At 71.3% G+C, this 56,202-nt stretch carries 53 protein-coding genes, 1 tRNA gene and 1 pseudogene (2 of these 55 running past the window's edge); 14 read left to right on the top strand and 41 right to left on the bottom strand.

Features of this window, described 5'->3' with window-relative positions:
• A pseudogene (locus tag ACFC1R_RS03700) lies at positions 1–160 on the top strand (hypothetical protein) (its annotated part extends 1,576 nt beyond the left edge of the window); the annotation flags it as partial.
• 107 nt (positions 161–267) lie between these two features.
• Positions 268–1,197, top strand: a complete 930-nt coding sequence (locus ACFC1R_RS03695) for a cellulose-binding protein (protein ID WP_045298832.1) — start codon at positions 268–270, stop codon at positions 1,195–1,197.
• 202 nt (positions 1,198–1,399) lie between these two features.
• On the opposite strand, the gene ACFC1R_RS03690 is transcribed toward ACFC1R_RS03695, so the two are convergent.
• Positions 1,400–2,194 carry an alpha/beta fold hydrolase gene (locus tag ACFC1R_RS03690; RefSeq protein ID WP_375932055.1) on the bottom strand — a complete coding sequence of 265 codons (795 nt, stop codon included), beginning with the start codon at positions 2,192–2,194 and terminating at the stop codon, positions 1,400–1,402.
• A gap of 94 nt (positions 2,195–2,288) precedes the next feature.
• Here ACFC1R_RS03690 and ACFC1R_RS03685 point away from each other — a divergent pair, with 94 nt between their 5' ends.
• On the top strand, positions 2,289–3,266 hold the full coding sequence (locus ACFC1R_RS03685; RefSeq protein WP_375932052.1) for an ABC transporter ATP-binding protein: 978 nt from the start codon (positions 2,289–2,291) through the stop codon (positions 3,264–3,266).
• A 1-nt stretch (position 3,267) separates the two neighbouring features.
• Positions 3,268–4,035 (top strand): ABC transporter permease subunit, encoded by a 768-nt coding sequence (locus tag ACFC1R_RS03680; RefSeq protein ID WP_375932049.1) that lies wholly within the window; start codon positions 3,268–3,270, stop codon positions 4,033–4,035.
• A 39-nt stretch (positions 4,036–4,074) separates the two neighbouring features.
• Here ACFC1R_RS03680 and ACFC1R_RS03675 read toward each other — a convergent pair whose 3' ends face one another.
• Positions 4,075–4,407, bottom strand: coding sequence for an ATP/GTP-binding protein (locus ACFC1R_RS03675; protein WP_375932046.1), 333 nt, complete (start codon positions 4,405–4,407; stop codon positions 4,075–4,077).
• Between the two features lie 361 nt (positions 4,408–4,768).
• Here ACFC1R_RS03675 and ACFC1R_RS03670 point away from each other — a divergent pair, with 361 nt between their 5' ends.
• Positions 4,769–5,920, top strand: a complete 1,152-nt coding sequence (locus ACFC1R_RS03670; RefSeq protein WP_375932276.1) for an LLM class flavin-dependent oxidoreductase — start codon at positions 4,769–4,771, stop codon at positions 5,918–5,920.
• 110 nt (positions 5,921–6,030) lie between these two features.
• Here the strand turns inward: ACFC1R_RS03670 and ACFC1R_RS03665 are convergent, their stop codons facing one another.
• Positions 6,031–6,423, bottom strand: a complete 393-nt coding sequence (locus tag ACFC1R_RS03665) for an SCO5389 family protein (protein WP_375932043.1) — start codon at positions 6,421–6,423, stop codon at positions 6,031–6,033.
• Positions 6,424–7,005: 582 nt separating this feature from the next.
• On the opposite strand from ACFC1R_RS03665, the gene nucS reads away from it, so the two are divergent.
• Entirely contained in the window at positions 7,006–7,665 is a 660-nt protein-coding gene (gene nucS / locus ACFC1R_RS03660; RefSeq protein ID WP_375932040.1) for an endonuclease NucS, read from the top strand.
• A 205-nt stretch (positions 7,666–7,870) separates the two neighbouring features.
• Here nucS and ACFC1R_RS03655 read toward each other — a convergent pair whose 3' ends face one another.
• The 3 genes from ACFC1R_RS03655 to ACFC1R_RS03645 all read right to left on the bottom strand — a co-directional run bounded on the left by ACFC1R_RS03655 (position 7,871) and on the right by ACFC1R_RS03645 (position 11,973).
• On the bottom strand, positions 7,871–10,243 hold the full coding sequence (locus ACFC1R_RS03655) for an ATP-binding protein (RefSeq protein ID WP_375932037.1): 2,373 nt from the start codon (positions 10,241–10,243) through the stop codon (positions 7,871–7,873).
• Positions 10,244–10,438: 195 nt separating this feature from the next.
• Positions 10,439–10,810 (bottom strand): STAS domain-containing protein, encoded by a 372-nt coding sequence (locus ACFC1R_RS03650; protein ID WP_375932034.1) that lies wholly within the window; start codon positions 10,808–10,810, stop codon positions 10,439–10,441.
• 296 nt (positions 10,811–11,106) lie between these two features.
• Complete coding sequence (locus tag ACFC1R_RS03645) at positions 11,107–11,973, bottom strand: 3-hydroxyacyl-CoA dehydrogenase family protein (RefSeq protein ID WP_375932031.1); 867 nt, start codon at positions 11,971–11,973, stop codon at positions 11,107–11,109.
• A 169-nt stretch (positions 11,974–12,142) separates the two neighbouring features.
• On the opposite strand from ACFC1R_RS03645, the gene ACFC1R_RS03640 reads away from it, so the two are divergent.
• Complete coding sequence (locus tag ACFC1R_RS03640; RefSeq protein ID WP_375932028.1) at positions 12,143–12,430, top strand: hypothetical protein; 288 nt, start codon at positions 12,143–12,145, stop codon at positions 12,428–12,430.
• A gap of 95 nt (positions 12,431–12,525) precedes the next feature.
• Here the strand turns inward: ACFC1R_RS03640 and ACFC1R_RS03635 are convergent, their stop codons facing one another.
• From ACFC1R_RS03635 to ACFC1R_RS03500, 28 genes are all read right to left on the bottom strand, one after another.
• A complete protein-coding gene (locus tag ACFC1R_RS03635) occupies positions 12,526–13,179 on the bottom strand; it encodes a response regulator (RefSeq protein WP_375932025.1) in 654 nt (217 codons plus the stop codon).
• Positions 13,176–14,360 carry a sensor histidine kinase gene (locus tag ACFC1R_RS03630; protein WP_375932022.1) on the bottom strand — a complete coding sequence of 395 codons (1,185 nt, stop codon included), beginning with the start codon at positions 14,358–14,360 and terminating at the stop codon, positions 13,176–13,178. The genes ACFC1R_RS03635 and ACFC1R_RS03630 overlap by 4 nt, the downstream gene beginning before the upstream one ends.
• Positions 14,361–14,661: 301 nt before the next feature.
• Positions 14,662–15,234 carry a cob(I)yrinic acid a,c-diamide adenosyltransferase gene (locus tag ACFC1R_RS03625; RefSeq protein ID WP_375932019.1) on the bottom strand — a complete coding sequence of 191 codons (573 nt, stop codon included), beginning with the start codon at positions 15,232–15,234 and terminating at the stop codon, positions 14,662–14,664.
• A gap of 139 nt (positions 15,235–15,373) precedes the next feature.
• A complete protein-coding gene (locus ACFC1R_RS03620; protein ID WP_375932016.1) occupies positions 15,374–15,883 on the bottom strand; it encodes a DUF2550 domain-containing protein in 510 nt (169 codons plus the stop codon).
• 130 nt (positions 15,884–16,013) lie between these two features.
• On the bottom strand, positions 16,014–16,394 hold the full coding sequence (locus ACFC1R_RS03615; protein WP_375932013.1) for a F0F1 ATP synthase subunit epsilon: 381 nt from the start codon (positions 16,392–16,394) through the stop codon (positions 16,014–16,016).
• A 198-nt stretch (positions 16,395–16,592) separates the two neighbouring features.
• Positions 16,593–18,038, bottom strand: coding sequence for a F0F1 ATP synthase subunit beta (atpD, locus tag ACFC1R_RS03610; protein WP_375932010.1), 1,446 nt, complete (start codon positions 18,036–18,038; stop codon positions 16,593–16,595).
• Between the two features lie 2 nt (positions 18,039–18,040).
• Positions 18,041–18,955 carry a F0F1 ATP synthase subunit gamma gene (locus tag ACFC1R_RS03605; RefSeq protein ID WP_375932007.1) on the bottom strand — a complete coding sequence of 305 codons (915 nt, stop codon included), beginning with the start codon at positions 18,953–18,955 and terminating at the stop codon, positions 18,041–18,043.
• Positions 18,956–18,987: 32 nt separating this feature from the next.
• Positions 18,988–20,562 (bottom strand): F0F1 ATP synthase subunit alpha, encoded by a 1,575-nt coding sequence (atpA, locus tag ACFC1R_RS03600; RefSeq protein ID WP_375932004.1) that lies wholly within the window; start codon positions 20,560–20,562, stop codon positions 18,988–18,990.
• Between the two features lie 149 nt (positions 20,563–20,711).
• Complete coding sequence (locus ACFC1R_RS03595; RefSeq protein WP_375932001.1) at positions 20,712–21,527, bottom strand: F0F1 ATP synthase subunit delta; 816 nt, start codon at positions 21,525–21,527, stop codon at positions 20,712–20,714.
• Positions 21,524–22,081 carry a F0F1 ATP synthase subunit B gene (locus ACFC1R_RS03590; protein WP_375931998.1) on the bottom strand — a complete coding sequence of 186 codons (558 nt, stop codon included), beginning with the start codon at positions 22,079–22,081 and terminating at the stop codon, positions 21,524–21,526. The genes ACFC1R_RS03595 and ACFC1R_RS03590 overlap by 4 nt, the downstream gene beginning before the upstream one ends.
• A gap of 41 nt (positions 22,082–22,122) precedes the next feature.
• Complete coding sequence (gene atpE / locus ACFC1R_RS03585) at positions 22,123–22,350, bottom strand: ATP synthase F0 subunit C (protein WP_375931995.1); 228 nt, start codon at positions 22,348–22,350, stop codon at positions 22,123–22,125.
• An 81-nt stretch (positions 22,351–22,431) separates the two neighbouring features.
• Entirely contained in the window at positions 22,432–23,259 is an 828-nt protein-coding gene (gene atpB, locus ACFC1R_RS03580) for a F0F1 ATP synthase subunit A (RefSeq protein ID WP_375931992.1), read from the bottom strand.
• A gap of 261 nt (positions 23,260–23,520) precedes the next feature.
• Positions 23,521–23,865: a hypothetical protein gene (locus tag ACFC1R_RS03575; RefSeq protein ID WP_375931989.1), complete on the bottom strand. Its 345-nt coding sequence runs from the start codon at positions 23,863–23,865 to the stop codon at positions 23,521–23,523.
• Positions 23,866–24,245: 380 nt separating this feature from the next.
• Positions 24,246–25,544: an MraY family glycosyltransferase gene (locus tag ACFC1R_RS03570; protein WP_375931986.1), complete on the bottom strand. Its 1,299-nt coding sequence runs from the start codon at positions 25,542–25,544 to the stop codon at positions 24,246–24,248.
• 174 nt (positions 25,545–25,718) lie between these two features.
• Entirely contained in the window at positions 25,719–26,978 is a 1,260-nt protein-coding gene (gene glyA, locus ACFC1R_RS03565) for a serine hydroxymethyltransferase (protein WP_375931983.1), read from the bottom strand.
• Between the two features lie 280 nt (positions 26,979–27,258).
• Positions 27,259–27,906, bottom strand: coding sequence for a protein-tyrosine-phosphatase (locus ACFC1R_RS03560; RefSeq protein WP_375932273.1), 648 nt, complete (start codon positions 27,904–27,906; stop codon positions 27,259–27,261).
• A 38-nt stretch (positions 27,907–27,944) separates the two neighbouring features.
• Positions 27,945–28,592 carry an L-threonylcarbamoyladenylate synthase gene (locus tag ACFC1R_RS03555; protein ID WP_375931980.1) on the bottom strand — a complete coding sequence of 216 codons (648 nt, stop codon included), beginning with the start codon at positions 28,590–28,592 and terminating at the stop codon, positions 27,945–27,947.
• Positions 28,593–28,739: 147 nt separating this feature from the next.
• Positions 28,740–29,606, bottom strand: a complete 867-nt coding sequence (gene prmC / locus ACFC1R_RS03550; RefSeq protein ID WP_045298779.1) for a peptide chain release factor N(5)-glutamine methyltransferase — start codon at positions 29,604–29,606, stop codon at positions 28,740–28,742.
• 20 nt (positions 29,607–29,626) lie between these two features.
• Positions 29,627–30,703, bottom strand: coding sequence for a peptide chain release factor 1 (gene prfA / locus ACFC1R_RS03545; protein WP_375931976.1), 1,077 nt, complete (start codon positions 30,701–30,703; stop codon positions 29,627–29,629).
• Positions 30,704–30,842: 139 nt separating this feature from the next.
• On the bottom strand, positions 30,843–31,064 hold the full coding sequence (gene rpmE, locus ACFC1R_RS03540) for a 50S ribosomal protein L31 (RefSeq protein ID WP_045298777.1): 222 nt from the start codon (positions 31,062–31,064) through the stop codon (positions 30,843–30,845).
• Between the two features lie 134 nt (positions 31,065–31,198).
• Positions 31,199–32,296, bottom strand: coding sequence for an LCP family protein (locus ACFC1R_RS03535; protein ID WP_375931972.1), 1,098 nt, complete (start codon positions 32,294–32,296; stop codon positions 31,199–31,201).
• 140 nt (positions 32,297–32,436) lie between these two features.
• On the bottom strand, positions 32,437–34,521 hold the full coding sequence (rho, locus tag ACFC1R_RS03530; protein ID WP_375931969.1) for a transcription termination factor Rho: 2,085 nt from the start codon (positions 34,519–34,521) through the stop codon (positions 32,437–32,439).
• Between the two features lie 617 nt (positions 34,522–35,138).
• Positions 35,139–36,056, bottom strand: coding sequence for a homoserine kinase (gene thrB, locus ACFC1R_RS03525; RefSeq protein ID WP_375931966.1), 918 nt, complete (start codon positions 36,054–36,056; stop codon positions 35,139–35,141).
• A 393-nt stretch (positions 36,057–36,449) separates the two neighbouring features.
• A complete protein-coding gene (gene thrC, locus ACFC1R_RS03520) occupies positions 36,450–37,538 on the bottom strand; it encodes a threonine synthase (protein ID WP_375931963.1) in 1,089 nt (362 codons plus the stop codon).
• Positions 37,539–37,545: 7 nt separating this feature from the next.
• Positions 37,546–38,838 (bottom strand): homoserine dehydrogenase, encoded by a 1,293-nt coding sequence (locus ACFC1R_RS03515; RefSeq protein ID WP_375931960.1) that lies wholly within the window; start codon positions 38,836–38,838, stop codon positions 37,546–37,548.
• A 129-nt stretch (positions 38,839–38,967) separates the two neighbouring features.
• On the bottom strand, positions 38,968–40,359 hold the full coding sequence (gene lysA / locus ACFC1R_RS03510; protein ID WP_375931957.1) for a diaminopimelate decarboxylase: 1,392 nt from the start codon (positions 40,357–40,359) through the stop codon (positions 38,968–38,970).
• A 117-nt stretch (positions 40,360–40,476) separates the two neighbouring features.
• Positions 40,477–42,141, bottom strand: coding sequence for an arginine--tRNA ligase (gene argS / locus ACFC1R_RS03505; RefSeq protein WP_375931954.1), 1,665 nt, complete (start codon positions 42,139–42,141; stop codon positions 40,477–40,479).
• A gap of 94 nt (positions 42,142–42,235) precedes the next feature.
• Positions 42,236–42,703: a response regulator gene (locus ACFC1R_RS03500; RefSeq protein ID WP_375931951.1), complete on the bottom strand. Its 468-nt coding sequence runs from the start codon at positions 42,701–42,703 to the stop codon at positions 42,236–42,238.
• Positions 42,704–42,872: 169 nt separating this feature from the next.
• Between ACFC1R_RS03500 and ACFC1R_RS03495 the strand changes: the two genes are divergently transcribed.
• The 3 genes from ACFC1R_RS03495 to ACFC1R_RS03485 all read left to right on the top strand — a co-directional run bounded on the left by ACFC1R_RS03495 (position 42,873) and on the right by ACFC1R_RS03485 (position 44,386).
• A tRNA-Arg gene (locus ACFC1R_RS03495) sits at positions 42,873–42,944 on the top strand.
• A 402-nt stretch (positions 42,945–43,346) separates the two neighbouring features.
• Complete coding sequence (locus ACFC1R_RS03490) at positions 43,347–43,691, top strand: hypothetical protein (RefSeq protein ID WP_375931948.1); 345 nt, start codon at positions 43,347–43,349, stop codon at positions 43,689–43,691.
• Between the two features lie 119 nt (positions 43,692–43,810).
• A complete protein-coding gene (locus ACFC1R_RS03485) occupies positions 43,811–44,386 on the top strand; it encodes a methyltransferase family protein (protein WP_375931945.1) in 576 nt (191 codons plus the stop codon).
• 24 nt (positions 44,387–44,410) lie between these two features.
• Here ACFC1R_RS03485 and ACFC1R_RS03480 read toward each other — a convergent pair whose 3' ends face one another.
• The 4 genes from ACFC1R_RS03480 to ACFC1R_RS03465 all read right to left on the bottom strand — a co-directional run bounded on the left by ACFC1R_RS03480 (position 44,411) and on the right by ACFC1R_RS03465 (position 49,896).
• Positions 44,411–45,328: a trypsin-like serine peptidase gene (locus ACFC1R_RS03480; protein ID WP_375931942.1), complete on the bottom strand. Its 918-nt coding sequence runs from the start codon at positions 45,326–45,328 to the stop codon at positions 44,411–44,413.
• 296 nt (positions 45,329–45,624) lie between these two features.
• Entirely contained in the window at positions 45,625–47,040 is a 1,416-nt protein-coding gene (locus ACFC1R_RS03475; RefSeq protein ID WP_375932270.1) for an MFS transporter, read from the bottom strand.
• Positions 47,041–47,418: 378 nt separating this feature from the next.
• Complete coding sequence (locus ACFC1R_RS03470) at positions 47,419–49,131, bottom strand: DUF885 domain-containing protein (protein WP_375931939.1); 1,713 nt, start codon at positions 49,129–49,131, stop codon at positions 47,419–47,421.
• 30 nt (positions 49,132–49,161) lie between these two features.
• A complete protein-coding gene (locus ACFC1R_RS03465) occupies positions 49,162–49,896 on the bottom strand; it encodes a rhomboid-like protein (RefSeq protein ID WP_375931937.1) in 735 nt (244 codons plus the stop codon).
• 225 nt (positions 49,897–50,121) lie between these two features.
• Here ACFC1R_RS03465 and ACFC1R_RS03460 point away from each other — a divergent pair, with 225 nt between their 5' ends.
• Positions 50,122–50,925, top strand: a complete 804-nt coding sequence (locus tag ACFC1R_RS03460) for a TetR/AcrR family transcriptional regulator (RefSeq protein ID WP_375931934.1) — start codon at positions 50,122–50,124, stop codon at positions 50,923–50,925.
• A gap of 91 nt (positions 50,926–51,016) precedes the next feature.
• Here ACFC1R_RS03460 and ACFC1R_RS03455 read toward each other — a convergent pair whose 3' ends face one another.
• Both ACFC1R_RS03455 and ACFC1R_RS03450 read right to left on the bottom strand, forming a co-directional pair.
• Positions 51,017–51,868, bottom strand: a complete 852-nt coding sequence (locus tag ACFC1R_RS03455; RefSeq protein ID WP_375931931.1) for a fumarylacetoacetate hydrolase family protein — start codon at positions 51,866–51,868, stop codon at positions 51,017–51,019.
• A gap of 287 nt (positions 51,869–52,155) precedes the next feature.
• Positions 52,156–53,325 (bottom strand): DUF6745 domain-containing protein, encoded by a 1,170-nt coding sequence (locus tag ACFC1R_RS03450; protein WP_375931928.1) that lies wholly within the window; start codon positions 53,323–53,325, stop codon positions 52,156–52,158.
• On the opposite strand from ACFC1R_RS03450, the gene ACFC1R_RS03445 reads away from it, so the two are divergent.
• The 3 genes from ACFC1R_RS03445 (at position 53,316) to ACFC1R_RS03435 (ending at position 55,211) form a co-directional block, all read left to right on the top strand.
• Entirely contained in the window at positions 53,316–53,792 is a 477-nt protein-coding gene (locus ACFC1R_RS03445) for a replication initiator (protein ID WP_375931925.1), read from the top strand. The genes ACFC1R_RS03450 and ACFC1R_RS03445 overlap by 10 nt on opposite strands.
• A 384-nt stretch (positions 53,793–54,176) precedes the next feature.
• Positions 54,177–54,470, top strand: a complete 294-nt coding sequence (locus ACFC1R_RS03440) for a hypothetical protein (RefSeq protein WP_375931922.1) — start codon at positions 54,177–54,179, stop codon at positions 54,468–54,470.
• A 126-nt stretch (positions 54,471–54,596) separates the two neighbouring features.
• On the top strand, positions 54,597–55,211 hold the full coding sequence (locus tag ACFC1R_RS03435; RefSeq protein WP_375931919.1) for a hypothetical protein: 615 nt from the start codon (positions 54,597–54,599) through the stop codon (positions 55,209–55,211).
• Between the two features lie 106 nt (positions 55,212–55,317).
• On the opposite strand, the gene ACFC1R_RS03430 is transcribed toward ACFC1R_RS03435, so the two are convergent.
• Positions 55,318–56,202, bottom strand: partial view of a recombinase family protein gene (locus tag ACFC1R_RS03430; protein WP_375931916.1) — the 3' portion only. It continues 744 nt past the right edge of the window; the window shows 885 of its 1,629 coding nt (coding positions 745–1,629); the start codon falls outside the window, past its right edge; its stop codon occupies positions 55,318–55,320.

Genomic DNA, 56,202 nt, shown 5'->3' with positions numbered 1-56,202 from the left:
GTTTGAGGCACCTTCACCTGCTTCCCAGGAGAAGGCCAACGGGGGATCGAACAGCAAGAAGCCCGGCTCTGGCGGCCGGGACAGTGGCTCGAAGGCAAGGGCCGGAGTGGGTGCTCCCCGTTCGGGTGGCAATCGCTCCGGAAACGCACCACCCGATTGAGCGGACATTGTCCGCGAAGCATCGGCATTTCGCTGATGACACTCCGGTAACGTGTCAGGATTCCCTCAACCACCCCAGCGGTCTGACGACAGGAAGCCCAAAGTCCCATGAGCGACAGTCACTCCCCTCACGGCTTCGACCTGGTGCGCCGTGGGTACGAGCGCGCCCAGGTCGACGAGCGGATCACCAAGCTGGTGGCCGACCGTGACAGTGCGTTGGCCCGGATCAGTGCCCTCGAGAAGCGAATCGAGGAGCTGCACCTGGAGACGCAGACCGCCCAGGCCGCGGTGACCGAGGCCGAGCCCTCGTACGCGGGTCTCGGCGCCCGGGTGGAGAAGATCCTCCGGCTCGCCGAGGAGGAGGCCAAGGACCTGCGCGAGGAGGCGCACCGCGCCGCCGAGCAGCACCGGGAGCTGGCCGAGGCCGCCGCCCAGCAGGTCCGCGCCGAGGCGGAGAACTACGCCAAGGACCGCAAGGCGAAGGCCGAGGACGAGGGCCTGCGGATCGTCGACAAGGCCAAGAACGACTCGGCCCAGCTGCGCGCCGAGGCCAACAAGGACGCGCAGAACAAGCGCGAGGAGGCGGACGCCCTCTTCGAGGAGACCCGCACCAAGGCCGCCCAGGCCGCGCTGGAGTTCGAGACCAACCTGGCCAAGCGCCGCGAGCAGTCCGAGCGCGACCTGGCCGCCCGTCAGGCCAAGGCCGAGAAGCGCCTGGCCGAGATCGAGCACCGCGCGGAGCAGCTCCGCCTGGAGGCCGAGAAGCTCCGTACGGACGCCGAGCGCCGCGCCCGCCAGACGGTGGAGACGGCCCAGCGCCAGTCCGAGGACATCGTGGCCGACGCCAACGCCAAGGCCGACCGGATCCGGAGCGAATCCGAGCGCGAGCTGGCGGCGCTCACCAACCGCCGCGACTCCATCAACGCCCAGCTCACCAACGTCCGCGAGATGCTCGCCACCCTGACCGGTGCGGCCGTCGCCGCCGCGTCCCTCCCGGCCGACGACACCCTGGGCGTCCCGGCCCAGCAGTCCCGCTGACACCACCGCACGCATCGCGGCCCTCGCCCGGACGGGCGGGGGCCGCTCGCGTTCGGGCGAGGGCCGGACGGCGGGGACGAACGACCGGGGACGGGGAGCCGCGCGAACCGCACGGCGCCGGCCCCGAACCGGAAGGCGCCGGAACGCACTTGGCCGCCCTGGGGCGGACCGCACCGCACCGCCGGGACGCCGGCCGCGGGGCCTAGCGCCCCACCCGGCGGAGCAGCCCCCGGACGGCCGCGTTGAACGTCTCCGGGGCCTCCAGGGGGCTGAGGTGGCCGACGCTCGGGATGACCGTCAGCTGGGCGTCCGCCAGTGCGTCGGCCATCAGCCGCGCCTCGGCGAGCGGGGTGAGGGCGTCGAACTCGCCGACGACGACGGCGGCGGGGACGGTGACCGAGGCGAGGACGTCGAGCGAGTCGTGCCGGGCGGCCATCGCGCGCTGCGCCCAGGCGACCGCCTGCGGCGCCGATTCGGCGATCATCCGCCGCACCCGGCCGACGAGTTCGGGATCGGCCGCGGGGCCGAGCAGGCCCTCCGCGACCCTCTCCTCGGCGAGCAGGTGCACGCTGTCGCGGGCCAGTACGGTCCGGGCGATCCGCTCCCGGTTGGCGCGGGCCTGCTCGGTGTCGACGGTGGCCTTGGTGTCGGCGAGCAACAGGCCGGCCAGGCGGTCGGGGTGGCGGCGGGCGAAGGCCATCGCCACGTAACCGCCCATGGAGAGGCCGCCGATCACCGCCCGGTCGATCCCGGCGGTGTCCAGCAGCCGGGCGACGTCGTCCGCGACCAGGTCGAGCGACGGGGCCTCGTCGCCCAACGCCGCGGCACCGAAACCGCGTTGATCCATCGTCAGCACCCTGGCCTCGTCCCCGCTCGGGCCGGGTAGCAGCTCCAGTTGGGCCTCCCACATCCGGGCCGGGAACGGGAAGGCGTGCAGCAGGACGAGCGGGACACCGGTGCCGTTCTCGCGAACGGCCGGGATGCTGGGGAGCGTCATACCGCAACCGTAGAGCGGCGCGCCGAGCCGCCGCGACCAACGCACCCTTATGACCGATTTGTCATACTCTGCACGGAGAGTGAGGGAGCAGACCATGATCGAGTTGCATGAGCTGACCAAACGCTACGGCGACACCCTGGCCGTGGACGGGCTGAGCTTCCGGGTACGACGGGGGGTCGTCACCGGCTTCCTGGGGCCGAACGGCGCCGGCAAGTCCACCACGATGCGGATGATCCTCGACCTCGACCGGCCGACCAGCGGCCGGGTCACCATCGACGGCAAGCGCTACGGGCAGCTCAGCGAACCGCTCAAGTACATCGGCGCCCTGCTGGAGGCCAAGGCCGTCCACCCCGGCCGTACCGCCCGCGACCACCTGCTCTGGCTCGCCCAGAGCAACCGCATCCCGCCCAGGCGGGTGGACGAGGTGCTCGGCCTGGTCGGCCTGAGCCCGGTGGCGGACAAGCGCTCCCGGGGTTTCTCGCTCGGCATGGGCCAGCGCCTGGGCATCGCCTCCGCACTGCTGGGCGACCCGGAGATCGTGATGTTCGACGAGCCGGTCAACGGGCTCGACCCCGAGGGCATCCTGTGGATCCGCAACCTGATGAAGAGCCTGGCCGCCGAGGGCCGGACCGTCTTCGTCTCCTCGCACCTGATGAGCGAGATGGCGCTGACCGCCGACCACCTGGTGGTGATCGGCCGGGGCCGGCTGCTGGCCGACCTGCCGATGCCCGAGTTCATCAGACGGAACTCCCGCTCCGCCGTACGGATCCGCACCCCGCAGGCGGAGCAGCTGCTGACCGCCCTCGACCGCGCGGGCCTGCGCGTCGAGGCCGGCCCCGCCGGCACGTACGAGGTGCTGGACGGCGACCCGGCGAGGATCGGCGAGCTCGCCGCCGCGCACGGCGTCGTCCTGCACGAGCTCAGCCCGCAACAGGCCTCCCTGGAGGAGGCGTTCATGCAGATGACGGCGGACTCGGTGGAGTACCACGCCGGCGACGGCGAGGGACGCGACGCGGCGGGCGCCTGGGGCGCCACCTGGCAGCCCAAGGCCCCCCGGCAGGAGGAGAACTGAGATGACGTCCTTCCCCGCGATCCTGCAGTCGGAGTGGACGAAGATCCGCAGCGTCCGCTCCACGGTCTGGACCCTGGCGCTGACCTTCGTGGTCACCCTGGGCCTCGGCGCGCTGCTGTCCTTCCTCACCAACAACAACTTCGAGCAGTTCGGCGAGAACGGCCGCACCCCGTTCGACCCGACCGGCACCGCCTTCTCCGGGATCATGCTGGGCGAGCTGGCCATCATCGTCTTCGGCGTGCTGGCGGTCGGCAACGAGTACAGCACCGGGATGATCCGGGTCAGCCTGGCCGCCGTCCCGCAGCGCGGCACACTGCTCACCGCGAAGGCGGCGGTGCTCGGCGCGCTGGCACTGGCGGTCGCTCTGGTGACGGCCTTCGTGACGTTCTTCGTCGGCCAGTCGCTGCTCGGCGACCACGCGACCACCCTCGGCGCCCCGAACGTGCTGCGCGCGGTCCTCGGCGCGGCGCTGTACCTGACCATGATCTGCCTGTTCGCGGCCGGGGTCACCGCGATGCTGCACAACCAGACCCTGGCGCTGGGCGTCCTGGTGCCGTTCTTCTTCCTGCTCTCGCCGATCCTCTCGGCGGTCCCGAAGGTCAAGACCCTGGCGCACTACTTCCCCGACTACGCGGGCCAGCGCGTGCTGCTGGTCTACCAGCAGCACGGCCAGCCGTACGGGCCGTGGGCGGGCTTCCTCATCTGCCTGGCCTGGACCGTGGCGGCCCTGGTCGGCGGCGCGCTGGTGCTCAAGAACCGCGACGCCTGACCCGCCCCCGGGGCCCTCGCGCGGGCCCCGCGCCCGGCCTCAGTAGCGCGGGGCGCCGCGCCCGCGCTGGAGGTTGGCGGTGCGCCGCTCACGGGCGCTCCAGCAGGCGCGGTGCCAGTGCCGCCGGTCGTCCACCCCGGCGCCGTGGCCCGGCCACGCGACCACGTGGCCGACGCCCGGCGGGATCTCCTGGTCGCAGCCCGGGCAGCGGTAGTGGCGCCCCGCCGTCCCGGCGACCGTCTGCACCACCCACTCCTCGCCCGCGTAACTCTCGGTGCGCCGCAGCGAACCACCGAACGTCGCCGACGGGGGCACCTCCTCGGCGCTGCTCTGGCTCCGGCTGCTGGGGATCCGGTTACGGCGGGGCGACACGTCAACTACCTCTCGGCGGCGGGGCTCGGTGTGCTTCGGGGGTGTTCCGCGGTCTTCCAGGGTACGGCTCCGCGGAACACCCCGGTTCCTCCCAGGACGCCACTATCACGGCCAGGACGGGTACTTCGGCGTTTCCCCCCAGATCCACCCGTTCCCCCGCGAATTTCGGGGATCCGCGTGCCATTGGCACATGACATCGGTTACTCACGAGGGGACACGGCGGGGCTCGCAGACCCTGCGGCACCCGAGGAGGCACCCGATGACCATGACCAGCCCGCGACCCGACACCTGCCCGTCGGCCGGGACGGCCCGCAGTCCCCTCCCCCAGCCCTCGGACGGGCACCCGGCGGCCACCGACGAGATCCGGGTCGGCGCCTTCCTGCTCTCGGCCCAGTTCCCCGGCCAGAGCCACGCCGAGGCACTGGAACGCACCGTGGGCACCGCGGTCGCCGCCGAGCGGGCGGGCCTGGACGGCGTCTGGCTGGCCGAGCACCACTTCGTGCCGTACGGGGTCTGCCCGAACGCCGTGACGCTCGCGGCGCTGCTGCTCGGCCGCACCCACCGGATCGGCGTCGGCACGGCGGTCAGCGTGCTCTCCACCGCGCACCCGGTGGCCCTCGGCGAGCAGGCCGCGATGCTGCACCTGATCTCGGGCGGCCGGTTCACCCTGGGGGTCGGACGCGGCGGCCCCTGGATCGACCTGGACGTCTTCGGCAGCGGGCTGGCCGCCTTCGAGCAGGGCTTCCCCGAGCGACTCGACCTGCTGCTGCGCTGGCTGCGCGGCTCCCGAGTGGGCGCGGACGGGCCGCAGTTCAGCTTCCCCGAGGTGGCCGTGGTGCCCAGGGCCGCCGAGACCGCCCCCGCCGGCGGACCGGCCCGGATGCCCGACCTCGCCGACTGGCTCGGACTCGACCCGGAGACCGGCGCGCTGCTGCGCTTCCCCCGCCAGCGCCGGGACGGCGTGGCCACCGGTGCACACCCGCAGGGCGGCCCCGCGGTGATCGTCGCCTGCACGTCCCCCGGCGGCGTCCGGACGGCCGCCGAGCGCGGTCTGCCGATGCTGCTCGGCATGCACTCGGGCGACGAGGACAAGCAGCAGATGCTGGCCGCCTACCGCGCCGCCTGGCGGGCCTGCGGACGCGGTGAGGAGCAGCTCGCCAGGATCGAGCGGGAGCACGTCGCCGCCGGGGTGGTGCAGATCGAGGACCGCACCTCGACGGCCCGCGACAGCCTGCTGCGCGCGATGCCCGGCTGGTTCGAGTACGGGCTCGGCGCGCACCGCACGGTGGACGGGCGGGAGCGACGGATGCGCGACCCGTACGAGTACACCGAACTGCTCTGCGACCTGCACGCGGTGGGCACCCCGAAGCACTGCGCGGACCGGCTGCTGGCCACCGCCGAGCGGACCGGCATCCGGCGCTTCGCACTGCTCGCCGAGGGCTCGGGCGAGCGCGCGGCGACCCTGCACAACGTCGCCCGCCTCGGTGCCGAGGTGCTCCCTCAACTGGGGTGAACGGCAAGGGGCGCGGGGAGCGGTGCGAACGGACCGTCCTCCTCGCTGGAGGGTCCGTCGCACCGTCCCCGCGCCCCGAACCGCCCTGCCGGGGCCTCCGGCAGGGCGGTTCAACAGTCGCGCAACTCCGGCGACTGGTTGAGCAGCTGGGCCCGGACGGAGGTGAAGCGCCGGTAGCGCTCCTCGCTGTCCTCGGTCGAGGTGAAGACCGCGACCCGGTGGCAGTTCTGGAACGCCAGCTTGACTCCGAAGTGGCGCTGCAGGGCGCCCCGGATCGCGTCGCTGGCCATCGCCCGCAGCAGCTGGCCCCGCTCCTGCTCACTGGGCGGCGGTACCTGGTTGTCGGCGAAGTCGGTGCCGTCGACCTTGACCTGGGCGACCAGCGAGCTGATCAGCTCCCAGGCGTACGGCAGGGAGACGCGGACACAGTCCACGAACTCCCGCTCGTCGACCTCTCCTCTCTCGGCCTTCTCCAACAGGGCCGGTGAGACGTCGAGCGACATGGGTTCTCCTCTCGCGGTCCACCACGGCGCGGCCGCCGTGGTGGTCGTGCGGTTGGTGCGAATGGTGCCGTGCCGTGCTCGGCTGACGCCCGGCGGTGCGGGGTCGCGCACGGTGACTTCGCCCCGGCCCGGTCGGTCTCCGGTCGGGCCGGCGCATGAATGACGCTGTGACGCTTGACTGCTGCAGGAACCGACGCGGGAACTGACACATGATCAGGCCGTGACGGCCCGCATCACGCTCCGACGGGCCGTGGCGGCCCCGGGGTGCGACGGACGACCCGGCGGCCCACCGGATCGAGCGACGACCGCTCACCACAGAGTGACAGGCGATCGTCAGCGCGGCTGGCGAATCCGCCGCATTGCACCGGAATAACAGCCCGGGGGGCCAGAATGGCCGGATCCCGTCGGATCGTTCATCTCACATCTCCGTCCCCGTTGGGTGGACCCGGGCGGCCGTACCGGCAACTGCCGTAGGGACGGGCGCGCGGGTGCCGGACTCCATGGTTCGCCGTGTCCGGGGTTTCTTCACCCGGCTGTCGCGGAATCGCTTCAACTGGCCTCGGTGGGCTAGCGTGGTCGACCGTGCGTCTCGTAATTGCCCGTTGCTCAGTCGACTATGCCGGTCGGCTCTCCGCCCATCTCCCGTCCGCGACCCGGCTGATCCTGGTCAAGGCCGACGGCAGCGTCAGCATCCACGCCGACGACCGTGCCTACAAGCCGCTCAACTGGATGTCGCCGCCGTGCAGTCTCAAGGAGGCCGACAGCACCTGGACGGTCACCAACAAGGCCGGCGAGAAGCTGATCATCACCCTGGAAGAAGTGCTGCACGACTCCTCGCACGAGCTCGGGGTCGACCCCGGTCTGGTCAAGGACGGCGTCGAGGCCCACCTCCAGGAGCTGCTCGCCGACCGGATGGAGGTGCTCGGTGCCGGCTGGTCGCTGATCCGCCGCGAGTACCCGACCGCCATCGGCCCGGTCGACATCCTCTGCCGCGATGCCGACGGCACCACGGTCGCCGTCGAGATCAAGCGGCGCGGCGAGATCGACGGCGTCGAGCAGCTGACCCGCTACCTGGAGCTGCTCAACCGCGACCCGCTGCTCGCCCCGGTGAAGGGCGTCTTCGCCGCCCAGGAGATCAAGCCGCAGGCCCGGGTGCTCGCCACCGACCGGGGCATCGGCTGCGTCGTCCTGGACTACGACGAGCTGCGCGGCATCGACGACGACAAGCTCAAGCTCTTCTGAGACACCCCACGTAACCGCACCCCAGGGGCGCGGGGACCGGCACGGGAGAGCCCGCCTCACAGCGGGCCACTCGCGCGGCTCCCCGCGCCCCTGTGTGCTTCCGACCGACCCCTTGGGTCCCTGGGCCGGTGGCCCGGGAGAACCGGGAGAACGAGGGCCGGCCCCGGGCGGCGCCCCGACGGGGGAGACGCCGCCCCTGGGTGCCTTACGGGGTCCCGCCCGAGGTGGCGCTGCCGGTCTGCGCCGTCGGGGGCGTGGACGGCGTCGAGGGCGTCGAGGGTGTCGGGGGCTTGGACGGCGGGTCGGTCGACGGCTTCGGGCTCGGCGACTCGGTCACCGGCGGCGGCACGGACGCGGAGGACTCCGGGGACGACGGCTCGCCCGTCGGCCGGCCGGTCGGTGACGGTGTGCCGCCGCCCGTCCTGCTGTGGCTCGGCGACGGCGCCCGGGTCTCCCCCGAGGGCGGATCGGGCACCGGGGAGCCGTGCCAGTCCCAGCCGGTCGTCGGCCGGCTGCTGCTGCGGCCCGTGCCGCCGTCCGCACCGCCGTCCGACGTGGGCGAGTCGGCCCCGCCCGGCGCGTCGGCCGCCGGGGCACCCGTCGACGCCGGGGCGCCGACCGACGGCGGCCGGCTCGCGCTGCCCGTCGTGCTGCCCGCCGTGGGCAGGTTCTCGGTGAGCGAGTTCTCCTCCAGCGACCCGCCGGGCTGCACCGTCCGGGTGCGGCTCTGGTGCGACCCGGCCAGGCTCAGCCCGACCGCCGTACCGAGCACGGAGAGCGCCAGCACCGCCGTACCGACGGCCAGCACGGCGCGCCGGGTACGCTCGGGCACCCGGGTGCTCCCGAACCGCCGCGGGACCTGGGCCGCGATCGCCCGGATCGAGGGGCGGCGGACGCCGGCCCCGGGCGTGTCCTGGGCCGCGGGGAGCTGCACCGTCTCGGCCTGCAGCAGGTCGAGCATCCGGCGGGCCGCCGCACCGCCCCGCGACTCGCCGACGGCCGCCCGCAGCGCCACGGCCGCCTCCAGCTCGGCCCGCGCCCGCCCCGGTGCTCCCTCGCACAGCGCCAGCACGCCCAGCTCCTGCCGGAACCAGGCCTCGTCCGCCGTCGAGCCGAGCGACGTGGCGGCCTCCCGGCCGAGTTGCAGGGCCCGTTCCCAGGCTCCCCAGCGCAGCGAGAGGGCGAAGGCCGGTGCCGCGGCCCGGGCCAGCCAAAGGACGGCCTGCGGTCGGTCCGCCGCCCGGTCGGCCAGCAGCGCGCTGATCACCACCTCGGCCTCGGCGGCGACCTGACCGAGGTCCACCGAGCCGTGCCCGACCCACCAGGAGAAGTGCTGGGCCGCGCCGTCGGCGACCGTCCCGGGCTCCCAGTGCGGCGCCAGCAGCTCCAGCACGCCCGAGGAGAGCCGGTGGTGCCCGCCGATCGAGACCGCCAGCCCGCAGTCGGACAGCTCCCGCAGGGCGCTCTCGCCGAGGCCGACGTCGATCAGCGCCGGCAGGTGCGGAGCCGTCGGGAGTTCACCGCCGAAGGCGACCGCCAGTCGCAGCACCGCCTGCCCGGACTCGCTCAGCCCCTCCGCCAGCCGCACGGCGGGCGAGGCGCTCTCCGCGACCGAGGGCAGCGGGACGGTGCTCCGCAGCTCGCTCTCCAGCTCGGCCGGGTCCTCCGGCTCGGGTACCTCCTTCACCAGGCCGAAGACGCTGTGCCGGTCCTGCCGGGCGGCGACCAGGGCGTCGACCTCCGCATCGCGCTGCCGCAGCAGCGCGGCCGCCTGGACGAAGCGCAACGGCAGGCCCTGCGACTCGAACCAGAGGTCCACCACCCAGGACCGCTCGGGCTCCTCCAGCGGCCGTCCGGTGAGCCGGGCCACCAGCCCGAGGCAGGCCGGGCGCGAGAGCCCGGCCACCGGGCGGTCCTCCAGCCGGGAGCCGGGAGCCGGGGCCGGGCTGTCCGCCGCGACGGCGATCAGGAAGGCGCAGTCGGGCGCGGTGGCGAGCAGTTCCTCGAGCTCCGCACCGGACGGCTCCACGTCGTCGATCACCACGATCGCCCCGACCGGGGCCAGCAGGGCGGGCAGTTGCCGGCGGTCGGGGCGGAAGCCGGGGTTCCGGTGGGTCGCGGCGAAGAGGTCCTGGAGCAGGTCCTGCGCGGTCCTGCGGTAGCCGGCCAGCCGGACCACGCCGTCCGGGGCGATCCCGGCGGCCGCCTCGGCGACGGCCGCCAGCAGCGCGCTCCGGCCCGAACCGGGCCGCCCGACCAGGCGGACCGAGCGGCCCTCGGAGAGCAGCTCCAGCAGCTCCGCGATCTCCGGCTCCCGCTCCAGCAGCGGCAGGTCGGCCGGGGCCCGGCCGAGCGCCAGCGGTCCGACCGGCGCGCCGGGGCCGGGCGCGCCACGGCCCTGCGGGCCGCCACCGCCGGCGCCGCCGCTGCGACGCGGCACCGGACGCCACTCGTCCGGGCAGGGACGGGCCTCGGAGCCGTCCGGAGTGCCGACGGTCAGCAGCAGGCCGCCGGACACCACCTCACCGGTCCTGGGCCGCAGTCCGTCCTGCCGGAACTCTCCGGTTGGCTGTGCCACGTGTTCCGCTCCGCCCCTGCTCTGCCGTCACAGTCCTGAGCGAGACTCTCGCACATCCGACCCGTCCGAGCCCAGACCGGTCCCGGCGCGGCAAGCAACACCCCCGGGGGCGCGCGGAACTGTGCGCCCGGCGCGTTGCGGGCCCGCCGGGGACTCCCGCGTGAGTGCGCGCCCTTTGCAGTGCCGGAGCGGGCCTCAGAGGTACGGCGCGACCAGCGGGTTGGGCGGGGTGACGCCGAGGGCCGGGAGGCTGGTGCCGTACGGGTCGGGGACGGTGCCCTCGACGGCCAGGATGCGGTGCAGCCGGGTGGCCACCAGGAGCCGCTGCAGCTGGGCCGGCACCGCCCGCAGGACGAGCCTGCGCCCCAGCCGGCCGGCCCGTCGGTGGGTGCCCATGATCACACCCAGGCCGGTGGCGTCCCAGGATTCCAGCCGGGACAGGTCGAGCACCAGGTCCCCCTGGCCGCCGTCCACCGCCTGGTGCAGCCGGACCCGGGCGTCGGCGGCGCTGCGGACGTCGAGGCGGCCCTCAATGGCCAGACCGCCGTGGTCGCCGGTGATGCGCACGCTCTCCTCCTCCGCTCTGCCGGTGGGGGTTGCCGGGGCTCCGGTCCGGGCGGGCGCCTGGTCGCGTCCCACGCCGGGGGCCACGCCGGTGCTCCCCCTCGTCTGACGGTGAAGCGGCCGTGCAGGTTGCTGGTCACTGTCAGATCTGAAGCAACTTCACTCGTCCGAGGGAATATACGCAGTCGGACCCCACACCCACGCTCGATTACCGCCCAAATCACCCGTCTGCGGCAGAGGCGTGAGCAAACTCACCCGTCGCCCCCGCCGCAGGACGGCCGATCGGCCTGCCGCCCGTCCTACTTGTCGTACCCGTAGAAACCCCGGCCACTCTTGCGGCCGAGATCCCCGGCGGTGACCATCCGGGCCATCACCTCGGGAGCGGCGAACTTCTCGTCCTTGGTCTCGGCGTAGATGTTGTGCGCGGCGTGCAGCAGGATGTCGACGCCGGTCAGGTCGGCGGTCTGCAGCGGGCCCATCGGGTGGCCGAAGCCGAGGCGGCAGGCGGTGTCGATGTCCTCGGCGGTGGCGACGCCCGACTCGTACAGCTTGGCGGCCTCGACGACCAGGGCGGTGATCAGGCGGGTGGTGACGAAGCCGGCCACGTCGCGGTTGACCACCACGACCTCCTTGCCGACGCCCTCGGCGTAGGCCCGGGCGGTGGCCAGCGTCGCGTCGCTGGTCTTGTAGCCGCGCACCAGCTCGACCAGCTTCATCAGCGGGACCGGCGAGAAGAAGTGCACGCCGACCACGCTCTCCGGACGCGAGGTCGCGGCGGCGATCCGGGTGATCGGGATGGCGGAGGTGTTGGAGGCCAGCACCGCACCGTCCTTGGCCAGCTTGTCGAGCTCGCGGAAGACGCCCTCCTTGACCTCCAGCTGCTCGAACACCGCCTCGATCACGATGTCGGCCTCGGCGACCGCACCCAGGTCGGTGGTGGTGGTGATCCGGCCGAGCGCGGCCTCGGCCTCCTCGGCCGTCAGCCGGCCCTTGGAGACGAACTTGTCGTACGAGGCGCGGATGCCGTCCAGACCGCGCTGCAGCGCAGCGTCCGTCACATCCCTCAGCACCACCGGGTGGCCGGCCTGGGCCGAGACCTGGGCGATGCCGGCGCCCATCAGGCCGGCGCCGATCACGGCGATCTGCTGGGTGGATGCGTTGCTCATGGCTGTCTCCCGAGTGCCGTCCTGATGGCGGCTCAGGGCAGGGGTCACCCCCCGGAGCCGCGCCGCTCACGCGCCGGACTCTAATGCCCCGGGACGCTCCGTGGTGAACTTGTGCAGTGTGATCTGCGCCCGAACCCCGAGAGGCTGAACCGTGCGCACCCTGGCGTTGATGCTGATCTCCTTCGCGGTGGTCGGGGTCCTGGTCCTGCTGCTGCGCTGGACGTACGGCTCGGGGAAGTCCCTGGTCGCCCGGCCGCCTCGCACCGGCACACCGCAGGAGTACGGCCTGCTGGTGCCGGTGGCCTCCCCCGCCGACCGGGACGAAGCCCTCCGGCTGGCCGCGCTGCTGCGCTCGGCCGGGCTCAGGTACACCCTGGCGGACACCAGCGACGGCCTGCGGCTGATGGTCTGGCCCGGTGACGAACAGGCCGCCCGCCGGATCCTCCCGCACGGCTGACCGGCACGGCCGACCCGCACGGCCGGCCGGCGGGCCGCCGGTTCGGCCGGGGCAGCGCAGCCGGGCTGCGGGGGCTCCCGGCCGCCCCGGGCGGGCTACTCGGCGACCAGGCCCAAGTCCTGCGCCAGGATGGCGGCCTGGACCCGGCTGCGCAGTTCCAGCTTGGCCAGGATCCGGCTGACGTGGGTCTTGGTGGTGGCCTCGGCCATCTCCAGGCGGACGGCGATCTCGCCGTTGGAGAGTCCGGCGCCCAGGCAGGTCAGCACCTCCCGCTCACGGGGTGTCAGTCCCTCGACGGCGGCCCTGGCCCGGGGCTGGTCGGGGCGGTCGGCACGGGCGAAGGTGCCGATCAGCCGTCGGGTGACGGCCGGCGCGAGCACGCCGTCGCCGCGCGCGACGGTCCGGATGCCCTCGATCAGGGCGTCCGCCTCCAGGTCCTTGAGCAGGAACCCGGCCGCGCCCGCCCGCAGCGCGCCGTAGACGTAGCCGTCGAGGTCGAAGGTGGTGAGCACCAACACCTGCGCCGCCTGGGCCGCGACCACCTGCCGGGTCGCCGAGACCCCGTCCAGCCGGGGCATCTGCACGTCCATCAGCACCACGTCCGGCCGCAGCTCCAGCGCCAGCCGGACCGCCTGCTCGCCGTCGGCGGCCTCGCCGACCACCTCCAGGCCGGGTTCGGCCCGCAGGATCATCACCAGTGCGGCCCGTACCGCCGCCTGGTCCTCCGCCACCAGTACCCGGATCGTCACGACTCCTCGCCCCCGGGCACCCTGGGAAGCACCGCGCGCACCCGCCACCGCTCACCGTCGGGACCCGCCTCCAGGCTGCCGCCGAGCAGACCGGCCCGCTCCCCCATCCCGACCAGGCCGGCCCTGGCCCCGGGTGCGGCGGGCGTCTCGCCCTCCCGGTACGGGCTGTCGGTGACGATCTCCAGGCACTCGGGACGGTAGGTCAGGCCGAGCCGGACGGTGCCGGGGGCGGCGTGCTTGAGCGCGTTGGTGACCGACTCCTGGACGATCCGGTAGGCCGCCAGGTCCACGGGGGCGGGCAGGTCGCCGCGCTCGCCGTCCTCGGTCAGTTCGAAGGACAGCCCGCCGTCCCGGCCCGCCGCCCGCGCCCGGGTCAGCAGGGTGTCCAGGGCCTCCAGCTTCGGCGCCTCGTAGGAGCCCTCGTCCTTCTCCCGCAGCAGGCCGATCATGCGGCGCATCTCCGCCAGCCCCTGGACGCTGTTCTCCCGGATCACCGCCATCGCCACCAGCAGCGGGTCGTCCGGTGCGCGTTCCTGGCGGCGTGCCAGGGACTGCGCACCGGTGGCGTGGATCGCGATCGCGGAGAGGTGGTTGGCCACGACGTCGTGCAACTCCCTCGCCATCCGGGCCCGTTCGCCGACCACCGCCTCCCGACGATCCAACTCGGCCAGCAGCGCGGTCTGTTCGGCCCGCAGGCGTTCGGTGTCGGCGCGCTCCCGGTGCTCGCGCAGGATGTCGGCGGTCCACACCGGGGCGATCAGGACCAGCCCGGCGAAGCAGGCTGCCAGCAGGGCGTCCGCCACCGTGCCGTACATCAGCACCAGGGTGGACAGCACCATCGTCGTCGCGGCGCCGGTGAGGTGCAGGACGGTGGCCATCCGGCGGCTGCCGTAGAGCGTGGCGGCGTAGAGCAGATCGGTGTACATGATCACCGTGGCCAGGTTGGACCCCGCGAAGATGTTCGCGACGAACAGCGCCCCGCCGACGCCCACCGTCCACCACGGGCGGGTGCGCCGCAGCAGTTCGAGACCGGCCATCGCCACCAGCGGCAGCAGGTTCGCCCCGGCCGGGACCCGGATGTGGTCGTACGCGCCGAACGCCGTCAGCACCAGGCCGCCGAGCAGCCCGGCGACGGCGATGAGCAGGTCCTCCTGACGCGGGCCGAGACTGGTCTTTCGCACCCCACCATCACACCATCCGCCGCCGGCGCCGGGGACGACCGGATGGCGGAGGGCGGGTACATCGAAGGATGCAGCCGCGGATCGGCGCCCGCGACGATGCCCGGCCGGTGCGCACCGGCCGGGCTCGCCGCCGTACCCGCCGAAAGGAGCCGCCCTGACCGCCCCGGTCGGCGACGCCCCCGGACCGCCGCCCCCTACCGGGTGGTGCGGCAGCACGGCCCGGACCAGCGGCATCGTCCGGTCGCCGTCGTCGGCCACCCGGTCCTCCGCGAGCGCCGCTGCCCTCGGCCCCGGCCGGCCGCTACCGGTTCTCCCCCGGTACCCAGAGCACGTCGCCCCGCTCCTTATTCGCCACTCGCGCCAGGATGAACAGCAGGTCGGACAGCCGGTTCAGGTACTTCGCGGTGAGCGGGTTCACCGTCTCCCCGTGCACCTCGATCGCCGCCCAGGTCGAACGCTCGGCCCGTCGGACCACCGTGCAGGCCAGGTGCAGGTACGCGGCCGGGGCCGTGCCGCCGGGCAGGATGAAGCTGCGCAGCTTCTCCAACTGCTCCAGGTAGTGGTCGCAGTCGCCCTCCAGCCGGTCGACGTAGCTCTGCAGCACGCGCAGCGGCGGGTACTCGGGGTCCTCCACCACCGGCGTCGCGAGGTCCGCCCCCACGTCGAAGAGGTCGTTCTGGACCCGGGTCAGCACGGCCACCACGTCCTCGGGCAGCGCTCCGGTCGCGATGGCCACCCCGAGCGCGGCATTGGCCTCGTTCGCGTCGGCGTACGCGATCAGCCGGGGGTCGGTCTTGGTCGTACGGCTCATGTCACCGAGCGCGGTGGTGCCGTCGTCGCCGGTACGGGTGTAGATGCGGGTGAGATTGACCATGCGCCGCAGCCTACTCAGCCGTCCGGTTCCGCTCCAGGACGCAGCAGGACCGCCCGTTCGGGCGCCGTGCGGTCGGGGACGGCCGCAAGGGGCCGCTCGGGTGGCGCGGACGGGAGGGCCACCCGGACGGGAGGACCGCTCAGGCCACGTTGACCCGCTGGCCGGGCGGGGCCGCCTCCAGCCAGGCCAGGAACCCGGTGAGGGCGTCCTCGCTCATGGCCAGTTCGAGCGGGGCGCCGTTGTGCAGACACCGCAGCACGACCGAGCCGGAGAGCAGGGCGAGCTCCTCCTGGCCCTCCGGGTAGCGGCGGCCGAGCACCTCGATCTCCCGCCGGGGGAGGATCTTGCGCGGGCGCGGCGCGTAGGAGAAGACCCGGAACCACTCGATGGAGTCACCGCTGTACCGGCCGATACCAAAAACCCACCCCTTGCCGTCTGCCCCGGACTTCTGCGGGGTGGAGGCTGGAGTGGGTCGGCCGTTCTCGTCGAGGTCTGGCTGCGTGGAGGCGTCGGCCGGCATTTTGAGGCGGTAGCTGCAGTCGAACGTTCCGCCCACCCGCTGGATCACCCGGCGTCGTACCGCGAAGGCCACCAGTCCGACCACCCCGAGGGCCACGACCGCCGCACACACCACAAGGGCGAGGACCATGCTCACCGACCTCCTCGCTGACCTGCGTTCCCCGTATCGGTCGTATCAAGCGACCGCACTGACCTACCAACTGATACGACAGTCCCGGGGTCACGCTCTCGCGTCCCCGGGACCGTCGGTCAAGCTACGCTCAGGCGGCCTTCAGGCCGCGGGCCGCGACGAGGCGGACCTCGGCACGACGCTCCGCGTGGGCGTCGAGCTCGCTCTTCGCGTTCTCCAGCGCCCGCTCGGCACGGGCGACGTCGATCTCGTCCGCCAGCTCGGCGATCTCCGCGAGCAGAGACAGCTTGTTGTCGGCGAAGGAGATGAAGCCACCGTGCACCGCGGCGACGACGGTGCCGCCGTCGGTGGTGCGGATGGTGACCGGACCGGACTCCAGCACGCTCAGCACCGGGGTGTGGCCCGGCATGATGCCGGTGTCACCGGAGGCCGTACGGGCGACAACGATGGTGGCCGCACCGGACCACACCTTGCGGTCGGCTGCGACCAGCTCGACGTGCAGCTCAGCCAACGTGGGCTCCTAGGCTCTTGCCGAGAAATCGGAGCAGGCCCGATTACTCGGTAGTTTCGGTAAGAATAACGGGCCCGTGCCCCCGAAAAGAAACGAAGGACACGGAGATGACCGGGATCACAGCCGTTTGCGCGTGAGGGGTGGTCCCCAGGATGCGGGGACCACCCCTCACGGTCAGTCAGCCATCAGCCGGTCTGATTACTTCTTGGCCAGCTCGGCGGCGTTCTTCTCGAGGTCCTCGATGCCACCGCACATGAAGAAGGCCTGCTCCGGGACGGCGTCGTACTTGCCGTCCGCGATCGCGTTGAAGGCCTCGATGGTCTCCGACAGCGGAACGGTCGAGCCGTCGACGCCGGTGAACTGCTTCGCCACGTAGGTGTTCTGCGAGAGGAAGCGCTCGATGCGGCGGGCGCGGTGGACGGTGATCTTGTCCTCCTCGCTCAGCTCGTCGATACCGAGGATCGCGATGATGTCCTGGAGGTCCTTGTACTTCTGCAGGATCCCCTTGATACGGACGGCCGTGTCGTAGTGGCTCTGCGCGATGTACCGGGGGTCCAGGATGCGGGACGAGGAGTCCAGCGGGTCCACGGCCGGGTAGATGCCCTTCTCCGAGATCGGACGGGAGAGAACCGTCGTCGCGTCGAGGTGGGCGAAGGTGGTGGCCGGGGCCGGGTCGGTCAGGTCGTCCGCGGGGACGTAGATCGCCTGCATCGAGGTGATCGAGTGACCGCGGGTCGAGGTGATGCGCTCCTGGAGGAGGCCCATCTCGTCGGCCAGGTTCGGCTGGTAGCCCACCGCGGAGGGCATGCGGCCGAGCAGGGTCGACACCTCGGAACCGGCCTGGGTGAACCGGAAGATGTTGTCGATGAAGAGGAGCACGTCCTGCTTCTCGACGTCACGGAAGTACTCCGCCATGGTCAGCGCGGAGAGCGCGACGCGCAGACGGGTGCCCGGGGGCTCGTCCATCTGGCCGAAGACCAGCGCGGTCTTGTCCAGAACACCGGAGTCGACCATCTCGTGGATCAGGTCGTTGCCCTCACGGGTGCGCTCGCCGACGCCGGCGAACACCGACACACCACCGAAGTTCTCGGCGACGCGGTAGATCATCTCCTGGATCAGAACGGTCTTGCCGACACCGGCACCACCGAACAGACCGATCTTGCCACCCACGACGTACGGGGTGAGCAGGTCGATGACCTTGATGCCGGTCTCGAACATCTCGGTCTTGGACTCGAGGTCCTTGAAGTCCGGCGCCTTGCGGTGGATCGGCCAACGGGTCGTGACCTGGGCGTTGAACTCGTCCTGGTCGGCGTTCAGCACCTCACCGAGGGCGTTGAACACCTTGCCCTTGGTGATCTGGCCGACCGGGACGGAGATGGCCTCGCCGGTGTCGGTGACCTGCGCGCCACGGACCAGGCCGTCGGTCGGCTGCATCGAGATGCCGCGGACCATGCCGTCGCCGAGGTGCTGGGCGACCTCGAGGGTCAGGGTCTTCTTGCCCGAGCCGTCGGGGTTGTCCACCTCGACGTGCAGGGCGTTGAACATGTCCGGAATCGCGTCGACGGGGAACTCCACGTCGACGACCGGGCCGATGACCCGCGCGACGCGGCCCGTCGCCGTGGTCGGCTCAACAGTGGTGGTCATTCTCATTCGCTCCCCGCGCTAGCGTCGGCCAGCGCGTTGGCGCCACCGACGATCTCGCTGATTTCCTGGGTGATCTCGGCCTGACGGGCCGAGTTGGCAAGCCGCGTCAGCGACTTGATGAGCTCGCCGGCGTTGTCCGTCGCGCTCTTCATCGCGCGCCGACGAGCGGCGTGCTCCGAGGCGGCCGACTGCAGCAGCGCGTTGTAGATCCGGCTCTCGACGTAGCGCGGCAGCAGGGCGTCCAGGACGCCCTCGGCCGACGGCTCGAAGTCGTAGAGCGGGAAGATCTCGTGCTTGGCCTTCGACTCGTCGCTGAGCTGGACCTCGTCCAGCTTCAGCGGCAGCAGCCGGGCGTCCACCGCGGTCTGAGTCAGCATGGACTCGAACTTGGTGGAGACCAGGTGCAGCTCGTCCACGCCACCGGTCTCGGCCACGAAGGCCTCGATCAGGTCGCTCGCCACGGCCTTCGCGTCGCCGTACGTCGGCTTGTCGGAGAAGCCCGTCCACGACCCCGCGACCACCAGGTCACGGAAGTTGTAGTACGAGACACCCTTGCGCCCGACGATGTACGTCACCACGTCCTTGCCCTCGGCACGGAGCTGCGCGGAGAGCGCGACCGCCTGCTTGATGGCGTTGGTCGAGTAGCCGCCCGCCAGACCACGGTCGGCCGTGATCAGCAGGACCGCGGCACGCGAGGCGCCCGGCTTCTCGGTGGTGAGCGGGTGCTTGGCGTTGGACCGGGTGGCCACCGCCGTCACCGCCCTGGTGAGCTCATCGGCGTACGGAGTGGAGGCGGCCACCGCGCGCTGCGCCTTGACGATGCGCGACGCGGAGATCATCTCCATCGCCTTGGTGATCTTCTTCGTCGCGGTGACAGAGCGGATCCGGCGCTTGTAGACCCGAAGCTGTGCTCCCATGGGTCGTTACGTCCTTTCCCTCGCTACCGGACTCAGGCCTGCTCGGAGAGCAGCTTGCCGTCAGCCGTGGTGAAGCCCAGCTTGAAGGCGTTGATCGCCTCGGTGAGGGCGTCGATGGTGCCGTCCTCCAGCTTGGCGGTCTCGACGATCGCGGCCAGCAGGTCCTTCTTCTCGATGCGCAGGTGGTCCAGGAACTCGCGCTCGAAACGACGGATGTCGGCGACCGGGACGTCGTCCAGCTTGCCGGTGGTGCCGGCCCAGATGGAGACGACCTGCTCCTCGACCGGGAACGGCTGGTACTGGCCCTGCTTCAGCAGCTCGACCATGCGCGCACCGCGCTCCAGCTGGGCCTTGGAAGCCGCGTCCAGGTCGGAACCGAAGGCGGCGAACGCCTCCAGCTCGCGGTACTGGGCCAGGTCCAGGCGCAGGCGGCCGGCGACCGACTTCATGGCCTTGATCTGGGCGGAGCCACCGACGCGGGAGACCGAGATGCCGACGTTCACGGCCGGGCGGATGCCGGCGTTGAACAGGTCGGACTCCAGGAAGCACTGGCCGTCGGTGATGGAGATGACGTTGGTCGGGATGTACGCCGAGACGTCGTTGGCCTTGGTCTCGATGATCGGCAGACCGGTCATCGAGCCGGCGCCCAGCTCGTCGGAGAGCTTGGCACAGCGCTCCAGCAGGCGGGAGTGCAGGTAGAAGACGTCACCCGGGTAGGCCTCACGGCCCGGCGGGCGGCGCAGCAGCAGGGAGACGGAGCGGTAGGCCTCGGCCTGCTTCGACAGGTCGTCGAAGATGATCAGGACGTGCTTGCCGTCGTACATCCACTCCTGGCCGATGGCCGAACCGGTGTACGGGGCGAGGTACTTGAAGCCGGCCGGGTCCGAGGCGGGAGCAGCCACGATGGTGGTGTACTCCAGCGCACCGGCCTCCTCCAGGGCGCCGCGGACGGACGCGATGGTGGAGCCCTTCTGGCCGATGGCGACGTAGATGCAGCGGACCTGCTTCTTCGGGTCGCCGGAGCGCCAGTTGTCCTTCTGGTTGATGATCGTGTCGATCGCCACCGCGGTCTTGCCGGTCTGGCGGTCGCCGATGATCAGCTGACGCTGGCCACGGCCGATCGGGGTCATCGCGTCGATGGCCTTGATGCCGGTCTGCATCGGCTCGTGGACCGACTTGCGGACCATGACGCCGGGGGCCTGCAGCTCAAGGGCGCGACGACCGCTGGAGGCGATGTCGCCCAGGCCGTCGATCGGGTTGCCCAGCGGGTCCACGACGCGGCCGAGGTAGCCCTCGCCGACCGGGACGGAGAGGACCTCGCCGGTGCGGCGCACCGTCTGGCCCTCCTCGATGCCGCCGAACTCACCGAGGATGACAACACCGATCTCGCGGCTGTCGAGGTTCAGCGCGAGGCCGAGGGTGCCGTCCTCGAACTTCAGCAGCTCGTTGGCCATGACCGAGGGCAGACCCTCGACATGGGCGATACCGTCTGCCGCGTCAGTGACCGTGCCGACCTCTTCACGCGAGGCGGCGTCCGGCTGGTACGACTGGACAAAGTCGGCCAGCGCGTCCCGGATCTCCTCCGGACGGATCGTAAGCTCCGCCATCAGGCTTCCCTGCTCTCCTAGTTTGCGATCCTCGGCCCGCCATTGAGGGCCGCAAGTACTCGACTCTCGGCCGGGTCGTATGAACCGGCCGTACGATTTACCGACTCTTGTTGAGTCGGCGCCCGACCGAGGGTCGGATGTGCTGGTGCTCAGCCTTCGAGGGCCTGGCGAGCGCCTTCGAGGCGGCTCGACACGGTGCCGTCGATGATCTCGTCACCGATCTGCACCCGGACACCGCCACGGACCTCGGGGTCGATGTCGATGTTCAGGTGCACCTCGCGGCCGTAGAGCCCGCCCAGGGCAGCGGCAAGCCGCTCCTTCTGGTGGTCCGACAGCGGGACGGCCGTGGTGACCATGGCCACCACGCGGCCACGCCGGGCGGCGGCCAGCTTGGAGTAGGACTCCAGGCCCAGCTCCAGGCTACGGCCACGCGGGTTGGTGACCAGGGACGTGACCAGCCGGACGGTGCCGGGGTTGGCGCGACCGCCGAGCAGCTTCTTGATCAGCGCCGCCTTCTCGGCGGCGCCGGCCTTCGGCTCGGTGAGCGCGGAACGCAGCTCGTGCGAACCGGCGACCACGCGGCCGAAGCGGAACAGCTCGTCCTCGACGTCGTCCAGCGAACCGGCCTTCTCCGCCGAGATGATCTCGGCGTAGGCGGCCAGCTGCTCGGTCGCGTCCACCAGGTCACGGGAACCGGACCAGCGGGACCGGACCAGGCCGGAGACCAGGTCCACCGTCTCACCGGAGACCTGGCCGGACAGCAGCGAGGCGACCAGCTGGGCCTTGTCCTGACCCGACCGCGAGGGGTCGGTCAGCACCCGGCGCAGCGAGACCTCGCGGTCCAGCAGGGCGGTGACGGCGGCGAGTTCCTCGGCGAGCTTGGCCGCGTCCACCGAAGTGTTGTCGGTCAGGCTCTCCAGGCTCTCCCGGCCGGCGGCCAGGGCCTCACGGCTGGCGCCGATCACTTGGCAGCGCCCTGGGCAACGGCGGCCTTGGCCTCCAGGTCGTCCAGGAAGCGGTCGATCACGCCGCTCTGGCGGGCGTGGTCCTCCAGGGACTCGCCCACGATGCGGGACGCCAGCTGCGAAGCGAGCGAGCCGACGTCCTGGCGCAGGACGGCAGTCGCCTGCTTCTTGTCGGCCTCGATCTGGGCGTGACCGGCGGCGATGATCGCGTCGCGCTGGCGCTGGCCCTCCTCGCGCATCTCGGTGATCAGGGCAGCGCCCTGCTCGCGAGCGTGCTCGGTGATACGGGCGGCCTCGTGACGCGCCTCGGCAAGCTCGGCGCGGTACTGCTCAAGCAGTGCCTGAGCCTCGGCCTGGGCGGTCTGCGCACGCTCCATACCACCCTCGATGGCGTCCCGACGCTCCGACAACACCTTCTCGATGCTGGGGAGGAGCTTCTTGCCGAGGAGACCGAAGACGATGAAGAAGCAGAGCAGGCCGATGATGACCTCGGGCCATGCGGGGAGAAGGGGGTTCATCTTCTCCTCTGCCGCAAGGGCGACCACGGGGCTCATATCTGAACCTTTCGTCGAAAAGGGCTACCGGTGTGCCGGACTTACTGGCCGTACACAAACGGCATGACGATGCCGATCAGCGCCAGCGCCTCGGTCAGCGCGAAGCCGATGAACATGTTGGAGCGGATCAGGTTGGTGGCCTCGGGCTGGCGGGCCATGGCCTGGACACCGTTACCGAAGATCACACCGACACCGATGCCGGGGCCGATGGCGGCAAGGCCGTAGCCGATGGAAGCGACGGAACCGGTGACCTCAGCGAGAGCGGACATCTCAGCTAATCCTTTGCGGGGTGGAGAACCGGTGGTGGTTGGCCACCGGACAATCGGGGTGCAGCCGAGCGGCTGCCTTGCTCAGTGCGCCTCTTCGAGGGCACCGGCGATGTAGCTGCTGGCCAGCATCACGAAGATGTACGCCTGCAGGAACTGGACCAGCAGCTCGAACGCGGTCAGGCCCGCGGCCACCACGAAAGAGACCGAGCCGTACAGGGCGCCGATGGTCGGGCTGAGCAGGTACCAGGAGGCGACCGAGAACACCACGATGAGCAGGTGGCCGGCGAACATGTTCGCGAAGGCTCGGACCGCGAGGGTGAAGGGGCGCACGAAGATGTTCGAGAAGAACTCGATCGGCACCAGGATGAACATGACCCAGCCGGGGATGCCCGACGGCCAGCAGAGGTTCTTCAGACCGCCGACGAAGCCGTGCTTCTTGAAGGTCAGCGTCATGTACGTGATCCACACGACCACTGCCAGGCCCGCCGGGAACGCGATCCTCGACATCACCGGGAACTGGGCGAACGGGATGATGGACATGATGTTCATGATCCACACGAAGAAGAACATCGAGACCAGCATCGGGACGTACTTCTCGCCGCGCTTGCCGATGGTCTCCAGCACGATGCTGCGCTTGACGAAGTCGTAGCCGATCTCGCCCACCAGCTGCAGCTTGCCCGGGAGCAGCTTCGGCTTCGCGAAGGCGGCCCAGAAGAAGCCGACCACCAGCAGGGCGCAGATGATCGAGAGCAGCATCGGCTTGTTGAAGTCGACGCCGCCGACGGTGAAGATCGGCTTGAAGTCGAACTCGTTCAGGCCAGGGGCCGGGAAGCCGCAACCGGAGAACAGGTGGCATCCGGCCTCAGAGGCGAGCTGTACGTCAGCACCCACCACAGACTCCTTCGTCATGACGCATGGTTACGGCAACCTCGGTGTGTCGGCGTGGCCTGCGGCCACGTAGCGGCACTGGAACTAGTTGGGTTTCTCGCGGGCCCTGCGCGGCGCTTGGCGCTGCGGAGCCTTCGAAGACTTCACGAGTCCGGGGGGCGATCCGTCCGACGACCGGAGGGACCTGGCCGCATCCCGCACTCCGTTGCTGCGACGGACGATAGCAGTCCGTCAGTACCGCATAAACACCGGCCCCCTCGCTCGGGGGACGGCAAGCGCTTGTCACGGTTGACGCCCCGGCTTCGAGTCCTTCTTGTCCTCGGAGTCGATGTGGACGTAGTAGATCTTGGCCTTCATCCCGGCGCGCACCTGGAAGCCCGTCCAGATCAGGGCGCAGCCCAACAGCGTGAAGCCGAAGACCTTGGTGTCGAAGAGGGTGGTGTGCTTGAACACCACCAGCACGATGCCCACCAGCAGGATCTGCGTCGTGTAGACCAGCATCGCGCCGGCCATCAGCATCTGCGGGTTGTTCCTGGTCAGCCGGTCGAGGGCGACCTGCCCGAAAGCGAAGAACGCCAGCACCAGGGCGGTCGCGAAGAGTGCACCGATCAGCCCCTTGGACCCCACCAGCACAGTGGAGATCGCAAGGGCGACAACTCCGGCGGCCGCAGTGGGGATTGCGGCGCCACGGAGAGGAATCCGGGCGTCGTGGGACGGCATGTCGGCAGCTCCGGCGGCATGTCGGTGAAACGGGGACGGGCACAGGGTACGCGGTGGTGACACCGCACCGAGAACGTCCGCCGGAGTTCGGCAGCTCGACAGCGGGACCGTCGAGGGAGACCGATCAGGGACAGAAGTCCTACACCTGTCAGGTCTTTCGGCGTGTTCTCGGTACTCGTGAACGGTATCACAAACTATTTGATTAGAGCTTTACCATGAAGGTGTGGCGCCTGTCACACCGACGGCTCAACAGTACCGCCTTACGAGTGAAGCCAGTTGACGGCATGTCAGTTCACTCGGTCGCCGTGGCCGCCGACCGCGGTGGCCCCGGTGCCGATCCGGCCGAGCAGTTCCTTGTCCTCGGCCGACAGCTCCGCCATCGCCGGCAGCTCGGCCTCGACCTCGGCCCGGACCCCTGCTGCCTTGCGGTACCGCGGCGGGACGAACGCCTGCACGGCGCGCGGCGCGTGCGGGCGGAAACGCGGCATCAGCAGCACCACGATGCCGACCAGGCAGAGTCCGGCGATGCTCAGCACCAGCGCGCGGCCGGCGCCCGGCACCGAGGAGGCCACCGTACCGAAGGCGATCAGCGCGGCCCAGAAGTACATGATCAGAACGGCCCGGCTGTGCGAGTGGCCGACCTCCAGCAGGCGGTGGTGCAGGTGCTGCTTGTCGGCGGCGAACGGCGACTTGCCGGCCCAGGTGCGGCGCACCACGGCGAGCAGCAGGTCCGCCAGCGGCAGTGCGATCACGGTCAGCGGCAGCAGCAACGGGATGTAGATCGGCACCAGTTCGTGCACGGTGGTGGTCTGCGAACCGGTCTGGTCGGTGATCAGGTCGGGGTCGACACGACCGGTGATCGAGATGGCGGCGACGGCGAGCATCAGGCCGAGCATCATCGAGCCCGAGTCGCCCATGAAGATCCGCGCCGGGTGCAGGTTGTGCGGCAGGAAGCCCAGGCACATCCCGATCAGCACCGCGCTGAACAGCACGGCGGGAGCGGCGTCGTTGATGCCGTAGCCGTACCAGAGCCGGTAGGAGTAGATGAAGAAGGCGGTCGCGGCGATGCAGACCATCCCGGCCGCCAGACCGTCCAGGCCGTCGATGAAGTTCACCGCGTTCACCATGACGACGACCAGTGTTACCGAAATGATCATCCCCATGGTCGGGGTGACCGAGACCGTGCCGAAGCCGGGGACGGGGATCGAGATCACCGTCACGCCCTGCCAGACCATGACACCGCCCGCGATCATCTGACCGCCGAGCTTCACCAGGGCGTCCACGCCCCACTTGTCGTCCAGCACCCCGAGGATCCACATGATCCCGGCGCCGGAGAGCAACGCCCGCACATCGGCGGTCTGGATGAACAGGTGTCCCAGGTTGGTCAGTTGCGAGGCCACCAGCAGCCCGGCGCAGAGACCGCCGAACATCGCGATCCCGCCGAGCCGGGGCGTCGGCTCCCGGTGCACGTCGCGCTCGCGGACCGCCGGCATCGCGCCCGCGACGATGGCGAACTTCCGTACGGGTCCGGTCAGCAGGTAGGTGACGGCCGCCGTGACGAACAGCACCAGCAGATACTCACGCACCACTGGCCTCCAGCGCGACGGTCCGACGGTCGAGTACCTGAGGTACTCCCGTGCTTGTCAGGGGTTCGAGGTGCGACGCCACGGTGCACACCTTATTGAGTTGGACGAGCGCCGTGTGCACCGCGGTTCGCCTTGTGGCCGATTTACCCCTCGCACACCCGCGCGAGGCGGTGCTCAGCGCCCCCCGAGGGCCGCTGCGAGCTGCCGCACCCGCGCGCCGATCCGAGGGTCGGGGCCGTCCGTCAGCAGGCGCCCGATCAACGTCCCGACCTCGGCGAACACGCTTTCGTCCAGCCCCTGGGCGGCCAGCGCACCGGTGCCCAGCCGGATCCCGGAGCCGTCCGCGACGGGGGCCGCGTCGTACGGCAGTGCGCACTTGCCCAGCATCAGCCCGGCCGCTGCACAGCGCTGCTCGGCCTCGCGGCCGGTCAGGCCCAGCGGACTGACGTCGGCGGTCACCAGATGGGTGTCGGTGCCACCGGTCAGCAGCCGGGCGCCGGTGGCCGCCAGCGCCTCTGCCAGGGTACGGGCACCGTCCACCGCGCGGCGCAGGTACGCCGCGAACGCCGGGGTGCCGGCCTCGGCGAAGGCCACCGCCTTGCCCGCCACCTCGTTCATCGCCGCCCCGCCCTGGCTGAACGGGAACACCGCGCGGTCCACCCGCTCGGCCAACTCGGCCGAGCAGAGCAGCAGTCCACCGCGCGGGCCGCGCAGCAGCTTGTGCGTGGCGGCGACGGTCACGTCCGCGTACGGCACCGGGGAGGGCGCCACTCCCCCGGCGATCAGACCGGTCACCTGGGCGACGGAGGCGATCAGGTAGGCGTCCACCTCGTCCGCGATCTTCCGGAACTCGGACCAGTCCAGGTGCCTGGGGTAGGAGATGCCGCCCGCGATGATCGCCTTCGGCCGGTGCAGCCTGGCCAGCTCGCGCACCTGGTCGAAGTCGATCAACTGGTCGTCCTCGCGGACGCCGTACCCGATGAAGTCGAACCAGCGGCCGGAGAAGTTCGCCCGTGAGCCGCAGCTCAGGTGGCCGCCGTGCTGCAACGACATGGCCAGCACCGCGTCACCGGGCCGCAGCAGCGCCGCGTAGGTCGCGAGCATCGCCGAAGTCCCCGACCTGGGCTGGACGTTGGCGTGCTCGGCGGCGAACAGCCGCCTGGCCCGGTCGATCGCCAGCAGCTCGGCGGCGTCCGCCAGCGCACAGCCCGCGTGGTGACGGCGGCCGGGGTAGCCCTCGGCGTACTTGTCGATCAGCGGCCCGGTCAGCGCCGACAGCACCGCCGGGCTGGTGACGTTCTCCCCCGCCAGCAGTTGCAGGCTCTCGGCCCGGCGGGCGGCCTCGGCGGCCAGCAGATCGGCCATCTGGGGATCGGCCTGCCGCAGGGCCGCTGCGGCTTCCCAGTGCACCTGTGGGGCGTCGGTGACGGTCATGGCGGGGCTCCCGGGCAGCGGCGGGCGGACTCCCTCCAGCGTAGGACGGCGCCCCGCTCCAGGCCCGCCGACGCGAACCCACTACTCCACACGCGGTCGGCACCGCACTCCGCGTGACCGGGTGAGCCCCTCGGCCGGGGGCCGCGCACCGGGGGCGCCGGCGCCGCACCGGCCTCGGGCGGCCGGGGTGCACCGCACCGGCGCGGGCCTGCGCGGTGCGCCGCACCCGCCCGCCCCTTCGGCGCAGGCGGCTTCCCGGTGCCCCCGACGGAGCCGGTCCTCAGTGGTGCCCGGAGACGCCGGTCAGAGCGGTGACAACGGGTTCGAGGGCGTCGAATATCTCCTCGCCGCAGTTGCGGAACATCCCGATCGGCGCGCCGTAGGGGTCGTGCACCTCGTCCGCCTCCGGAGAGGCGGCGAGCAGCCAGCCGCGCAGGGCGGCCGCCGAGCGGACCAGCGCACGGGCCCGCTGGGTGACGTCCGCGCCCGTCCGGGGATCCGGCAGCGTGCTCGGGTCGATCCGCCGTACCAGCCGGGTGAACTCCTTCAGCGTGAAGGTCCGCAGTCCGGCCGTGTGTCCCATCGAGATGACCTGCGCCCGGTGGTCCAGGGTGGCGGTGAGCACCAGGTCGGCTTCGACCACGTGCTCGTCCAGCAGCTCACGGCCGACGAAGTCCGCGCTGTCCGCACCGTACTCGTCGAGCACCGTCGCCGCGTGGGCCTCCATCGGCGCGCCCTCGTGGCCCCAGGTGCCGGCGCTCTCGACCACGATCCGTCCGGCCGCGCCGCGCAGCCGGACGTCCAGTTCGTGCCTGGTCAGCCGCTCGGCGATCGGCGACCGGCAGACGTTGCCGGTGCAGACGAACAGGATCCGGAAGGTGTCCAGCGGCCGGGGCGAGATGGTGAGGAACCCCGGGAACTCGGGTATGCCGGAGGCCGGGCCGGCACCGCGCAGTGAGGCCGCTGTCAACTGCCGGCCTCCAGGTCCGGAACGACCTCCCTCAGCTGCTCGACGCTGACCGCGCCCGCCCGCAGCAGGACCGGGACCTTGCCCGTGACGTCCACGATGGTGGAGGCGGTGGCGTGGTCGGCCGTACCGCCGTCCAGGTAGACCGCGACCGACTCGCCGAGCTGGGCGAAGGCGTCGTCGCAGGTGGCGGGGGCCGGGCTGCCGCTCTTGTTGGCGCTGGAGACGGCCAGCGGCCCGGTGGTGTTGAGCAGTTCGATGGCGACCGGGTGCAGCGGCATCCGGACCGCCACGGTTCCCCGGGTCTCGCCGAGGTCCCAGCGCAGCGAGGGCTGGTGCTTGGCGACCAGGGTCAGACCGCCCGGCCAGAACGCGTCGACCAGTTCCCAGGCCTGCTCGGAGAAGTCGGTGACCAGACCGTGCAGGGTGGTCGGCGAGCCGACCAGCACCGGCGAGGGCATGTTGCGGCCCCGGCCCTTGGCGGCCAGCAGGCCCCCCACGGCCTCCGGGCTGAAGGCGTCGGCACCGATGCCGTACAGGGTGTCCGTGGGCAGCACGACGAGCTCGCCGCGGCGAATCGCCGAGGCGGCCTCACGCAGGCCCGTGGCGCGGTCCCCGGCATCGGCACAGTCGTATCGGCGGCTCATCGGTACGGTCCCCTTCCAAGGTGGCTCAGGTCAGTCCGGACAACATGGTTCTGCGCGCGGCGGCTCACAACGGCAGCCCCGCGTGGTCGTACTCTGCTCGATCCTTCACAACGACGCCCTTCGGGCGGTTGTACCTTGCTCGATCCTTCACAACGACGCCCTTCGGGCGGTTGTGAAGCGCGGCCGGTTGTTGAGGTCGCGGTGGTCGGCCGCGTCCGTCCAGCCGGCTTCCTCGTTGAAGATCCACGGCACCTGCCCGCCCTGGGTGTCGGCGTGCTCGATGACGACGGCGCCGCCGGGCCGCAGCAGCCGGGCCGCGACCCGTTCGATGCCGCGGATGGTCTCCAGCCCGTCCTCGCCGGAGAACAGCGCCAGCTGCGGGTCGTGGTCGCGGGCCTCCGGTGCGACGTACTCCCACTCGGTGAGCGGGATGTACGGCGGGTTGCTGATCACCAGGTCGAAGCGGCCGTCCCAGGAGCGGTCGTCCTCGAAGGCTCGGGTGGCGTCCCCGGCGTGCAGGGTCACCCGGGCCCGGTCGGAACTGGCCTCGATGTTGCGGCGGGTGTACTCCAGCGCGCGTTCGTCCAGTTCGAAGGCGTGCACGGTGGACCGCGGCAGCTCCTGGGCGAGCGCCAGCGCGATCGCGCCGGAGCCGGTGCACAGGTCGACCACCAGGGGCTCGGCGACGTCCATGTCGCGCACCGCGTTTATGGCCCACTCGACGACCGTCTCGGTCTCCGGCCGGGGCACGAACACCCCGGGGCCGACCTCCAGTTCGAGGTAGCGGAAGAACGCCCGCCCGGTGATGTGCTGCAGCGGCTCACGGGCCTCCCGGCGCGAGATCGCCTCCCAGTACCGGGCGTCGAAGTCGGCGTCCTTGACCGTGTGCAGCTGGCTGCGCTTGACGTTGTGGATGTACGCCGCGAGCTCTTCCGCGTCGAAGCGCGGCGACGGCACACCGGCCGCGGCCAACCGCTGGGTGGCCTGGGCCACCTCGGCGAGCAGCAGGTTCATCCGACCGACCCCTTAGGTACTCAGTTCTCCTGGGCGGCGGCCAGCTTGGCTGCCGCGTCGGCGTCCACGCAGGACTGGATCACCGCATTGAGCTCGCCGTCCAGGACCTGGTCCAGGTTGTACGACTTGTAGCCCGTGCGGTGGTCCGAGATGCGGTTCTCCGGGAAGTTGTACGTCCGGATCCGCTCCGAGCGGTCCACCGTGCGGACCTGGCTGCGGCGTGCGTCCGAGGCTTCCTGCTCGGCCGCCTCCACCGCAGCGGCCAGCAGGCGCGACCGCAGGATGCGCATCGCCTGCTCCTTGTTCTGCAGCTGGCTCTTCTCGTTCTGGCAGGAGGCCACGATACCGGTCGGCAGGTGGGTGATCCGGACCGCCGAGTCGGTGGTGTTGACGGACTGGCCGCCGGGACCCGAGGAACGGTAGACGTCGATCCGCAGGTCGTTCGCGTGGACCTCGACCTCGACCTCCTCGGCCTCGGGGGTGACCAGCACGCCCGCCGCCGAGGTGTGGATGCGGCCCTGCGACTCGGTGGCCGGCACCCGCTGCACGCGGTGCACGCCGCCCTCGTACTTCAGCCGGGCCCAGACGCCCTGGCCGGGCTCGGCTCCGCCCCTGGTCTTCACGGCGACCGAGACGTCCTTGTAGCCGCCGAGGTCGGATTCGTTGGCGTCGATGATCTCGGTCTTCCAGCCCACCCGCTCGGCGAAGCGCAGGTACATCCGCAGCAGGTCGCCGGCGAACAGCGCGGACTCCTCGCCGCCCTCACCCGCCTTGACCTCCAGGATGACGTCCTTCTCGTCGTTGGGGTCGCGCGGGACCAGCAGCAGCCGCAGCTCCTCGGTCAGCTCGTCGCGACGGGCCTCGGACGCCTTCACCTCGGCGATGAAGTCGGAGTCCTCCAGAGCGAGTTCGCGGGCGGCCTCGATGTCCTCCCCGGCCTGCTTCCAGGAGCGGTAGGTCCGGGTGATCGGGGTCAGCTCGGCGTAGCGCTTGGCCAGCTTGCGGGCCTGCCCCTGGTCGGCGTGGACGGACGGATCGGCCAGCCGCTCTTCGAGGGCGGCGTGCTCGACGAGGAGCTCTTCGACTGCCTCGAACATGGGATGGGCCTACTTCCGTGAGAGACGCGCCTGCCGTGGGTGGGCGCGGGTGACGGCTGCGAGGGAGAGACACGAACGGCGCCGACCCCGGACGCCCCCGCCGTGTACGGGGACGCCAGAGACCGGCGCCGTGTGAGCGCTAGGCCTTCGCGCTGTGCTGCTTGCCGAAGCGGGCCTCGAAGCGGGCCACGCGGCCACCGGTGTCGAGGATCTTCTGCTTGCCGGTGTAGAACGGGTGGCACTGCGAGCAGACCTCGGCGCGGATCTCGCCACTGGTCTCGGTGGACCGGGTGGTGAACTCGGCGCCACAGGTGCAGGTCACCTTGGTGAGCACGTACTCGGGGTGAACGTTGGGCTTCAAGGGGTTCTCCTAGTGTTCGGGAGGGCACCGGGTCGGCAGCAGGGGCGCTGCTCGTGAACCGGGACCGACGGACCAGTCTGCCAGGACTGACCGCTTCTTCCCAAACCGGGTTGCGCTCCCGCTTATTCCGCGGCTCAGCCCGTCCCGCCGCCCGCCGTGCCACCCGCCGTGCCACCCGCACCCGCGTCGGCCGGGTTGGCGGGCTGCGAGCTCACGATGGAGTGCGGTACGGCCTGGTCGGACCTGAGCGCCGCCCACAGCCGGTCGGCCTGCGGCTGCTGCGGTATCACCCGGTTCGGGTCGGCGGGTGCCGTGCCCACGGGCAGGGTGACCATCGTCAGGTCGTCCGGGCCGATCTTCTTGAGGGTGTCGGCCATCCCGACCAGCGAGTCGACCGAGGCCAGGTCGGAGTCGGTGGTGATGCTCCGGGTGAGGCGGTCGGCCACCGACCAGAGCTTGGCCGGGTTGGAGGTCAGCCCGATGCTGCCGACCTGCGCCATGATCGACTTCACCATCTGCTTCTGCAGCTCGATCCGGCCCAGGTCGCTGCCGTCGCCGACGCCGTGCCGGGTACGGACGAAGGCGAGCGCCTGGTCACCGGCCAGGTGGTGGTCGCCGGCCGCGAGGTCGAGGCCGCTGTCCTTGTCCTTGATGTTCACCGTGGTGGTCACGTTCACCCCGCCGATCGCGTCTATGAAATTCGCGAAACCGGAGAAGTCGATCTCCACGAAATGATCCATCCGCAGCCCGGTGAACTGCTCGGTGGTCTTCACCGCACAGGCCGGACCACCGGTCTCGAAGGCGGAGTTGTACATCACGCTCTTCGCTGCGGGAACGGTTTTCCCGCTGGTGGTGAGGCATTCGGGACGGGCCACCAGAGTGTCCCGGGGAATGCTCACCACACTGGCCGTGGTATGGCTCTGGTTGACGTGCACGACCATCGCGGTGTCCGACCGCGCGGTGCCGTCGGTGGCGCCGCCCGCCAGGTTGCCGTTGGTGCCGCTGCGCGAATCCGACCCCAGCACCAGAACGTTGAACGAGCCGTCGGTGGCCGCGGGCGGCCGGGCTTTGCCGAGCTGGGCGTTGATGTCCACGCTCGTGATGTTGTGGTTCAGCCGCCAGTACGCATATCCGGCGGCCCCGCCGCCCAGAACGAGCAGACCCGCCAATGCGAACACGACGATCCGCAGCCGTCTGCCGCGTCGCCCGCGATTCTTCCGGTGGTCGGCCATATCGCCCCCCGCTCCTTGACTGCAGTCATTTCGAGCATAAGCGAAGCAGGGACTCATAAGCCTTTCTCTTAAGTTTCCCTTAGAACGCGAGCGAGCCCCGGACCGCGCGGTGCGGTCCGGGGCTCGGGTCGAACGGATCGTCAGTCGCCGGAGCCCGGCGTGGTCTTGGCGATCTGCATCAGGAACTCGGCGTTGCTCTTGGTCTGCTTCATCTTGTCCAGCAGCAGCTCGATCGCCTGCTGCGAGTCCAGCGCGTGCAGCACCCGGCGGAGCTTCCAGGTGATGGCCAACTCCTCGTTGCCCAGCAGGATCTCCTCCTTGCGGGTGGAGGACGCGTCGACGTCGACGGCCGGGAAGATGCGCTTGTCCGAGAGCTTGCGGTCGAGCTTGAGCTCCATGTTGCCGGTGCCCTTGAACTCCTCGAAGACCACCTCGTCGGCCCGGGAGCCGGTCTCCACGAGGGCCGTGGCGAGGATGGTGAGCGAGCCGCCGTTCTCGATGTTGCGCGCGGCACCGAAGAACTTCTTCGGCGGGTACAGCGCGGTCGAGTCGACACCACCGGACAGGATGCGGCCGGAGGCGGGCGCCGCCAGGTTGTAGGCGCGGCCCAGGCGGGTGATCGAGTCCAGCAGGATCACCACGTCGTGGCCCAGCTCCACCAGGCGCTTGGCACGCTCGATGGCGAGCTCGGCGACCACGGTGTGGTCCTCGGCCGGGCGGTCGAAGGTCGAGGAGATGACCTCGCCCTTCACCGACCGCTGCATGTCGGTGACCTCTTCCGGACGCTCGTCCACCAGGACGACCATCAGGTGGCACTCGGGGTTGTTGTGGGTGATCGCGTTGGCGATCGCCTGCATGATCATCGTCTTGCCGGTCTTCGGCGGGGCGACGATCAGACCACGCTGACCCTTGCCGATCGGCGACACCAGGTCGATGATGCGGGTGGTCAGGACGCCCGGGTCGGTCTCCAGGCGCAGGCGCTCCTGCGGGTACAGCGGCGTCAGCTTGCCGAACTCGGGGCGGTTGCGGCCGCTGTCCGGGTCCATGCCGTTGACCGAGTCCAGCCGCACCATGGCGTTGAACTTCTCCCGGCGCTCACCGTCGCGCGGCTGGCGCACCGCACCGGTGATGGCGTCGCCCTTGCGCAGGCCGTGCTTGCGGACCTGGGCGAGCGAGACGTAGACGTCGTTCTGGCCCGGCAGGTAGCCGGAGGTCCGGACGAACGCGTAGTTGTCGAGGATGTCCAGGATGCCCGCGACCGGGATCAGGACGTCGTCGTCGCCGATCTGCGGCTCCGGGGTACCACCCTCGAAGCCCTCGCGGCGGCCACGGCCCCGGCGGTCGCGGTAGCGGCCGCGGCGGCCGCGGCGGCCGTCGCCGAACTCGTCGTCCTCGAAGCCGCCCGCGGCCGGCTGAGCGGCGGGCTGACGGCCCTGGCCGCCGTCCTGCACGGCCTGCTGGCCCTGCTGCTGCGCCGGCTGGCCGCCCTCACGGCGGTCCCGGCGGCTGCGGCGCTCGCGACGCGACTCGCGGCCGTCGCCGTCCTGCCCGGCCTGGGCCTCCCCGGCCTCCGGGCGCTCGCCGTCACGGCGGTCACGGCGCTCGCGGCGGTCGCGACGGGTGTCCGTGCGCGCCTCGCCGTCGAAGCCGCGGCCCTCGGCGGGCTTGCCGTCGGTGCGGGACTCGGTCCGGGTCTCGGCCTTGGCCTCGGCGACCACGGTGGCGGTCGGCTCGGCGGCGGCCTCGGCGGTCGGCGCACCGGCCGCCGAGGTGGCCCGGCGACGGGTCCGCTCGGCCCTGGCGGGCGCGGTGGCGGTCTCGGCGGCGGCCTGGACCGGGATCTCGATCTGGGCGGCCGGCTCGGCGGTGGCGGCAGCGGCCCGCGTGCGGCGGGCCGGCTTCGCCTCCTCGGCGGCCGGGGCCGCGGCGGCGGGAGCGGCCTTGGCGGCCCGCTTGGCGGCCGGCGCGGCCGAGGCCGCGGCACCGGCGAGCAGCGGGTCCCCGCCGCTCTTCTCCTTGATGGCCTCGATCAGCTGGCTCTTGCGCATGCGTCCGGTACCGCTGATTCCGAGGGTCGAGGCGAGCTTCTGCAGCTCGGCCAGGACCAGGCCGTCCAGGCCCGCGGCAGCGGTACGACGGCGCCGCGCCGGAGCCGCGGGGGCGGCGGCTGCGTCCGACGCCTCGGCGTCCGGGCGCGCGCCCATCAGATCGGTGGTGTCGCTCACTAAGGGTCCTTCCCTGGAGCGGACGTCGGCCTGTCTGGCTCGGCGACCGGTTGTGCTGTCCTGACCAACGCTCGACTGCGTCGGTCCGAGGCGGTGATCCCCCGAATGGCGGAGCCAGTCTGGGGAGAGCTGCGATGTGCGGTGCACTGTGGTGCGGAGTGCGCGGCGGGTCGGTCTGCTGCCGACCTCGCTGCCTGCGATACCCGGGCCCCCGTCGCGCGGCGGTACCCCGGGCCCCGTCCGGTCATGCCACTAGGGGCGAGTCCGGAGGAACGAGTCAGGTGCCGTCACGGCTTCGGGATGCGGCCGCAATCGCGCAGGCAGGCTGCGTACGCGCTGTGGCGGGCTCCCGGAGAATCGTGGTCCCGTACTTCCGGCTCCCGCTACTGCGGACTGCTCCACAGTGCCGGGGCGGGCTCGGGACGCGGCGCACCGGGCCCCGGAGGGCAACTGGTGCAGCAATGAGATTAACACTACCGACCCCCTGACACATTCCCCAGCCCTGATCTCGTCAATCGTGTCTGTCTCACGAATCGCGCCCCCGCGTTCCTCGCCGTGCGGCATTCCGGGAAGTGCCGCATTTCACGCTGCCCAACGTGTGACACGTACGGAACGTGTCACATGTCGAGCGGCAGTACCGCGGCTCCGGCACGGTCGAGCCGGAGCCGGTGGACGGCGAACGCCGGGCCCGCGAACTCCGCCAGCTTGTCGGCGCCCGCCTCGTCGCTGAGGGCGAGCACGGTCGGTCCGGCACCGGAGATGACGGCCGGCACGCCCTCCGCGCGCAGGGCGGCGACCAGGGCGGCACTGTCCGGCATCGCGGTGGCGCGGTAGTCCTGGTGCAGCCGGTCCTCGGTGGCGGCGAGCAGCAGCTCGGGCTGCCTGGTGAGGGCCTCGACCAGCAGCGCGGAGCGCCCGGCGTTGACCGCGGCGTCGGCGAGCGGGACGGTCTTCGGCAGCAGGCCGCGCGCCGTCTCGGTGAGCACCTCGGTGGACGGGACGAAGACGACCGGGACGACCTGCTCGGACGGGTCGAGGCGGATCGCGCGGGCCGACTCCTCGTCGGTCCAGGCGATGGTGAAACCGCCGCGCAGACAGGCGGCGACGTTGTCCGGGTGGCCCTCGAGCTCGGTGGCGAGGGCCAGCAGTGCGTCGTCGTCCAGGGCGGCCGGACCGCCGATGGTGACGGCGCGCGCCGCGACGATGCCGGCGCAGATCGCGGCGGAGGAGGAGCCCAGGCCGCGGCCGTGCGGTATGCGGTTGGCGCAGACCACTTCGAGACCGCGCGGCTGGCCGCCGAGCCGGTCGAAGGCCGCCCGCATCGAGCGGACCAGCAGGTGGTTCTCGTCCCTGGGCAGCGTCTCGGCGCCCTCTCCGGCGATGTCCACCGCGAGACCGGACTCTGCGACCCGGACCACGACGTCGTCGTAGAGCCCCAGAGCGAGTCCGAAGGCGTCGAAGCCGGGGCCGAGATTGGCGCTGGAGGCCGGGACTCGGACCCGGACGGCGGCAGCACGGAACGCAGGACCAGCCATGTGCTCGGACTCTCCTGGGGGAAATCGGGCGTCGCCACGCAGGGCGCGGAGCGTCCCGCGTGGCGGTCGGTGTGCGGCCCGGTCGCGTTCGGGCCTACGGAGTGGGGGCACCCGGGCGGGGTCGGTGCGACAAAGCCCCGGCGAGGCGGGCGGTCACGTCAGCGCGCGGCCCGCCGAGTCCAGACTATCGAAGAGAGGTTCCACAGCGGTACACCCCACACCCCCCGATCTGCCGTGTTGCCTGTTCTGGCCGGAAACTGCACGGAAAAGGGGACGAAAAGGATCGACCAATTGACACAAAAGGTGCCGCGGGCGGACGCCGAGTGGGCCGACCCCCGAAAGGGGTCGGCCCACTGTTGACAGACCGTCAGTCTCCGCGCAGGGTGGACCGGGTCAGTCCAGCAGACCGAGACTACGGGCCGCGGTCTCGGGGTCGACCGGGACGATCTGCGGCTGCGGCGCACCGGCCACCGCCCAGTCCGGGTCCTTCAGGCCGTTGCCGGTCACGGTGCAGACGATCCGCTGGCCCGGGTCGACCAGTCCGGCCTCCGCCTTGGCCAGCAGGCCGGCCACACCGGCGGCCGAGGCGGGCTCCACGAAGACGCCCTCCTGGGCGGCCAACAGCCGGTAGGCGGAGAGGATCTGACGATCGGTCACCTTGTCGATGAGACCGCCGGACTCGTCCCGTGCGGCCAGCGCGTAGTCCCAGGAGGCCGGGTTGCCGATCCGGATCGCGGTGGCGATGGTCTGCGGGTGCAGCACCGGGGCGCCGTCCACGATCGGGGCCGAACCGGCCGCCTGGAAACCCCACATCCGCGGCCGCCGGGTGGCCAGGCCGTCCTCGGCGTACTCGCGGTAGCCCTTCCAGTACGCGGTGATGTTGCCCGCGTTGCCGACCGGCAGGACGTGGATGTCGGGGGCGTCGCCCAGCATGTCCACGATCTCGAAGGCGGCGGTCTTCTGGCCCTCGATCCGCACCGGGTTCACCGAGTTGACCAGCGCCACCGGGTACTTCTCGGACAGCGCACGCGCCAGCGTGAGGCAGTCGTCGAAGTTCCCGTCGACCTGGAGGATCCTCGCGCCGTGCACCAGCGCCTGGCCCATCTTGCCGAGCGCGATCTTGCCCTGCGGCACCAGCACCGCCGAGACCATCCCCGCCCGCACCGCGTACGCGGCGGCGGAGGCCGAGGTGTTGCCGGTGGAGGCGCAGATGACGGCCCGGGCGCCGTCCTCCTTAGCCTTGGAGATGGCCATCGTCATACCGCGGTCCTTGAAGGACCCGGTCGGGTTGGCACCCTCGACCTTGAGGTAGACCTCGCAGCCGGTGCGCTCGGAGAGCACCTGGGCGGGAACCAGCGGCGTACCGCCCTCCAGCAGCGTGACCACCGGGGTGGTCTCGCTCACCGGCAGGCGGTCGCGGTACTCCTCGATCAGGCCGCGCCACTGGTGGGTGTGGGCACCTGAGGCGATCACTGCGTTCATCTCTGCGTTACTCCCCTTCGACCCGCATGATGCTGGCCACGTCCCGCACGCTGTCCAGCGCGCGGAGCTTGTCGACCGTCGCCGACAGCGCGGCGTCGGTGGCGCGGTGGGTCACCACCACGAGCGAGGCGTCGCCGTCGCGGCCCTGCTGGCGCACGGTGTCGATGGAGACCCCGTGATCGGCGAAGACCGACGCCACCTGGGCCAGCACACCGGCGCGGTCGTCCACGTCCAGGCTGACGTGGTAGCGGGTGACGACCTCGCCCATCGGCATGGCCGGCAGTTTGGTGTAGACCGAGTCGCCGGGGCCGGTGCCGCCGTTCAGCTTGTTGCGGCAGACCGCCACCAGGTCGCCGAGCACCGCCGAGGCGGTCGGCGAGCCACCGGCACCGGGCCCGTAGAACATCAGCCGGCCGGCCGCCTCGGCCTCGACGAACACCGCGTTGTACGCCTCGCGCACGGAGGCCAGCGGGTGCGAGAGCGGGATCATCGCCGGGTGGACCCGGGCGGTGACGGACTCGCCGTCGGCGGCGCGCTCGCAGATCGCGAGCAGCTTGACCACGCAGCCCATCTCCTTCGCGGAGGCGATGTCGGCGGCGGTGACCTCGGTGATGCCCTCGCGGTAGACCTCGGCGGCGGTCACCCGGGTGTGGAAGGCGATCCCGGCCAGGATGGCGGCCTTGGCGGCGGCGTCGAAGCCCTCCACGTCGGCGGTCGGGTCGGCCTCGGCGTAACCGAGCGCGGTGGCCTCCTCCAGCGCCTCGGAGTACCCGGCGCCGGTGGAGTCCATCTTGTCGAGGATGAAGTTGGTGGTGCCGTTGACGATGCCCAGCACCCGGTTGACCTTGTCACCGGCCAGCGACTCGCGCAGCGGGCGGATCAGCGGGATCGCCCCGGCCACGGCGGCCTCGTAGTACAGGTCCACGCCGGCCTCGGCGGCGGCCTCGTGCAGCTCGGCACCGTCCTTGGCGAGCAGCGCCTTGTTGGCGCTCACCACCGAGGCGCCCTGCTTGAACGCCGACAGGATCAGGTGCTTGGACGGCTCGATGCCACCCACCACCTCGACCACGACGTCAATGTCGCCCCGGTTGACCAGGGCCTCGGCGTCGGTGGTGACCAGGTGCTCGGGCACGCCGGGGCGCTGCCGCCCGGCGCGGCGCACCGCGATACCGGCCAACTCGACCGGCGCGCCGATCCGCGCGGCGAGGTCGTCGGCCGTCGTCGTCATGATGCGCGCCACCTCGGAGCCCACCACACCACAGCCCAGCAACGCCACCTTCAGCGGGCGCGTACGCATCATCCGACTCCGCTCTGCATTCTCGGTCTCCGCCGGGCTTTTCCTGGCGCCCGGCGGTATTCGGTCATTACCAGTCTCGGGGACTTTCCGCACGGATCTACCGGCAGTCCATGATCTGAGACAAGGATTTCGTCAGCCGATATCAAGACGCAGGAGATCCTCCTCCGTCTCGCGGCGGACGATCACCCGGGCCGCGCCGTCGCCGACGGCCACCACGGGGGGCTTGAGTGCGTGGTTGTAGTTGCTGGCCATCGAGCGGCAGTACGCCCCGGTGGCCGGCACCGCGAGCAGGTCGCCGGGCGCCAGGTCGGCGGGCAGGAAGGCGTCCCGCACCACGATGTCACCGGACTCGCAGTGCTTGCCCACCACCCTGACCAGCATCGGCTCCGCCTCGCTGGCACGCGAGACCAGGGCGACGGAGTACTCCGCGTCGTACAGCGCGGTGCGGATGTTGTCCGACATCCCGCCGTCCACGCTGACGTAGGTGCGCAGGCCCTCCAGCGCCTTGACCGTGCCGACCTCGTACAGCGTGAACGCCGTCGGTCCGACGATCGCGCGGCCCGGCTCCACGCTCAGCCGGGGTGTCCGCAACTCGGCCGCCCGGCACTCCCGGCGGACGATCTCGGCCAGCGCGGTGGCGATCTCGGCCGGCTCGCGCGGGTCGTCGTCGCTGGTGTACGCGATGCCCAGGCCGCCACCGAGGTCGATCTCCGGCAGCTCGATCCCGTGCTCGTCCCGGACCTCGGCCAGCAGGCCGACCACCCGGCGGGCGGCCACCTCGAAACCGGCCGTGTCGAAGATCTGCGAGCCGATGTGCGAGTGGATGCCGCGCAGCTCCAGGCTCGGCCGGGCCAGCACCCGGCGGACCGCCTCGGCGGCGGCCCCGCCGGCCAGCGAGAGGCCGAACTTCTGGTCCTCGTGCGCCGTCGCGATGAACTCGTGGGTGTGCGCCTCCACCCCGACGGTGACCCGGATCAGCACCGGCTGGCGCACCCCGTGCCGCCCGGCGACCGCGGCGAGGCGCTCGATCTCCTGGTACGAGTCGACCACGACGTGCCCGACGCCCGCCGCGACGGCCTGCTCCAGCTCGTCCGGCGACTTGTTGTTGCCGTGCAGGGCGATCCGGTCGCCCGGCATCCCGGCGGCCAGCGCGACGGCCAGCTCGCCACCGCTGCACACGTCGACGTTCAGGCCCTCCTCGTGCAGCCAGCGGACCACCGCCTTGGAGAGGAACGCCTTGCCCGCGTAGTACACGTCCGCGTCGTCGCCGAAGGCCTGCCGCCAGGCACGGGCGCGGCTGCGGAAGTCGTCCTCGTCCATGACGTACGCCGGGGTGCCGAACTCGGCCGCCAGCGCCCGCACATCGAGTCCGCCGACGGTGACCGCGCCGTCGGCGCCACGGGCGACGGTCCGGGACCAGACCTTGGGGTCGAGCGCGTTCAGGTCGCTCGGCGGGGCCTGGTAGTGGCCCTCGGGCAGCACGTCGCCGTGACGCGGACCTGCGGGGTGTGCGGAGCGGCTCATCTCGGCTTCTCTCCCTGGCACTGACGGGTGGGGCTCTGTGGTGCGCCGCCTCAACAGCGGGGGGCGGTGACGGCCCGACCGGACCGTCACCGCCCCCCGACGGCGCGGGGGCCCCGGCTACATCCGCTCGGGCGCGGACACGCCGAGCAGGGCCAGACCGTTGGCCACCACCGTGCGCGTGGCGTCGGCCAGCCAGAGGCGGGCACGCGTGAGGTCCGTGACCTCCTCGTCGCCCTTGGGCAGGATCTGGCAGTTGTCGTAGAAGCGGTGGTACTTGCGGGCCACGTCGTCCTCCAGGTACCGCGCCACGTGGTGCGGCTCGCGCAGCTCGCCGGCCTTGGCCACGACGCGCGGGAAGTCGGCGAGGGCGCCGAGCAGTTCGGACTCCCACTCGGTGCTCAGCAGCTCCGGCCTGAAGTCCTCGGCCGAGCCCTTGGTGATGCCCATGCTCTCGGCCTTGCGCTGCACGCCGCACATCCGGGTGTGCGCGTACTGGATGTAGAAGACCGGGTTCTCGCTGGTCTGGCTGGTCAGCACGTTGATGTCGAGGGTGATGGTGGAGTCCGTGGAGGAGCGCGCCAGGGTGTAGCGGGCGGCGTCCACGCCGATCCAGTCGACCACGTCGTCGATCGTGATGATGTTGCCGGCCCGCTTGGACATCCGGACCTCTTCGCCGTCGCGAAGCATCTTCACGAACTGGCCGATCTTCACCTCGATGTTGCGGTTCATGTCGTCGCCCGCGCAGGCCGAGATGGCCTTGAGGCGGTTGACGTAGCCGTGGTGGTCGGCCCCGAGCATGTAGACCGAGACCTCGCTGCCCCGGTCCCGCTTGCTCAGGTAGTAGGCGGCGTCGGCGGCGAAGTAGGTGGTGTCGCCGTCGGCCTTGACCAGGACGCGGTCCTTGTCGTCGCCGAAGTCCGTGGTGCGCAGCCAGATCGCGCCGTCCCGGTCGAAGACGTGGCCCTGCTCGCGCAGCCGCTCGATCGCCCGCCCGACCGCACCCGACTCGTGCAGCGTCTGCTCCGAGAACCAGACGTCGAAGTGGGTGCCGAACTCCTCCATCGAGCGCTTGATCTCGGCGACCATGAGCGCCAGGCCCTGCTCGCGGAAGACCGCCAGCTGCTCGCCCTCGGGCAGTTCGAGCACGCCGGGGACGGCGCCGGTGATCGCCTTGGCGATGTCCACGATGTACTCGCCGACGTAGCCGTCCTCCGGGACCGGCCGGCCGTTGGCGGCGGCCCGGAGCGAGGCGGCGAACTTGGAGATCTGCACCCCGGCGTCGTTGAGGTAGTACTCGGTGGTGACCTCGGCGCCGGTGGCCTTGAGGATCCGCGCGAGCGAGTCGCCGACGGCCGCCCAGCGGACACCGCCGATGTGGATCGGGCCGGTCGGGTTCGCGGAGACGAACTCCAGGTTGATCCGCAGGCCCTTGAGGGCCTCGTTGCGGCCGTACGCCGCGCCCGCCTCGACGACGGTGCGGGCCAGCTCGCCGGCGGAGGCGGCGTCCAGGGTGATGTTCAGGAAGCCCGGTCCGGCGATGTCGACCTTGGAGACGCCGGTGACCTGTCGCAGGCGGGCGGCCACCAGTTCGGCAACGGCTCGCGGCGGCATACCGGCCGGCTTCGCGAGCTGGAGGGCCACGTTGGTCGCGTAGTCGCCGTGGTCCCTGTTCTTGGGCCGCTCGACCGTCACGTGCTCGGGCACGGCGACGGCCAGCTCGCCCGCCTCGACGGCGGCGCTCACTGCGGCCTGGACTGCCTGGGAAAGCTCTGCGGGGGTCACGACGCCAAGCCTAGGCGAGAGGGGCGGCGGGCCCGTACCCGGTTTACCGGTTGAGACGTCCGTGCCGCGCCCAACGGCCGCGTTCGGCCCTCACTCAGGAGAGGCCTGTTCGCCGAGAGCGAAACCCGCCGGGACGGTCGCCGAAACCGTACGCGAAACCGCCCGGGCCACCGGAGCCCCCGCCGTCACGCAGCGCCATCAGCCGCCGCACCAGTGCCACCAGGTCCGCCGGGTCGAACGGCTTGCCGAGGTAGCCGTCCACCCCCACCGACGCGCCCCGGTCCAGATCGGCCGGGGTGCAGGCGCTGACGATCGCGATCGGCAGCCGGCAGGTGGCGGCGGACGCCCGTAGCCGGGCCGCCGTGCGCAGGCCGTCCAGCCTGGGCATGACGACGTCCAGCGTCACGACGTCCGGCTGCACCCGGCGGACCACCTCCAGGCACTCGGCCCCGTCGGCGGCGGTCACCACCTGAAAGCCCTCGAGCTCCAGGTTGACTCTGATCAGCTGGCGGATCACCTCGCTGTCATCCACCACGAGGACCCGCCCGGACGTCCCGGACACCTCACCGAGGGTAGCCGCGCCCGCACCCGCCCGTCCGCGCTTTCCCGGACTTGCGCCGCCCCGCCCGCCACCCCACGCCGCCACCCCGTGCCGGAACCCGTGCACGGACCACTCCTGCGGCCTGGTAATGTTCTCCACGTCGCAGCAGGAACGCGGCGAAACCAAGCAGGCCCCCGTAGCTCAGGGGATAGAGCACCGCCCTCCGGAGGCGGGTGCGCAGGTTCGAATCCTGCCGGGGGCACTTCGCAGGAAGTGCAGATGAGGCCCAGGTAAGCGGAGTTGCTCCGCCGACCTGGGTCTTTGTCGTTCCCTGGTGCGAACTGCCGTGCGGCCGACCCGGGTTCCCGCCTCCCCCGCCCGGGCGACCTGCCGTACCGGCGAGTTGACGCCCCGTCGGCCCAAGTGCCGTCCACGGCCGCGGTGCGCGCCCGGGCAGCCGCGGGCGGGGTGCGAGTGCCGCGGCGGACGGACGGCGACCGTGCCCGTGGACCGGGCCTGAGCCGGTTTCCCCGCCGGGCCGCGTTGACTCCGCGAACGGGAAACGGTCAACCCGTGTGAGCGCACCGGCCCCCGGCTAGGTCTGGAGCACCGCACCGGCGGGATCCACCGCCGGGGCCCAGGAACAACCGGGAAGGACCACCCCATGCGCTCTCCCCTCCGCAGGACCGCCGCCGCACTGGCGGTCACCGCCGCCGTGGCCGGAATCGGTGTCACCGGCGCGGTGGCCGCACCCGCTCCCCGGGCCGTGCCCGCCGCCGTGCGGGCGCCCGCCGGACCGGCCGACACCGTGCCGACGCCGAGCTGCAGCGACAACAACAACGCCGTCCCGTGCTGGGAGTACCAGACCTGGTACTGGACCTACGAGAACTGCGACAACGCCGGCCCCGGCCGGGTGAACTCCAGCGGCGGCCGGTACGACCACTGGGTCTGCGCGCTGACCGGCAACGGCGTCGGCGTCGGGCTGTGGCTGCACAAGGTCCGCGACTGAGCGGGGCCCCGGCTCCACTGTGAAGTCCACCCCCGAGTGGAGCCGTTCCACCCGCCCCCGGTGGGACCTTCGAGGTGACTCACACGGGTGAGCGTCCCGGCTTCCGAGAGGGTTCGGCCATGGTGGACTGGATACGTACGGCCTTCACCGCCACGCTGTGGGCCTGGCCGGCCGCGGAGGGGCTCCTGCAGGTCCGCCAGCTGCGGCAGAGCGGGCGGACGGAGCAGAACGAGTGGCGGAGCCTGCTGGTGTTCGTCGGACTGGCCGCCGCGGGCTTCGCGCTCGCCGGACCGGTCGGACGGGCGCTGCCCGCACTGTCCTACCCGGTGAACGGGGTCACGGCGGTGGCACTGCTGGTGGCCGCCTGGGCCGGGATCGGACTGCGGCTGTGGTCGATCCACACCCTGGGCCGGTACTTCCGGGGGACGGTGCACGTCCAGGAGGGCCACCGGGTGGTCGAGCGCGGGCCGTACCGCCGGCTGCGGCACCCGGCCTACACCGGGGCCCTGCTGGCCGCGGCGGCCCTGACCGCGACCTTCGGCAACGTGGCCTCGCTGCTGCTGGTGACGGCGCTGCTCGGGCTCGCCGTCGGGTACCGCATCCGGGTGGAGGAGAAGGTCCTCGCCGCGGCGCTGGGCGAGGCCTACACCTCGTACGCGGCCCGGACGCACCGGCTGGTCCCCGGCATCTGGTGACACCGGGGACCAGCGGTGCAGGGGTCAGGTGTTGTCGGCGACGGCCTGCCGGTAGAGGTCTCCTATGGTCTTCTCGAAGGTGGCGCTGTAGGAGATGTCGTCGGTGTCGCCGCCCTGCTGGTAGCCGCCGATGACGCCGATCACCTGGTTGGTGCCGGTGTCGATCCACGGGCCGCCGCTGGTGCCGCCGGGGAACGACGGGCAGTCGATGCGGCGCTGGTGGTCGTTCTGGCGGGTGGTGTCGTTGGTACACAGGATGGGCGCCTCGGTGTTGGCCGGGTAGCCGTAGAGACGGACCTGGGCGCCGAAGTCCACGTTGAGGGCGAGGCTGTTGGCACCGACGACGTCCTCGACGGACCGGCCGTTGTTCTGCGCGACCTGGAGGATGGCGAAGTCCTCGTCCTGGTTGCCGTTCTGGGTCCAGCCGGTGGTCTGGTAGAGCTTGGTGACCTGCCAGGTTCCGAACGGGGTCTGGCCGTTGCGGTAGCCCGGCGCGAAGTACAGGTTGTCGGTGTTGGAGGCGCAGTGGGCGGCGGTGAGCAGCAGGTTCTTGCTGCCGCTGTGCAGCACGCTGGCGGTGCAGAAGTGGTTGCCGCTGGGCCCCGAACCGCTGTAGAGCGCGCCGACCCGGGAGGACTCGTCGGTGACGGGGGCGATCGAGGTGGTCCCGGGGGCGGGGCGCAGGGACGGCAGGTCGGTGGGGACTGCGGTGGGCGAGGACGGTCCTGCGGCGGAGGACTCGTCGGGGGCGCCCTGCCCCTGGGGCGCCTTGGCCGCGGGGGCGGGGACGACGGCGGCCTGGGTGGTGGCGCCATGGCTCGGGGCGGCCACGATGTGGTGGCCGAAGGCGGTGGTCTCACTGGTGATGGTGGTGGCGCCCGCTATGGCTGCGGCCGTGCCGAGAATGAGGAGGGTGGTCAGCGCCAAGGGGCGACGGTTCATGCGCCGGCCTGTCCTTCGATGACGGCTCATCAGGTAGGTCACTCCTGCCCAGCATACGGTTTGCCACACGCCCGGATCTCCAGCGGTACGTTCCGACTATGCGGTGATCAACTGGAAATCCCGTGATCCTATGCTGGGAAAGGGGTGAGAATCACCGGTCCGGCGCCGCCCGTTCGAGGCCGTGGCGGCCCGCCGGCGGGCTCCGGGCCGCGGGGCGGCCCGACACCGGAGGCCGGCCGCACGGCAGGATCCCCCTCCGGAGGGGTTCCGCAGGGGGATCGTGGGTTGACCGGGCGTCAGGTGGCGGCCCGGGCGGTGGGCTCCGGCCCCTTCGCGCCGGCCGTCTCGCCCGCTGCGGGGCGGTGGTCGACCAGCAGGAAGGCGATCACCGCGGCGAGCAGCAGGATGCCCACGGCGACGGTGGTGGCGGCCGCGTAGCCGTGCACCGCGCCCTGGGCCCGGACCAGCGGATCGGCCGCGTCGCGGGTGCGGAGGTAGCCGGCGGTGGCCCCGGCGGCGATGGTGTTGAGCAGCGCCGTGCCGATCGAACCGCCGACCTGCTGGGCGGTGTTGAGGGTGGCGGAGGCCGCCCCGGTCTCGTTCCGGGCGACGCCGAGGGTGGCCAGGCTCATCGAGGGCATGAAGACCAGGCCCATGCCGAGACCTAGCAGGACCTCGGCGGGCAGCACCGTCTGGGCCCACGGGCTGTCCACCCGCATCCGGGTCAGCCAGGCCATCCCCGCGGCCGCCAGCAGCAGGCCGGGGACGATCAGGTTGCGGGACGGCACCCGGGTCATCAGCCGGGCCGCCACTCCGGTCGAGCTCAGCACGATGGACGCGGTCATCGGCAGGAAGGAGACCCCGGCCAGTACCGGCGAGAAGTGTCTGACCACCTGCAGGTAGTAGGTCAGGAACAGGAACAGCCCGAACATGCCGATCACGGCGAGGCCGACCGCGAGCGCGGCACCGCCCCGGTTGCGGTCGCCGACGATGTGCACGGGCAGCAGGGCGTGCTCGGTGCGCTGCTCGACCAGGACGAACACCGCGAGCAGGGCGGCACCGGCCAGCAGGCAGGCGAGCACCAGCCCGTCGCTCCAGCCGCGCGAGGACGCCTGGGAGGTGCCGAACACGACCGCCAGCAGGCCGCCGCAGCCGAGGGCCGCGCCGCGCAGGTCCAGCCGCACCCGGTGGCCCCTCGCGATCTGGTCGTGGTCGAGCAGGCGGAGGGCGCCGAGGGCGGCCCCGACGGCGATCGGCACGTTGACGTAGAGGCACCAGCGCCAGTTCAGGTACTCGGTGAGCAGGCCGCCGGCGATCAGTCCGATCGCGGCGCCGCCGCCCGCGACGGCCCCGAACACGCCGAAGGCGGTACTGCGTTCCCGGGGATCGGTGAAGGTAGTGGAGAGCAGCGACAGGGCCGAGGGCGCCAGGACCGCGCCGAAGGAGCCCTGCAGGGCACGGGCTGTGAAGAGCATGCCCGGGCCGGCGGCGGCGCCGCCGATCGCGGAGGCGAGCGCGAAGCCGAGCAGACCGACGGTGAAGGTGCGTCTGCGGCCGAAGAGGTCGCCGATCCGGCCGCCGAGCAGCAGCAGCCCGCCGAAGGCGAGGGTGTAGGCGGTGATCACCCACTGCCGGTCGCCGTCCGAGATGCCCAGGTCCCGCTGGGCGGACGGGAGGGCGATGTTCACGATGGTCGCGTCGAGCACGATCATCAGCTGGGCGACGGCGATCACCGCCAGGGTCCACCAGCGGCGGCGGGCCACCGGCTCCCGGCTGCGGGGGCGGTCGTCGGGAGCGTGCGGGGAGGCGTGCGGGGAGGCGTGCGGGGATGACACGGTCGGCCGCCTTCCGTCGAGGAGCTGGACGTGGCGTGCGCAGCGCTCTCTCAGCAGCGCTCTCTCAAGGGAAAGCCCGCCGACCGGCCGCGGGCAATAAGTCGGACGGGAATTTGTCCGAATTTGGGACTGCCCTCCCGGCCTCCGGTGCTACCCGGCGTCCGGGGCTGCCGGGCTGCGGGGGGGGTGCGGACCGGCCCCGCGCCGTCGCGGGGCCGGTCGGACGGCACCCCGGGTGGGCCCGGGAACCGCGGCTCAGAGCGCGCCGAGCTCCGCGACCAGGTCGTCCAGGCCCAGCGAGCCCTGGGAGAGGGCCGCCATGTGCCACGCCTTGAGGTCGAACTCGGCGCCGCGCGCCTCGGCCCGGGCCCTGGCCTCGGCGCGGCCCTGCAGCCAGGCGCGCTCGCCGAGCTTGTAGCCGATCGCCTGGCCCGGCATGCCGAGGTAGCGGACCAGTTCGCTGTCCAGGAAGTCGGTCGACAGGCCGCAGTACCGGCCGAAGAACTCCCGCGCGTCGTCCGGCAGCATCCGCTCGCCCGGCTTGAACGGCGAGTCGGCCGGGAAGTCCAAGCCCGCGTGCATGCCGATGTCCACGATCACCCGCAGCGCGCGCATCATCTGCGCGTTCAGGTAGCCGAGGCGGTGGCCGGGGTCGGTGAGGTAGCCGAGCTCGTCCATCAGACGCTCGGCGTACAGGGCCCAGCCCTCCAGGTTGGCGCTGACGCCGCCGAGCGTGACCTGGTAGGTGGAGAGCCGGTCGGCGACGTACGTCCACTGCGCGAGCTGGAGGTGGTGGCCGGGGACGCCCTCGTGGTACCAGGTGGACACGAGGTCCCAGACCGGGAAGGTCTCCCGGCCGAGGGTGGGCAGCCAGGTCCGGCCCGGACGGGAGAAGTCCAGCGAGGGCGCGGTGTAGTACGGCGCGGCGGCGCTGCCGGGCGGGGCCAGCCGCGACTCCACCTTGAGCAGCGGCTCGGCCAGGTCGAAGTGCTTGCCCTGCAGGTCGTCGATCGCCTGGTCCATCAGGCCCTGGAGGTAGCTGCGGGCCTCCTCCGCGCCCTTGATCGACGGGCCGTCGCTCTCCAGCCACTTCATGGCCTGCATCGGGGTGGCGCCGGGGCGCACCTTCTCCGCCTCGGCCCGCATCTGCGCGTCCAGGTCGTGGAACTGGCCCCAGGCCCAGCTGTACGCCTCGTCCAGGTCCAGCTCGGCACCCGTCCAGTAGCGGACCCAGCGGGTGTAGCGCTCCCGGCCGACGGCGTCCGGGGTCTCGGCGGCGGCCGGACCGTAGACGTCGCGCAGCCAGTCGCGGAGCTCGGCGATGGCGGCCGTCGCCGCGACGGCGGTGGCGCCCAGGGCCTCGCGCTGCGCCTCGGGGGCGTCCTGCACGAAGGTGCCGAACCAGCCGCCGGGGACCTCTCCCTCCAGCCACTCGGCGATCTGGCCGACCACGGTGGTGACCTGGCGCGGGCCCGCCAGCAGGCCGCGCTCGACACCCTCCGCGAGCAGTTCGCGGTACTGCCGGAGCGCGGCCGGGACCCGGGCCAGGCGGCGGCCGACGATCGCCCACTGCTCGTCGGTGTCGGTGCTCATCAGGGTGAAGACCTCGCGCACGTTGTGCAGCGGCGAGCCGAGGTTGCGGACCGCGCGGAAGTTCTCCCCCGCGTCGTGGACGGCCAGTTCGGCCGTGAGCCGCTCGCGCAGCAGCCGGGCGCAGCGGCGCTCGGCCTCGTCCTGGTCGGGGTCGGCCGCCTCGGCGGCGTCCAGCTGTGCGAGGGTGCGGCGGGCGAGGTCGGCCAGCTCCTCGTGGCCGGCCGGGGAGAGGTCGGGGAGCCGGTCGTCCTCGGGGTTGATGCCGAGGTACACCGCGGTCAGCGGGTCGAGCTCGGCGAGCGCGTGGACATAGGCGTCGGCGATGCGGCGGGGGGTGGTGCCGTCTGCGTGCGCGTTGGTCAGTTCTTCAGCCATTCGGCCATCCTTTCGCAGCAGAGCCGGTTTTCAAGAGCCTTTTGAACGATCGTCGGCCACCGGAGTTCGGGCCCTGCGCCGCCGGGTCCGCCAGAGGTCCGCGGGATCCCAGGTCGGCCGGCCGGCCGCGAAGCCGTGGAAGCCGAGACCGATCAGGACCGCGCAGAAGTGGCCGAGATCGGTGAAGGTGTGCGAACGGACCAGTGGTACCAGGTAGAAGAGGAGCAGCCCGCCCGCGTACGCCCAGCGCCAACGGCCCGCGAACCGGTAGGTGAGCACGCCCTCCACCCCCGCCAGTGCGTACGAGACGCCGACGTCCACGGTGTGCGCCAGCTTCGGGGGCAGCCGTCCCTGGCCCACGCCCCAGGCGATCACGCCCTCGCTGATGAAGGTGGCCAGCACGTGCGCGGTGAGCGCGACGGTCAGCCAGCGCAGCGTGCCGAGCCACCGTTCGGCGGGGACGTGGAAGACGTGGAAGATCACGAAGTAGAAGAGGAAGTCGGCCTGCGCGGTCCAGACGGCGCTGGCGATCAGGGCGTGCAGCGGGTGCGAGCGCAACTGGGCGATGTTGGTGCTGCGCTTCGCCAGGAACCAGTGCAGGTTCGCCGGGTCGATCCGGGCCACCACGAAACTGGTGACGGCGAGGAGCAGCAACCACACGTACGTCCCCGGCGCGGCCGCCACCCACCGCCTGATCCACCGCCACGCCCGGACCGCCGGGTGCTCCGTGCGCCCGCCGCCGCCCTGGACCGCCTGCTGCTGCACGGCTGTTCGGCCTTCCCTCGCGGCCCCGGGCCGGGGCTCTCGGCCCATGATGGGACGCGGGACGGCGGAGTGCCGGGGTGACCCGCCGGACCGGATCGGCCCTTCACCACCCGGAGCGGCTCCTGCCGCACCCCCGCCACCGGCGGGCGACCGGGGGCTCCGGTACGAAAGAAGGGGAGTTCCGGCCAGGAGTCGAACGGCAGGACGGCCATTACGCTGACGCGCATGGCTACCAGCTCAGCGATCACCCCCGGGGCCGGTGACGGGGCTCCGCGCTCCGCGCACCCGGCGAGCGGCACAGCGACTCCCCCCACGGGTGAGCCCCGGGCGAGGCGCTCCGGGTACCGGCGGCTGACGGTGCAGCAGCGGCGGGAGCAACTGATCTCCGTGGCGCTGGAGTTGTTCAGCACCCGGGCACCCGAGGAGGTGAGCCTGGACGACGTGGCCGAGGCCGCCGGGGCGTCCCGGCCCCTGGTCTACCGGTACTTCGCGGGCGGCAAGCAGCAGTTGTACGAGGCCGCGCTGCGCAGTGCGGCCGAGGAGCTGACCGGCCGGCTCTCGGTACCGGTGGCCGGCACGCCCACCGAACAGCTGGCCGCCGTGCTGAACCGGTACTTCGGCTTCGTCGCCGAGCACCACGCCGGCTACGCCGCGTTGCTGCGCGGCGGCTCGGTGGCGGAGACGGCGCGGACCTCGGCGATCGTGGACGAGGTCCGGCGGGCGGCGCTCCGGCGGACCCTGCGCTACCTCGGCCTGCGGGAGGCCGGGCCGAGGCTGACGCTGCTGGTGCGCGTCTGGATCTCGGTGGTGGAGGCGTCCGCGCTGAGCTGGCTCGACGAGGGGCGGCAGATCCCGCAGGACTCGCTCTGCGCCTGGCTGGTGGACGAGTTCGTGGCGATGAGCGCGGCGACGGCCCGGCACGACCGGCAGACCGCCCAGGTACTGGCGGGGCTGCTGGCGCTGGAGGCGGCGGACGGCCCTGCGGCGGTGCTGGTGGCGCAGTTGCGCGGGCTGAGAGTGGGCCGGTAGCGGCCCGGATGCTGGCGGGGCTCCCGACCCCCGTGCCAAGGGTCGGGCGTGCCGCCAGAGTTGCGCGCCGGGTCGCGGGCGCGCCGGGCGACTACGCCTTGCCGAGTACCTGGCGCTGTCGGCCCAGGCCCTCGACCTCGCACTCGACCACGTCGGCCGGACGCAGGAAGGGCGTGCCCGGGTGGCCGAGGGTGACGCCGGCAGGAGTGCCGGTGATGATCACGTCACCGGGCTCCAGCACCATGAACTGGCTGACGTAGCGCACGACCTCCGGCACCGGGAAGATCATCTCCGCGGTGCTGCCGTCCTGCCGCAGCTGCCCGTTGACCCAGAGTCTGAGGCCGAGCTTCTGCGGGTCGGCGACCTCGTCCGCGGTGACCAGCCACGGCCCGAGCGGGGTGAAGGTCTCGGCCGACTTGCCCTTGTCCCACTGGCCGCCGCGCTCGTTCTGGAACGAGCGCTCGGTGACGTCGTTGACCGTCGCGTACCCCGCGATCACGGCCGCCGCCTCCGACCGGCTCTCCAGGTAGCGGGCGGTACGGCCGATCACGATCGCGAGCTCGACCTCGTAGTCGGTCTTCTCGCTGCCGCGCGGCACCAGGACCTCGTCGTCGGGGCCGACGACGGTGTAGCTCGGCTTGAGGAACACCACCGGCTCGGCCGGTTCCCGCGCGCCCGCCTCGGCGGCGTGGCAGGAGTAGTTCAGACCGATCCCGACCACCTTGCCGGGCCGGACGACCGGGGCGCCGACCCGCAGGCCGTCGATCCGCGCCACCGGCAGCTCACCGGCCGAGACGGCCCGGTCCAGCTCGGCCGGGTCCAACGCGGCGAGGAACGCCCCGTCGATGTCGGCGGTCCGTCCCGAGAGGTCGTACGCGGCGCCGTCCCGGCCCAGTACCACCGGGCGCTCGGCGCCCGGGGGGCCCACACGGAGGAGCTTCACTGCCCATCACCACCTGGTTCGTCGCATGCCAGCGGGGAGGCCCGCAGACCTCTCCCGTCGTATGCATCCGAGGTATATCAACGGCCCTCGGCTGCGAACCAGGGGTGGCAGGTCGGCGAATTCCTATCAATCCGCCCAAGCCGCCGCCCCGACGAATCAGGTGCCCGTACGCTTGACAGGGCGGCCGGGCCGTGCCCGGCCGGTGGCCGGCAGGCTTCGGCGGCGCGGGCGAGCAGCCGTCCGGCCGGGTGGCCGGCACCGGGTGCCGGGGGCCGGGTGACCCCGGCTCAGGTCTCCCGCTGCGGGTGGTAGTCGGCCTCGTTGACGCCGAAGGTCCAGGCGACACCGGCGCGGGCCGTCCGGGTGCCCGGCGGGACGCGCAGCCAGTACGTGCGGAAGGTGCCGTCCGGCTCGGCGGTGGAGTTCACCACCTCGACCATGACCACCGGCTCGTCGTCCGGCATCGGGATCCGCCACAGGACACCCGTCTCGTCCCGGTGCACCGGCTCGGCGCCGGAGTCGGCCAGGTACCGGTCGTAGCCGTAGTGCTCCAGCAGCACGCGGCGCAGCTCCGCGTTCTCCTCGTCGCGGATCCGGGCCGGGGTGAGGCCGGCCAGCCCGGCCAGGAAGTCCGACGGCACCGGCATGCCCCGCCAGGCGTGCAGCTCGAAGCCGTCCGGGTAGGCCAGCGCGGGGCCGTCGGCCCGGTCGAGCCGGCCCGCCTCGTCGCGGTGCAGCTCCACCGGCCGCTCGGTCAGCAGGACCACCCGCTCGTACGGCCACCACCAGCCGGCGTTCCGGGCCACCTCGGCGAGCGCGCCGAGACCCGGAAGCCCGGCGGGGACGGCGGGGACGGCGAGAGCGCCCGCCGTCTCGAAGGCGGCCAGCCAGGGGGCGTCGTGCTGCCCGAGGACGGCGTCCAGGAGGGCGTGGCGGACGGCGGAGACCGCGGCCCCCGTCCGCTCGCGCAGTTCGTCGTCGGCGTCCTCGGACAGCTCGGCGGCGCCCGTCAGCCGGTCCGTCACCGCGCTGCGGATCCGGCCGGTCAGCAGCTGGGCCTGCGGGGCGAGTTCAGCCCCGGTCAGCGCCCACAGCTCAGACCAGCCCCGAGCGCCGAGCCGCTCGAACACCGCCCGGCGCGCCCCCTCCCAGGCCCGGGTGCGGACGGCCTCCCGGACGCTCGCCCCCGCCCGGCCCGGCCCCGCGTCGCACGCCGCCAGCCGCACCGCCGCGGCCTCCAGCAGGCCACCCGCCGCCTGCCCGTCGGCCACCGCCCGGACCGCGTCCGCGCCACCGCTCAGCAGCAGCGCGGCGGCCGCGGCCTGCAACGGCGAGCCGAACCAGAGCACCGCCCGCGGCTCGGCCAGCCCGGCCGCGCGGTACGCCGCCCGGACCCCGTGCTCGGCGGCGGCCCGATCGGCCGGGCCGGTGGCCACCGCCACCCGGCGTGGCGGCATACGTCGCCAAGTACACGACCAAGAGCGTCGAAGCGGCTGGCGCGGTCGACCGGCGGATTGACTCCCTGGCGGCGATCCGGGCCCTTCGCGTCACATCGCACGTGCGGGCGCTCATCTCGACCGCGTGGCGCCTGGGCGGCCTGCCCGAACTGGAACACCTACGCCTGCGGGCCTGGGCACACATGCTCGGCTACCGAGGCCACTGCCTCACCAAGACCCGCGCCTACTCCACCACCTACGGCCAACTCCGCACCGACCGCGCCGAACACGCTCGCACCGCAGCCGGCACCCGCGACCTGTTCACCGACTGGGACAACGACACCACCAAGGAGTCGGTCTGGCGGTTCGTCAGTACCGGGCACACTCCCGCCGAAGCGCTCATCGCTGCCGGAATCGCCGAGGACATCGCAGCGAACCGCGAGATCGCCGATCTTGAACTAGGCGATAGCAAGGCCCGAGGGCAATGACAGGGGGCGAAGAGGGGGCTGACTTGGAAGGCTGGGCCTGGGCATGGAAACATGCCCAAGACGCTCCGCCGTGGTCCAACCGGCAGTGGCAGCAGATGAACGCGATCCTAGGGATCAAGGTAGCTACTGTGGCGGCCTGCCGCCCCGGCGATGAATTCGGGCGGCAGGCGCCGGAGGAGTGACCTACTCAATGCGCCTGCCTATCCCCCAAGTTGCCCGTTTGGACACAGCGCGGGATCGTGAAGTCATGGGTACTACGCCGACTCTCGAGTAATTCGGACATGGAGCGATCACTCAGCCCGGGCACAGTGCGACTGGCGGTCGGCCGCTCCTAATTATCCTGGGTGAGTACAGCAATTTCCTGCTTTCAGCACCGTTCATTCGATGGAGTACTACGACCGTCTGGACTTCGGAAACCCAGCCCCTCCGTTCGCAACGGACAGCCCGGTGAATCCGGCGAGCCTGCGCGAGTACTTCCGCGAGAACAGCAACGGAAGATTCTGGTTCGATCGGATAGCGGTTGCCGGCCCGATACAGCTCGGCGAGTACGCTAAATTGGATGGCATCCGAATTCCGGAAACGCGATCGGCCGGTTGCGGAATGCGTTCGGGCGTCAGCGACGTTGGCGGATTCGGTCACATCGTGTTCGGGGTCGATGCCACCAGCAATCTCCGCTGATATCGCTACTCCGGCCAGGGTGAAGGGGATGTCACCGGCACTCGGGGCTGGCATTCGAGTTCCGGCAACATCATCGGCACTAATTGGTGATGGAGGACGGCTCCACTCTCAAACAATGGAACATCCATGGAGGCAGTCATGACTCCTCATATCCAATTCCGTACAGACTACTGGCTTACCAAAGAATCGATACAGCCCGGAGGCGGGTACTGGCTCAGCTTTCCGGTCGATGCGACCGAGGCCACGTACACTGTCACCGGAACTCCCGCCTATTGGGGCTATCCTGACCCTACGTACAGCTTTACCATGTCGGTGCGAGAGGTTCATGTCACGACGGCCAACCAGGGTGGCGACCCGGCACCTGTGGAACATTGGGTTGGGGCAAGTTTCTACAATACCGGCACTCAGCCAATAGTAAGGTGGATCACCTGCATGCATTCAGTCACCAATGCTACTTTTAATAGAAGTTCAGAGGTGAGCACTTCAATGAAACTGGCCGCGATTCACGACCGCCAAGGAAGTATCATCACTATCACTGCCGGTAGTGCCGAATCGTCGCCGCACCCGGAGATAAGGCCAGGTCAGTACTACATCGAAATCAGCTCCCAAGAAATCGCGGAAACCCTCCAAGAGGACCTGGGGGATGAGCATATTTTCAAGCGGTTGGACGAGATAATGAACAACTACCGGGTGGATGTTGGGAGTGGGAGTTTTCAGGCGAAGCTCGTTGAGAAACCCTGAAAGGACATAGGCTGCTCGCCCATGTCGCGGCAGGCCGGCGCCCGCATGGCAGGGACTGAGCGCCTCACGAGCGAGGACGCTGCTAGTTTGTGTCCTCGCTCGCTTTCTAGAGGGTTTCCCGGTAGACCGGCGTCAGTCGCTCTCTGGCCGGGCGACCCCGCCCCACAGCAGGCGCCACGAGCACGGCGATTAGAGTACGTTCGATGTATCCGCGCTTCTCGGCAAGAGACAGGTGGTCCCACTCCAGTCGGAGATTTACGGGCTGCTCGTGCAGCCTGGCAGATTTCCGACGGTAGGAAGCACGCTCCCGAAGTAGGGCGCGCTCCTTGACTTCCGATTCCGCAATGAAAGCAAAGAAGGATTCTTTGCTGACTTTACGCTCGGCGCGCTGATCCTTCCAGTCTTGGATATCCTCGCGCAGCCTCGCAAGCTCTTCCTTCCTGTCCCACTCTTCTGGGGCTTGCACGGCCTCACGCTTGCTGGCTTCAAGTTCATACTTCGCAATTACAAGCATCTTGACTGCCTCGTCTACTTCCTTGCCGGGGATTGTAATTCCGCCGCAGCCTTTCCCGCTCGACTTGCTGGGGCAGGTGTAGTAGAAGAAGTCATCAGGCTTTTTTGCCCTCTTGGGGGCCTTCATAGCCCTCAGCAGGGAACCGCAGTCGTTCTTGTCGCATCGAAGCGTTCCGGTGGATTGATGCTTGCGGGCATTGTGCCCGTTTCCCGGCTCGGGATTGTCGCCCAGAATCTCCACCAAGGCGGCCCACTCGGCCGGAGATGCCAGCGCATCCCAGTTGCCGACGATGGGGCTCCCCTCCTCATCCCTTACAACCTCAATGCGCCTGTTCTCGGCTCCGGTGAGGGCATCGAAGTTGGACACCGTGCGGTAGCTGTGCCCGCAAATTCTCGGGTGGCGAAGAACGAACCGCACGGTATATCCAGTCCACTTATTACCCTTGGGTGTAGTAAATCCTTTGCGATTCCATTCGCC

It is taken from the genome of Kitasatospora sp. NPDC056138 (assembly GCF_042264695.1).
Taxonomy (GTDB): Bacteria; Actinomycetota; Actinomycetes; order Streptomycetales; family Streptomycetaceae; genus Kitasatospora.
This window is presented reverse-complemented; position numbering and strand designations above follow the sequence as displayed.

What these genes read in the sequence shown, in the direction of transcription:
- ACFC1R_RS03485 (WP_375931945.1), top strand. Translation starts at nt 43,811, where the DNA reads ATGGTGGACTGGATACGTACGGCCTTCACCGCCACGCTGTGGGCCTGG.
- ACFC1R_RS03640 (WP_375932028.1), top strand. Translation starts at nt 12,143, where the DNA reads ATGCTGATCTCCTTCGCGGTGGTCGGGGTCCTGGTCCTGCTGCTGCGC.
- ACFC1R_RS03450 (WP_375931928.1), bottom strand. Translation starts at nt 53,325, where the DNA reads ATGCCGCCACGCCGGGTGGCGGTGGCCACCGGCCCGGCCGATCGGGCC.
- glyA (WP_375931983.1), bottom strand. Translation starts at nt 26,978, where the DNA reads ATGACCGTCACCGACGCCCCACAGGTGCACTGGGAAGCCGCAGCGGCC.
- ACFC1R_RS03625 (WP_375932019.1), bottom strand. Translation starts at nt 15,234, where the DNA reads ATGGTCAATCTCACCCGCATCTACACCCGTACCGGCGACGACGGCACC.
- thrC (WP_375931963.1), bottom strand. Translation starts at nt 37,538, where the DNA reads ATGAACGCAGTGATCGCCTCAGGTGCCCACACCCACCAGTGGCGCGGC.
- ACFC1R_RS03475 (WP_375932270.1), bottom strand. Translation starts at nt 47,040, where the DNA reads ATGATCGTGCTCGACGCGACCATCGTGAACATCGCCCTCCCGTCCGCC.
- ACFC1R_RS03440 (WP_375931922.1), top strand. Translation starts at nt 54,177, where the DNA reads ATGGAGTACTACGACCGTCTGGACTTCGGAAACCCAGCCCCTCCGTTC.
- prmC (WP_045298779.1), bottom strand. Translation starts at nt 29,606, where the DNA reads ATGAACCTGCTGCTCGCCGAGGTGGCCCAGGCCACCCAGCGGTTGGCC.
- ACFC1R_RS03590 (WP_375931998.1), bottom strand. Translation starts at nt 22,081, where the DNA reads ATGAGCCCCGTGGTCGCCCTTGCGGCAGAGGAGAAGATGAACCCCCTT.
- atpD (WP_375932010.1), bottom strand. Translation starts at nt 18,038, where the DNA reads ATGACCACCACTGTTGAGCCGACCACGGCGACGGGCCGCGTCGCGCGG.
- ACFC1R_RS03470 (WP_375931939.1), bottom strand. Translation starts at nt 49,131, where the DNA reads ATGGCTGAAGAACTGACCAACGCGCACGCAGACGGCACCACCCCCCGC.
- lysA (WP_375931957.1), bottom strand. Translation starts at nt 40,359, where the DNA reads ATGAGCCGCTCCGCACACCCCGCAGGTCCGCGTCACGGCGACGTGCTG.
- ACFC1R_RS03695 (WP_045298832.1), top strand. Translation starts at nt 268, where the DNA reads ATGAGCGACAGTCACTCCCCTCACGGCTTCGACCTGGTGCGCCGTGGG.
- ACFC1R_RS03665 (WP_375932043.1), bottom strand. Translation starts at nt 6,423, where the DNA reads ATGTCGCTCGACGTCTCACCGGCCCTGTTGGAGAAGGCCGAGAGAGGA.
- ACFC1R_RS03555 (WP_375931980.1), bottom strand. Translation starts at nt 28,592, where the DNA reads ATGAGCCGCCGATACGACTGTGCCGATGCCGGGGACCGCGCCACGGGC.
- atpA (WP_375932004.1), bottom strand. Translation starts at nt 20,562, where the DNA reads ATGGCGGAGCTTACGATCCGTCCGGAGGAGATCCGGGACGCGCTGGCC.
- ACFC1R_RS03690 (WP_375932055.1), bottom strand. Translation starts at nt 2,194, where the DNA reads ATGACGCTCCCCAGCATCCCGGCCGTTCGCGAGAACGGCACCGGTGTC.
- atpE (WP_375931995.1), bottom strand. Translation starts at nt 22,350, where the DNA reads ATGTCCGCTCTCGCTGAGGTCACCGGTTCCGTCGCTTCCATCGGCTAC.
- ACFC1R_RS03620 (WP_375932016.1), bottom strand. Translation starts at nt 15,883, where the DNA reads ATGGTCCTCGCCCTTGTGGTGTGTGCGGCGGTCGTGGCCCTCGGGGTG.
- ACFC1R_RS03515 (WP_375931960.1), bottom strand. Translation starts at nt 38,838, where the DNA reads ATGATGCGTACGCGCCCGCTGAAGGTGGCGTTGCTGGGCTGTGGTGTG.
- ACFC1R_RS03480 (WP_375931942.1), bottom strand. Translation starts at nt 45,328, where the DNA reads ATGAACCGTCGCCCCTTGGCGCTGACCACCCTCCTCATTCTCGGCACG.
- ACFC1R_RS03685 (WP_375932052.1), top strand. Translation starts at nt 2,289, where the DNA reads ATGATCGAGTTGCATGAGCTGACCAAACGCTACGGCGACACCCTGGCC.
- ACFC1R_RS03490 (WP_375931948.1), top strand. Translation starts at nt 43,347, where the DNA reads ATGCGCTCTCCCCTCCGCAGGACCGCCGCCGCACTGGCGGTCACCGCC.
- ACFC1R_RS03605 (WP_375932007.1), bottom strand. Translation starts at nt 18,955, where the DNA reads ATGGGAGCACAGCTTCGGGTCTACAAGCGCCGGATCCGCTCTGTCACC.
- ACFC1R_RS03645 (WP_375932031.1), bottom strand. Translation starts at nt 11,973, where the DNA reads ATGAGCAACGCATCCACCCAGCAGATCGCCGTGATCGGCGCCGGCCTG.
- prfA (WP_375931976.1), bottom strand. Translation starts at nt 30,703, where the DNA reads ATGTTCGAGGCAGTCGAAGAGCTCCTCGTCGAGCACGCCGCCCTCGAA.
- ACFC1R_RS03460 (WP_375931934.1), top strand. Translation starts at nt 50,122, where the DNA reads ATGGCTACCAGCTCAGCGATCACCCCCGGGGCCGGTGACGGGGCTCCG.
- ACFC1R_RS03680 (WP_375932049.1), top strand. Translation starts at nt 3,268, where the DNA reads ATGACGTCCTTCCCCGCGATCCTGCAGTCGGAGTGGACGAAGATCCGC.
- thrB (WP_375931966.1), bottom strand. Translation starts at nt 36,056, where the DNA reads ATGGCTGGTCCTGCGTTCCGTGCTGCCGCCGTCCGGGTCCGAGTCCCG.
- ACFC1R_RS03535 (WP_375931972.1), bottom strand. Translation starts at nt 32,296, where the DNA reads ATGGCCGACCACCGGAAGAATCGCGGGCGACGCGGCAGACGGCTGCGG.
- atpB (WP_375931992.1), bottom strand. Translation starts at nt 23,259, where the DNA reads ATGACGAAGGAGTCTGTGGTGGGTGCTGACGTACAGCTCGCCTCTGAG.
- ACFC1R_RS03435 (WP_375931919.1), top strand. Translation starts at nt 54,597, where the DNA reads ATGGAGGCAGTCATGACTCCTCATATCCAATTCCGTACAGACTACTGG.